The organism is Intestinimonas butyriciproducens (assembly GCF_004154955.1).
In the GTDB taxonomy this organism is placed as follows: domain Bacteria; phylum Bacillota; class Clostridia; order Oscillospirales; family Oscillospiraceae; genus Intestinimonas; species Intestinimonas butyriciproducens.
The window spans coordinates 1527259-1581416 of sequence record NZ_CP011524.1 but is presented as its reverse complement, the minus strand read 5'-3'; the positions used below and the strand labels follow the sequence as shown (position 1 = coordinate 1581416).

The 54158-nt window shown below is 56.4% G+C and carries 62 protein-coding genes, 10 tRNA genes, 1 other RNA gene and 1 pseudogene (2 of these 74 only partly in view); 19 read left to right on the top strand and 55 right to left on the bottom strand.

Annotated elements, in window-relative coordinates; genetic code table 11:
• The 5 genes in view from yqeC to yedF are tightly spaced (at most 4 nt apart) and all read left to right on the top strand, a layout consistent with a single transcriptional unit that may run on beyond the window.
• A protein-coding gene (gene yqeC, locus SRB521_RS07920; RefSeq protein ID WP_075703912.1) for a selenium cofactor biosynthesis protein YqeC crosses the window boundary here: on the top strand, nucleotides 1-214 show its 3' portion. 524 nt of this gene lie to the left of the window's left edge; only the last 214 of its 738 coding nucleotides appear in the window; the start codon falls outside the window, past its left edge; its stop codon occupies nucleotides 212-214.
• Complete coding sequence (gene yqeB, locus SRB521_RS07915; protein WP_075703913.1) at nucleotides 205-1014, top strand: selenium-dependent molybdenum cofactor biosynthesis protein YqeB; 810 nt, start codon at nucleotides 205-207, stop codon at nucleotides 1012-1014. The genes yqeC and yqeB overlap by 10 nt, the downstream gene beginning before the upstream one ends.
• A complete protein-coding gene (gene selD / locus SRB521_RS07910) occupies nucleotides 1004-2044 on the top strand; it encodes a selenide, water dikinase SelD (protein WP_075703914.1) in 1041 nt (346 codons plus the stop codon). The genes yqeB and selD overlap by 11 nt, the downstream gene beginning before the upstream one ends.
• Nucleotide 2045: 1 nt before the next feature.
• Nucleotides 2046-2306, top strand: a complete 261-nt coding sequence (locus tag SRB521_RS07905) for a putative Se/S carrier protein (RefSeq protein ID WP_075703915.1) — start codon at nucleotides 2046-2048, stop codon at nucleotides 2304-2306.
• 4 nt (nucleotides 2307-2310) lie between these two features.
• Nucleotides 2311-2907, top strand: coding sequence for a sulfurtransferase-like selenium metabolism protein YedF (gene yedF / locus SRB521_RS07900; RefSeq protein ID WP_075703916.1), 597 nt, complete (start codon nucleotides 2311-2313; stop codon nucleotides 2905-2907).
• Between the two features lie 453 nt (nucleotides 2908-3360).
• Here yedF and SRB521_RS07895 read toward each other — a convergent pair.
• The 7 genes from SRB521_RS07895 to SRB521_RS07865 form a co-directional block, all read right to left on the bottom strand.
• Nucleotides 3361-3452 (bottom strand) — tRNA-Ser (locus SRB521_RS07895).
• A 38-nt stretch (nucleotides 3453-3490) separates the two neighbouring features.
• Nucleotides 3491-3577: transfer RNA gene (locus SRB521_RS07890), tRNA-Ser, on the bottom strand.
• Between the two features lie 116 nt (nucleotides 3578-3693).
• Nucleotides 3694-4503, bottom strand: a complete 810-nt coding sequence (locus SRB521_RS07885; RefSeq protein ID WP_243647721.1) for a cell wall hydrolase — start codon at nucleotides 4501-4503, stop codon at nucleotides 3694-3696.
• A 259-nt stretch (nucleotides 4504-4762) separates the two neighbouring features.
• A complete protein-coding gene (locus tag SRB521_RS07880; RefSeq protein ID WP_075703918.1) occupies nucleotides 4763-5395 on the bottom strand; it encodes a glycerol-3-phosphate acyltransferase in 633 nt (210 codons plus the stop codon).
• A 295-nt stretch (nucleotides 5396-5690) separates the two neighbouring features.
• Entirely contained in the window at nucleotides 5691-6176 is a 486-nt protein-coding gene (locus SRB521_RS07875; protein ID WP_075703919.1) for a hypothetical protein, read from the bottom strand.
• Nucleotides 6177-6452: 276 nt separating this feature from the next.
• Entirely contained in the window at nucleotides 6453-6830 is a 378-nt protein-coding gene (locus SRB521_RS07870) for a hypothetical protein (protein WP_116721648.1), read from the bottom strand.
• A 125-nt stretch (nucleotides 6831-6955) separates the two neighbouring features.
• Nucleotides 6956-7047: transfer RNA gene (locus tag SRB521_RS07865), tRNA-Ser, on the bottom strand.
• A 167-nt stretch (nucleotides 7048-7214) separates the two neighbouring features.
• Here SRB521_RS07865 and SRB521_RS07860 point away from each other — a divergent pair.
• The gene (locus SRB521_RS07860; RefSeq protein ID WP_075703921.1) at nucleotides 7215-7787 is read left to right on the top strand and encodes a hydrolase; all 573 of its coding nucleotides are present in this window, start codon (nucleotides 7215-7217) and stop codon (nucleotides 7785-7787) included.
• Between the two features lie 62 nt (nucleotides 7788-7849).
• Nucleotides 7850-9595: a CvpA family protein gene (locus SRB521_RS07855; protein WP_116721647.1), complete on the top strand. Its 1746-nt coding sequence runs from the start codon at nucleotides 7850-7852 to the stop codon at nucleotides 9593-9595.
• Nucleotides 9596-9704: 109 nt separating this feature from the next.
• Here SRB521_RS07855 and SRB521_RS07850 read toward each other — a convergent pair whose 3' ends face one another.
• The 10 genes from SRB521_RS07850 to SRB521_RS07805 form a co-directional block, all read right to left on the bottom strand.
• Nucleotides 9705-11120: an alanine/glycine:cation symporter family protein gene (locus SRB521_RS07850; protein WP_075703923.1), complete on the bottom strand. Its 1416-nt coding sequence runs from the start codon at nucleotides 11118-11120 to the stop codon at nucleotides 9705-9707.
• A gap of 70 nt (nucleotides 11121-11190) precedes the next feature.
• Nucleotides 11191-11877 carry a uracil-DNA glycosylase gene (locus SRB521_RS07845; protein ID WP_058117764.1) on the bottom strand — a complete coding sequence of 229 codons (687 nt, stop codon included), beginning with the start codon at nucleotides 11875-11877 and terminating at the stop codon, nucleotides 11191-11193.
• 111 nt (nucleotides 11878-11988) lie between these two features.
• Nucleotides 11989-12062 (bottom strand) — tRNA-Cys (locus SRB521_RS07840).
• A gap of 40 nt (nucleotides 12063-12102) precedes the next feature.
• Nucleotides 12103-12178 (bottom strand) — tRNA-Gly (locus tag SRB521_RS07835).
• A 97-nt stretch (nucleotides 12179-12275) separates the two neighbouring features.
• Nucleotides 12276-12351, bottom strand: a tRNA-Phe gene (locus tag SRB521_RS07830).
• A 3-nt stretch (nucleotides 12352-12354) separates the two neighbouring features.
• Nucleotides 12355-12431 (bottom strand) — tRNA-Asp (locus SRB521_RS07825).
• A gap of 27 nt (nucleotides 12432-12458) precedes the next feature.
• Nucleotides 12459-12534: transfer RNA gene (locus SRB521_RS07820), tRNA-Val, on the bottom strand.
• 136 nt (nucleotides 12535-12670) lie between these two features.
• The gene (gene hslO / locus SRB521_RS07815; RefSeq protein WP_075703924.1) at nucleotides 12671-13555 is read right to left on the bottom strand and encodes an Hsp33 family molecular chaperone HslO; all 885 of its coding nucleotides are present in this window, start codon (nucleotides 13553-13555) and stop codon (nucleotides 12671-12673) included.
• Complete coding sequence (locus tag SRB521_RS07810; RefSeq protein ID WP_075703925.1) at nucleotides 13548-14312, bottom strand: class I SAM-dependent DNA methyltransferase; 765 nt, start codon at nucleotides 14310-14312, stop codon at nucleotides 13548-13550. Before SRB521_RS07810 ends, hslO begins: the two co-directional genes overlap by 8 nt.
• The gene (locus SRB521_RS07805; protein ID WP_033118521.1) at nucleotides 14309-14626 is read right to left on the bottom strand and encodes a YerC/YecD family TrpR-related protein; all 318 of its coding nucleotides are present in this window, start codon (nucleotides 14624-14626) and stop codon (nucleotides 14309-14311) included. The genes SRB521_RS07810 and SRB521_RS07805 overlap by 4 nt, the downstream gene beginning before the upstream one ends.
• Nucleotides 14627-14767: 141 nt before the next feature.
• Between SRB521_RS07805 and SRB521_RS07800 the strand changes: the two genes are divergently transcribed.
• The 4 genes from SRB521_RS07800 (at nucleotide 14768) to SRB521_RS07785 (ending at nucleotide 19594) form a co-directional block, all read left to right on the top strand.
• The gene (locus SRB521_RS07800) at nucleotides 14768-15430 is read left to right on the top strand and encodes an RsiV family protein (protein ID WP_129868832.1); all 663 of its coding nucleotides are present in this window, start codon (nucleotides 14768-14770) and stop codon (nucleotides 15428-15430) included.
• 96 nt (nucleotides 15431-15526) lie between these two features.
• Entirely contained in the window at nucleotides 15527-16801 is a 1275-nt protein-coding gene (locus SRB521_RS07795; RefSeq protein ID WP_075703926.1) for an adenylosuccinate synthase, read from the top strand.
• 413 nt (nucleotides 16802-17214) lie between these two features.
• A complete protein-coding gene (locus tag SRB521_RS07790; RefSeq protein ID WP_075703927.1) occupies nucleotides 17215-18558 on the top strand; it encodes a short-chain fatty acid transporter in 1344 nt (447 codons plus the stop codon).
• A gap of 202 nt (nucleotides 18559-18760) precedes the next feature.
• A complete protein-coding gene (locus SRB521_RS07785) occupies nucleotides 18761-19594 on the top strand; it encodes a hypothetical protein (protein WP_075703928.1) in 834 nt (277 codons plus the stop codon).
• 77 nt (nucleotides 19595-19671) lie between these two features.
• On the opposite strand, the gene SRB521_RS07780 is transcribed toward SRB521_RS07785, so the two are convergent.
• From SRB521_RS07780 to SRB521_RS07745, 8 genes are all read right to left on the bottom strand, one after another.
• On the bottom strand, nucleotides 19672-20883 hold the full coding sequence (locus SRB521_RS07780) for a BMP family ABC transporter substrate-binding protein (RefSeq protein WP_083630887.1): 1212 nt from the start codon (nucleotides 20881-20883) through the stop codon (nucleotides 19672-19674).
• Between the two features lie 217 nt (nucleotides 20884-21100).
• Nucleotides 21101-21766, bottom strand: a complete 666-nt coding sequence (gene deoC / locus SRB521_RS07775; protein ID WP_033119026.1) for a deoxyribose-phosphate aldolase — start codon at nucleotides 21764-21766, stop codon at nucleotides 21101-21103.
• A gap of 52 nt (nucleotides 21767-21818) precedes the next feature.
• Nucleotides 21819-22034, bottom strand: coding sequence for a helix-turn-helix domain-containing protein (locus SRB521_RS07770; protein WP_075703929.1), 216 nt, complete (start codon nucleotides 22032-22034; stop codon nucleotides 21819-21821).
• Nucleotides 22035-22350: 316 nt separating this feature from the next.
• Nucleotides 22351-23475, bottom strand: a complete 1125-nt coding sequence (locus SRB521_RS07765) for a DUF362 domain-containing protein (protein WP_033119023.1) — start codon at nucleotides 23473-23475, stop codon at nucleotides 22351-22353.
• A gap of 28 nt (nucleotides 23476-23503) precedes the next feature.
• The gene (locus tag SRB521_RS07760) at nucleotides 23504-24484 is read right to left on the bottom strand and encodes an MBL fold metallo-hydrolase (protein WP_075703931.1); all 981 of its coding nucleotides are present in this window, start codon (nucleotides 24482-24484) and stop codon (nucleotides 23504-23506) included.
• Between the two features lie 163 nt (nucleotides 24485-24647).
• Nucleotides 24648-25181 (bottom strand): rubrerythrin, encoded by a 534-nt coding sequence (gene rbr / locus SRB521_RS07755; protein ID WP_033119021.1) that lies wholly within the window; start codon nucleotides 25179-25181, stop codon nucleotides 24648-24650.
• A gap of 73 nt (nucleotides 25182-25254) precedes the next feature.
• On the bottom strand, nucleotides 25255-25626 hold the full coding sequence (locus SRB521_RS07750; RefSeq protein WP_033119020.1) for a desulfoferrodoxin family protein: 372 nt from the start codon (nucleotides 25624-25626) through the stop codon (nucleotides 25255-25257).
• A 71-nt stretch (nucleotides 25627-25697) separates the two neighbouring features.
• Nucleotides 25698-26084 carry a Fur family transcriptional regulator gene (locus SRB521_RS07745; RefSeq protein WP_116721645.1) on the bottom strand — a complete coding sequence of 129 codons (387 nt, stop codon included), beginning with the start codon at nucleotides 26082-26084 and terminating at the stop codon, nucleotides 25698-25700.
• A gap of 188 nt (nucleotides 26085-26272) precedes the next feature.
• On the opposite strand from SRB521_RS07745, the gene SRB521_RS16125 reads away from it, so the two are divergent.
• The 5 genes and pseudogenes from SRB521_RS16125 to alr all read left to right on the top strand — a co-directional run bounded on the left by SRB521_RS16125 (nucleotide 26273) and on the right by alr (nucleotide 29892).
• Nucleotides 26273-26647 (top strand): hypothetical protein, encoded by a 375-nt coding sequence (locus tag SRB521_RS16125; protein ID WP_165366605.1) that lies wholly within the window; start codon nucleotides 26273-26275, stop codon nucleotides 26645-26647.
• Nucleotides 26648-26769: 122 nt separating this feature from the next.
• Nucleotides 26770-27819, top strand: a complete 1050-nt coding sequence (vanG, locus tag SRB521_RS07730) for a D-alanine--D-serine ligase VanG (protein ID WP_116721642.1) — start codon at nucleotides 26770-26772, stop codon at nucleotides 27817-27819.
• A pseudogene (locus tag SRB521_RS16690) lies at nucleotides 27816-28079 on the top strand (M15 family metallopeptidase domain-containing protein); the annotation flags it as partial. The gene vanG and the pseudogene SRB521_RS16690, both read left to right, overlap by 4 nt.
• A 65-nt stretch (nucleotides 28080-28144) precedes the next feature.
• Nucleotides 28145-28357 carry a D-alanyl-D-alanine carboxypeptidase family protein gene (locus SRB521_RS16685; RefSeq protein ID WP_279340999.1) on the top strand — a complete coding sequence of 71 codons (213 nt, stop codon included), beginning with the start codon at nucleotides 28145-28147 and terminating at the stop codon, nucleotides 28355-28357.
• Nucleotides 28354-29892, top strand: coding sequence for an alanine racemase (gene alr, locus SRB521_RS07720; protein WP_116721641.1), 1539 nt, complete (start codon nucleotides 28354-28356; stop codon nucleotides 29890-29892). Before SRB521_RS16685 ends, alr begins: the two co-directional genes overlap by 4 nt.
• Before the next feature lie 169 nt (nucleotides 29893-30061).
• Here the strand turns inward: alr and SRB521_RS07715 are convergent, their stop codons facing one another.
• The 5 genes from SRB521_RS07715 to ffs all read right to left on the bottom strand — a co-directional run bounded on the left by SRB521_RS07715 (nucleotide 30062) and on the right by ffs (nucleotide 33736).
• Entirely contained in the window at nucleotides 30062-30700 is a 639-nt protein-coding gene (locus SRB521_RS07715; RefSeq protein WP_165366604.1) for a GNAT family N-acetyltransferase, read from the bottom strand.
• A 61-nt stretch (nucleotides 30701-30761) separates the two neighbouring features.
• Complete coding sequence (locus SRB521_RS07710; protein WP_075703935.1) at nucleotides 30762-31328, bottom strand: FUSC family protein; 567 nt, start codon at nucleotides 31326-31328, stop codon at nucleotides 30762-30764.
• Between the two features lie 6 nt (nucleotides 31329-31334).
• Entirely contained in the window at nucleotides 31335-31682 is a 348-nt protein-coding gene (locus SRB521_RS07705) for a YbaB/EbfC family nucleoid-associated protein (RefSeq protein WP_075703936.1), read from the bottom strand.
• Nucleotides 31683-31689: 7 nt separating this feature from the next.
• Nucleotides 31690-33405 (bottom strand): DNA polymerase III subunit gamma/tau, encoded by a 1716-nt coding sequence (dnaX, locus tag SRB521_RS07700; protein WP_320765410.1) that lies wholly within the window; start codon nucleotides 33403-33405, stop codon nucleotides 31690-31692.
• Between the two features lie 66 nt (nucleotides 33406-33471).
• An RNA gene (gene ffs / locus SRB521_RS07695) (signal recognition particle sRNA large type) lies at nucleotides 33472-33736 on the bottom strand.
• A gap of 192 nt (nucleotides 33737-33928) precedes the next feature.
• On the opposite strand from ffs, the gene SRB521_RS07690 reads away from it, so the two are divergent.
• Nucleotides 33929-34004 (top strand) — tRNA-Ala (locus SRB521_RS07690).
• A gap of 282 nt (nucleotides 34005-34286) precedes the next feature.
• On the opposite strand, the gene SRB521_RS07685 is transcribed toward SRB521_RS07690, so the two are convergent.
• Nucleotides 34287-34967, bottom strand: coding sequence for a TVP38/TMEM64 family protein (locus tag SRB521_RS07685; RefSeq protein WP_075703938.1), 681 nt, complete (start codon nucleotides 34965-34967; stop codon nucleotides 34287-34289).
• A 510-nt stretch (nucleotides 34968-35477) separates the two neighbouring features.
• Here SRB521_RS07685 and SRB521_RS07680 point away from each other — a divergent pair.
• Nucleotides 35478-35551 (top strand) — tRNA-Gly (locus SRB521_RS07680).
• A gap of 563 nt (nucleotides 35552-36114) precedes the next feature.
• Here SRB521_RS07680 and SRB521_RS07675 read toward each other — a convergent pair.
• The 10 genes from SRB521_RS07675 to SRB521_RS07635 all read right to left on the bottom strand — a co-directional run bounded on the left by SRB521_RS07675 (nucleotide 36115) and on the right by SRB521_RS07635 (nucleotide 46441).
• Nucleotides 36115-36603, bottom strand: coding sequence for a phage holin family protein (locus SRB521_RS07675; RefSeq protein ID WP_129868808.1), 489 nt, complete (start codon nucleotides 36601-36603; stop codon nucleotides 36115-36117).
• A 16-nt stretch (nucleotides 36604-36619) separates the two neighbouring features.
• Nucleotides 36620-38134, bottom strand: coding sequence for a peptidoglycan recognition protein family protein (locus SRB521_RS16885; RefSeq protein WP_420810024.1), 1515 nt, complete (start codon nucleotides 38132-38134; stop codon nucleotides 36620-36622).
• Nucleotides 38127-38450, bottom strand: a complete 324-nt coding sequence (locus tag SRB521_RS07665) for a Rho GTPase-activating protein (RefSeq protein ID WP_116722669.1) — start codon at nucleotides 38448-38450, stop codon at nucleotides 38127-38129. Before SRB521_RS07665 ends, SRB521_RS16885 begins: the two co-directional genes overlap by 8 nt.
• A gap of 140 nt (nucleotides 38451-38590) precedes the next feature.
• Nucleotides 38591-38728 carry a hypothetical protein gene (locus tag SRB521_RS16120; RefSeq protein WP_207216010.1) on the bottom strand — a complete coding sequence of 46 codons (138 nt, stop codon included), beginning with the start codon at nucleotides 38726-38728 and terminating at the stop codon, nucleotides 38591-38593.
• A gap of 37 nt (nucleotides 38729-38765) precedes the next feature.
• Nucleotides 38766-40070, bottom strand: a complete 1305-nt coding sequence (locus SRB521_RS07660) for a collagen-like domain-containing protein (protein WP_129868831.1) — start codon at nucleotides 40068-40070, stop codon at nucleotides 38766-38768.
• Nucleotides 40067-40420 carry a hypothetical protein gene (locus tag SRB521_RS07655; RefSeq protein ID WP_116722504.1) on the bottom strand — a complete coding sequence of 118 codons (354 nt, stop codon included), beginning with the start codon at nucleotides 40418-40420 and terminating at the stop codon, nucleotides 40067-40069. Before SRB521_RS07655 ends, SRB521_RS07660 begins: the two co-directional genes overlap by 4 nt.
• 12 nt (nucleotides 40421-40432) lie before the next feature.
• Nucleotides 40433-41395, bottom strand: coding sequence for a hypothetical protein (locus SRB521_RS07650; RefSeq protein WP_116722503.1), 963 nt, complete (start codon nucleotides 41393-41395; stop codon nucleotides 40433-40435).
• Between the two features lie 9 nt (nucleotides 41396-41404).
• A complete protein-coding gene (locus tag SRB521_RS07645; protein ID WP_116722502.1) occupies nucleotides 41405-43528 on the bottom strand; it encodes a hypothetical protein in 2124 nt (707 codons plus the stop codon).
• Nucleotides 43525-43923, bottom strand: coding sequence for a hypothetical protein (locus tag SRB521_RS07640; protein ID WP_075705023.1), 399 nt, complete (start codon nucleotides 43921-43923; stop codon nucleotides 43525-43527). The genes SRB521_RS07645 and SRB521_RS07640 overlap by 4 nt, the downstream gene beginning before the upstream one ends.
• A gap of 10 nt (nucleotides 43924-43933) precedes the next feature.
• Entirely contained in the window at nucleotides 43934-46441 is a 2508-nt protein-coding gene (locus SRB521_RS07635; RefSeq protein WP_116722501.1) for a phage tail protein, read from the bottom strand.
• A 29-nt stretch (nucleotides 46442-46470) separates the two neighbouring features.
• Here SRB521_RS07635 and SRB521_RS07630 point away from each other — a divergent pair, with 29 nt between their 5' ends.
• The gene (locus SRB521_RS07630) at nucleotides 46471-47034 is read left to right on the top strand and encodes a hypothetical protein (protein ID WP_116722500.1); all 564 of its coding nucleotides are present in this window, start codon (nucleotides 46471-46473) and stop codon (nucleotides 47032-47034) included.
• Nucleotides 47035-47063: 29 nt separating this feature from the next.
• Here SRB521_RS07630 and SRB521_RS07625 read toward each other — a convergent pair whose 3' ends face one another.
• From SRB521_RS07625 to SRB521_RS07570, 14 genes are all read right to left on the bottom strand, one after another.
• Nucleotides 47064-47630, bottom strand: a complete 567-nt coding sequence (locus SRB521_RS07625; protein ID WP_116722499.1) for a Gp15 family bacteriophage protein — start codon at nucleotides 47628-47630, stop codon at nucleotides 47064-47066.
• Nucleotides 47631-47641: 11 nt separating this feature from the next.
• Nucleotides 47642-48070, bottom strand: coding sequence for a hypothetical protein (locus SRB521_RS07620; protein ID WP_116722498.1), 429 nt, complete (start codon nucleotides 48068-48070; stop codon nucleotides 47642-47644).
• Nucleotides 48071-48073: 3 nt separating this feature from the next.
• Entirely contained in the window at nucleotides 48074-48601 is a 528-nt protein-coding gene (locus SRB521_RS07615; protein WP_116722497.1) for a hypothetical protein, read from the bottom strand.
• Nucleotides 48602-48615: 14 nt separating this feature from the next.
• Entirely contained in the window at nucleotides 48616-49014 is a 399-nt protein-coding gene (locus SRB521_RS07610) for a hypothetical protein (RefSeq protein WP_165816322.1), read from the bottom strand.
• A 61-nt stretch (nucleotides 49015-49075) separates the two neighbouring features.
• Nucleotides 49076-49486 (bottom strand): minor capsid protein, encoded by a 411-nt coding sequence (locus tag SRB521_RS07605; RefSeq protein ID WP_116722495.1) that lies wholly within the window; start codon nucleotides 49484-49486, stop codon nucleotides 49076-49078.
• A gap of 1 nt (nucleotide 49487) precedes the next feature.
• Nucleotides 49488-49940, bottom strand: a complete 453-nt coding sequence (locus tag SRB521_RS07600; RefSeq protein ID WP_129868830.1) for a hypothetical protein — start codon at nucleotides 49938-49940, stop codon at nucleotides 49488-49490.
• Nucleotides 49906-50361, bottom strand: a complete 456-nt coding sequence (locus SRB521_RS07595) for a head-tail connector protein (RefSeq protein WP_116722494.1) — start codon at nucleotides 50359-50361, stop codon at nucleotides 49906-49908. The genes SRB521_RS07600 and SRB521_RS07595 overlap by 35 nt, the downstream gene beginning before the upstream one ends.
• Nucleotides 50361-50504, bottom strand: a complete 144-nt coding sequence (locus SRB521_RS07590; protein WP_116722493.1) for a Rho termination factor N-terminal domain-containing protein — start codon at nucleotides 50502-50504, stop codon at nucleotides 50361-50363. The genes SRB521_RS07595 and SRB521_RS07590 overlap by 1 nt, the downstream gene beginning before the upstream one ends.
• Before the next feature lie 8 nt (nucleotides 50505-50512).
• Nucleotides 50513-51760 carry a phage major capsid protein gene (locus tag SRB521_RS07585; RefSeq protein WP_075705035.1) on the bottom strand — a complete coding sequence of 416 codons (1248 nt, stop codon included), beginning with the start codon at nucleotides 51758-51760 and terminating at the stop codon, nucleotides 50513-50515.
• 15 nt (nucleotides 51761-51775) lie between these two features.
• Complete coding sequence (locus tag SRB521_RS07580) at nucleotides 51776-52291, bottom strand: hypothetical protein (RefSeq protein ID WP_116722492.1); 516 nt, start codon at nucleotides 52289-52291, stop codon at nucleotides 51776-51778.
• 153 nt (nucleotides 52292-52444) lie between these two features.
• Nucleotides 52445-52579, bottom strand: a complete 135-nt coding sequence (locus SRB521_RS16680; RefSeq protein WP_257534811.1) for a hypothetical protein — start codon at nucleotides 52577-52579, stop codon at nucleotides 52445-52447.
• Nucleotides 52572-52733, bottom strand: a complete 162-nt coding sequence (locus SRB521_RS16115) for a hypothetical protein (protein ID WP_165366602.1) — start codon at nucleotides 52731-52733, stop codon at nucleotides 52572-52574. The genes SRB521_RS16680 and SRB521_RS16115 overlap by 8 nt, the downstream gene beginning before the upstream one ends.
• A 5-nt stretch (nucleotides 52734-52738) precedes the next feature.
• Nucleotides 52739-53899, bottom strand: coding sequence for a phage minor capsid protein (locus tag SRB521_RS07575; RefSeq protein WP_116722491.1), 1161 nt, complete (start codon nucleotides 53897-53899; stop codon nucleotides 52739-52741).
• On the bottom strand, nucleotides 53896-54158 hold the 3' portion of the coding sequence (locus SRB521_RS07570) for a phage portal protein (RefSeq protein ID WP_116722490.1). Its footprint extends 1159 nt past the window's final position; only the last 263 of its 1422 coding nucleotides appear in the window; its start codon lies off the right edge, out of view; it ends in the stop codon at nucleotides 53896-53898. Before SRB521_RS07570 ends, SRB521_RS07575 begins: the two co-directional genes overlap by 4 nt.

Sequence of the window (54158 nt, the reverse complement as noted above, 5' to 3'; positions counted from 1 at the left end):
GGCTGGATTGCTCACCTCTGAACACGGACAACGCAAGGGAGTAGAGGACCCCGCCCGCTTTCGGGTTCTACTCAACCAGGCCGACATGGTCCCCCGCCATCTGGCGTGCGCCGCGGCGGCTGAAATCGAACGTCTCCTCCCCGGTTGCCGGGTCGTCATTGCCTCACTCCGGGAAGAGGACTGCATCAAAGAGGTGTTTGACGGATGCTCGTAGTCATCAAAGGGGCGGGAGATCTGGCGACAGGCATCGCCTGCCGTCTGTTTCGCTGCGGCTTTGCCCTTGTTATGACGGAAACAGCACGGCCCACTACCGTGCGGTGCACGGTAGCCTTTTCACAGGCGGTTTACCGGGGAAGCGCTCAGGTGGAGGACATCCCGGCCCGCCTGGCCGCCGCTCCTGAGGAGGCGCTGGCCCTCACAGGGCGCGGATTCGTCGCCGTGCTGGTCGATCCCAGCGGGACCAGCGTGGAGGCCCTCCGTCCGGATGTAGTGGTCGACGCCGTCCTGGCAAAGCGAAACCTAGGCACGCATCTCACCGACGCCTCCTGTGTGGTGGGCGTCGGGCCGGGCTTTCTCCCGGGACGCGACTGTCATGCCGCCGTGGAGACCCAGCGCGGGCACGATCTGGGCCGCGTCCTCTGGGACCGAGCGCCGGCCTCCAACACGGGCGTTCCCGGTGAAATCGGCGGCTATACCGTGGAGCGCCTCCTGCGAGCCCCGGCAGACGGCGTATTTCTGCCCGCCGCGCGGATCGGCGACCTGGTGGAGGCCGGGCAGCCGGTTGGATACGTGGACGGAACTCCTATGCGCGCCCAGATCTCCGGTGTCCTGCGGGGACTTCTGCCCGATGGCACTCCCGTCCACACCGGAATGAAGGCGGGCGATATCGATCCGCGCTGCCGCCGGGAACACTGTTTTTCCGTCTCAGACAAGGCAAGAGCAGTGGGAGGCGGCGTACTGGAGGCCATTTTGACGCAATATCATCGAAAGGAGGGCGGCACTTATGTCCGCTGATATCAAACTGACCCGTCTGGCCGAGTGCGCCGGCTGCGGCGCCAAGGTCGGCGCAGGAGTATTGGCGCAACTGCTGGACGGGCTCCCCACCCGTACCGACGAGCGTCTTCTGGTGGGCTACGACACCAGTGACGACGCCTCGGTCTACCGCCTGTCCGACCAGCTCGCCCTTGTTCAGACCGTGGATTTCTTTCCGCCGATCGTGGATGATCCGTTCCGCTTCGGACAGATCGCCGCCGCCAATGCCTTCAGCGATGTCTATGCCATGGGAGGCGAACCCAAACTGGCGCTCAATCTGCTCTGTGTCTCCCCTGAGATGGATGATGAGGCGGTGCGTGCGGTGCTGCGCGGGGGATATGACAAGGCCTATGAGGCCGGTGCCATCATCACCGGCGGTCACACCATTCGGGATCTGGAGCCCAAATACGGCCTCGCGGTCTCCGGTTTTGTCCACCCCGACCACATTTTGCGCAATGACCGGGCGAAAGTGGGAGACGTTCTGATTTTGACCAAACCTCTGGGCATCGGCGTTACCACCACCGCCGCTAAGGCTGGCTTTGCGGAGCCGTCCCTTCTGCGCCTTGCAGAGGAACAAATGGCCATGCTCAATCGGACCGCCCGCGACATCCTGACGGATTTCCCAGTGGAGAGCTGTACCGATGTGACCGGCTTCGGCCTGTTGGGGCACACACTGGAGATGGCGAAAGGAGGCGGCGTTACCGCTGTTTTGGACAGCAGGCGCATCCCTCTGCTTCCCGGCGTTTTGGAGCTGGCCGTCATGGGGTTCCTTCCCGAGGGTATGTACCGCAACCGCCGTTTTGCAGAGCCTTATACCCGCGCGGACGACGGTATCTCCCGCGCCCTTTTGGATCTGCTGTACGACCCACAGACCTCGGGTGGCCTCCTGATATCCGTCCCTGAGAAGAGCGCCCCTCCACTCCTGCGCGCCCTTCGGGATCATCTGCCCTGCGCCGAGGAGATCGGTCATGTCGAGCCCAAGCAGGGCGACACCTTCCTGTGGGTGCGGTAACATGGAGGCGTGCTACTACCTTCTGACCTTCGATCGCTCTCAAAGCGCGCTCTCCGCCGAGCGCGTCCTGCGCCCTCGGGTCCCCGTCCAGGTGATGCCAACGCTCCGCCAGCTCTCGGTGAGCTGCGGTATCTCCCTGCGGGTGGAGCGGGAACACTACCCCGCGCTGGCAACTGCCCTGAGGGATGCCCTTTTGTCCCCGGAAGAGTATCGGCTTTACTATGTGGATCACACGCAAATCAAAGAGATGAAAGAAGGCTGACCAAATGACACTGGAAATCGACGCGCTGGGCAAAGCCTGCCCTATGCCTGTAGTCTTGACCAAACAAGCGTTGGATCAAGGCGCACGGGATATCACGGTCCTGGTCGACAACGACATTGCAGTCCAAAATTTGACCCGTCTGGCGGAAAGCCAGGGGATGACGGTCCGATCCATTGCGGAAAGCGGCCGCTTTTCCGTCCGGATCTCAGGAGAGGGCGTAGCGCCTTCTCCCGCAGCAGCGGTCAAATGTTCCATCGGACCCGGCGCGCCCACCTTTTTCATCAGCCGTAACTTTATTGGTGACGGTAGCCCAGAGTTGGGCCGGAACCTGATGAAAATGTTTCTCTATACGTTGGCCGAGGGCAGCATACCGCCCCGCGCGCTTATTTTTATGAATGGAGGCGTACAGCTCCCCGCCGGCGAAGACGAACAGATCGTCGCACATCTGAAGGCCCTGGAATCCAAAGGCTGCACAATTCTGGTGTGCGGGACCTGCCTCAACTTTTTTGGCTTGGCGGAGCACTTGAAGGTGGGCGTGATCAGCAATATGTACGACATCGTCGAGCAGATGCAGCACACTGAAAATGTCATCACCGTCTGAAGCGGCTGACTTCCCTGCATGGACCGTTCCTGGCAATTCTTAATACAATATATCTGATATAAGGCCGCCCTATTAAAGGGCGGCCTTGTGATCTATCTACATGAAAAAGGGTGCCGCCCCCGGTATTTGCGTACCGAGGACGGCGGAAAGGAGCAGAAAAGCTTGGGGCTATCTGCTCTTTTATTTTACCAAAAGATAGGAGGAAATGCAAGGGGAAGAGGGAAAAAGACTGTTTCCTCCCAGGCACAGTTACGCTGCCATGCTCTCTGCATGCGGAACAAGAGGGTCAACGCCCTCGAGGTAAAATCAAAACCCAAGGCCATATAGGCTAATTTTTTACGACATTTGATAGTCATAAGCAGCAGTTTTTCAGTAGTTGACAGCGACACACAAAAAACATAAGAAAACCCTTGCAATCACTAGTTTTTCTAGCAACTGCAAGGGTTTTCTTTTTGGCGGAGAAGGAGGGATTTGAACCCTCGCTCCGGTTTCCCGGACTACTCCCTTAGCAGGGGAGCCCCTTCGGCCAACTTGGGTACTTCTCCATGCCGACGGCAGTATGTGTGATTCATTTGAATAAAATTGGCGGAGAGAGTGGGATTCGAACCCACGGCTCTTGCGAGTCACCGGTTTTCAAGACCGGCTCCTTAAACCACTCGGACATCTCTCCACAAGCCGAGCGCCACCAAGCACACCAAACGCGAGTGTTATCTTACCATATCAGATGCGCTATGTCAACAGTTTTCAGGAAAAAACCGGGACCTCGCGGCCCCGGTCCCTTTCCTGTCACCCGAAAAATGCGTGCGCGCCAATTGTGGTCACGTAGGGCCGGTTCCGCTGTGCCCAACTGTTGGGCGATATACTGGGATTTACAAAATACAGGCTGTTTCCTCCCACTCTGACCCCTTCCAGGATCAGCTTGGCCGCGATCACGCTCTCAGCGTTGGGCTCACGGTAAATCGCACCATTCTGCACCGGCGTGAACTGGTTGGGTGCGCAGACGACCTCGTAAATCGTATTGGGAAAACGTGGGCTGTCTACACGGTTCATGATGACCGTGCCTACAGCCAGCTTTCCATCCAAAGACTGATTCCCACTCTCAGCGTTGATGATATGGGACAGCCAGTAGAGGGAATCGCTGTCGTAGTAACTCTCACCTGAGACGATGGCGCCGCTGCCGCTGTAGATCTCCACCTCTCCGGTTTCAGCGTTCCAGCCCACCCATGCGCCCATGGCCTGGGCAATGGTCCGCACCGGGACCAGAACACGGCCATTCATCGCAATCACACCGTTGAGGACATACAGATACCGGCCATTGGCTTCGACGTATTGATCCCCCACTCGGACACGGATCGTCAGGCCTTCGGCGCTGACCACCGCGTATTCCCCTTCCCACGTAATGACGGCATCCGGCCGCAGAGCCAGAACCGCGTTCATCAGGGATACATAGGTGATATTGTTATATACCGTAAGACCAGGATCCTCATAGGCTATGCCATCCACAAGAAAATATGGGGCAACTTCTTCCTCCGCCTGGATTCCCTCCGCCGCCAGAGCAAAGCTTCCCACCGGGAGTACGATAGCCAGGCAAAGCATGAGACATAAAAAACGCTTCTGCATGTCGCGTGCTTCCTCCTTACTGTTTCGTTGTAGTTTCTTGTTGCTATTGTAGCTTGTTATTTACTTTTTGTAACCAGATTGTAACCCATTTCCGAATAAATTGCAAGCCCAATTTTTTCTTTTATTTTGTCAAATACCCTGTATCCATTGCAGCACAATGTGTCTATCCTTCAAGCTTCCTTGCCCTCGCTTGCAAATTCAGAGATGATTTGTGGCGATTTTGCAAGAATCCCACTCATCCGCGGGGCCCGGATTCCCGGCCCGAATCCGTGTTCCCTGCCGGGCCAAACCGCCTCTCTGCCCCGCGAATAATCCGAAGCAGTCCGTGGGTGTGTCGTGAGAGCATCACCAGGGTCAGCACCGCAGCAATCCCTCCGGCTTCGGCCCCCAGAAAAGAACCTGCAAATAGCAAAAACGTGCCTGGGATCACCACAGCGCCCAAGGGCAGATATCCTGTGATCCATACCACGGCGAGCCCCGCCAAACAGCTTACGGCTCCCCACATGGGTGCGCCTAAAATCAGACATGTGCAGGTCACAGCCACCCCTTTCCCGCCCCGGAATCGGTTCCAAAACGGAAAATTATGTCCAAGTACAGCTCCCAATCCGGCCCAAAACACCCCCAATTGTCCCAGCTCCCGACACAGGAGCGCCCGACATAGCAGACATGCAAACGCGGTCTTGCCCACATCGCCCGCCAATACCGCTACGCCGCATCGCAGACCGAGGTGCTCGGTGATGTTGGCCATGCCCGGGTTTCCCGAGCCGACGTCCTGCGCCCGTTTTCCCGTTTCCTTCCTAGCTACCAGCTCTGCAGTCAGGAAACAGCCGCAGAAATACCCTGCCAATAAGCAGAACGCTCGTTCCATTGGCCTCCTCCTCCAGGCAAAAGATGGTTTTTTCGCCCTTAGCGTATTCTTTTTCCGCACTTTTATACGGGGACTGTCCGGACACATTCCCACGAGGAGCAGGGCTCCACTCGTGGACAACACTTCCGGCTTTGATGCCTTGCCCCTGCTATTTCCCGCAAAAAAGTCGAAGCAAGCGATATGACGCTTGCTTCGACCTGTCCTAAGCTCTGTTTTTCTACATATTAAATACGTTAAATACGGACTAAAAAGACCGGCAGGAACGCGCCAACTTCTCCAAGAAGTGTCTCCAACCTCATCTCGTTGCAAATCGGTTCATAAAGAAGTCGGTAAAAGCGGCCAGTTCTTCATCCTGTGACACATAAACATACAGCTTTTCATCTTCCAACCAATCATAGGCATTGATGCCGATATAGCTTTTTTTATCTGGGTAAATGATAAAGGCATCGGTGGGGTACTTGTTCCGGTAGGCTTTAAAGATTGCAGAACGACGGTAGTAGGTCGGGGCTCCACAGGCGGAAAGATCGGGGACGGTGGGAACGACTGTGATCGTCTGACCAACCTCGTTCCAGCCGACAATCAAATTCCCAATTTTCGTTTTGCTTCCATGAACAAATCCGTAATTGAAACGGCTCACATCCTCTGTATATCCAAAAATCAGCCTGTAATCGTCTCCCCCTTCTACGACTTGGTTAAATAATACACGCATTTTCTCCGCGTTGGCGTCGCTCTTTTCCCTATCGATTTCGGGTCCCTTAAACAATTTGTTGAAAAATCCCATTATTTTTCCCTCCTAAATTTTGTTATTTTATGACCTGATTTTGCCTAGGTGTAAAAATAAATATAAATTTTTAATTTGTCTTTATTTGATTCAAAAGAAATCCGTCTGAATACAACGCCGGAACATCAGATTCAGACGGATCTCCTAATTTCCATTATTGGGGTTGCGGATTCTGCTCTTTTAAGAGCTCCAGTGCGTCCACGATTGCATTGATATAGAGAGTATGCAAAAACACAGATAAAAAAGTTGACTTCTGATGAAATACAAAAATATATGTCAGAGCGATAACTCCCAGTTTGTTGATTTGATTAGCCCCGCTCCGGCAGGGCTTTTGCGTCCCCTTCGGCAATGAAAAAAGATATGTTTTAAGGCTTTTTGACCGATGGTGTGTAATTCAAGGCCACCGCCGAGGCCCACGGCCCCCACATTGAGAAGCACGACAAATATCACAACATCGACAGCCGCCATCCAGTGGAAGGCACGACAAAGGGCGGGAGCAAAAAATCCAAGAACCGCAGTATCAAGCATGTATGCCCCTGTTGCGGCACCATCATCCGGGCGACGCGTGAGGTCAATGTGATCTGCAGGGATTGCGGAGAGCCTTTCAAGCGGGCAGAAAATAAAGAAGGAGGCAAGCCCGCTGGCGAGCTGCATCGCCAAGCTCCCTGAAAATAGAAAAAGCCTGGAAAGCCCACAATATTAGGCTTTCCGGGCATAGATACAAAAACAGCCCTCCAAAAAGGAGGGCTGTTTTTGTATTAAAGGTTTGTCCCTTAATATGGCGGAGAGAGAGGGATTCGAACCCTCGAGACGCTATTAACGCCTACACGATTTCCAATCGTGCGCCTTCGACCAGCTCAGCCATCTCTCCATAGTGCTGGACAACGTTGATTATTATAAGCGTTCTTTCTGCTTTCGTCAAGAGCTATTTTAAAAAACCTGTGAAAAATTTGCCGCCGTTGCAAAGTGCCTTTAACTATGCTATAACTGTAAGAAACATCGAGGTGCGATATCTGTTTTTACTAAGGAGTGTTCAGCATGAATCTCACACGTACACAGGCATTGGATCTGCTCAAGCAGTACAACAAGGACCCTTTCCACATCCGCCACGCTCTTACCGTGGAGGCCGTGATGGGATGGTTTGCCCGAGAGCTGGGCTATGGCGATGAAGCGGACTTCTGGTCCGCCGCCGGACTGCTCCACGATCTGGATTTTGAGATGTGGCCGGACGAGCACTGCATCAAATCTCAGGAGCTGATGCGTCAGGCCGGTTTGGACGAGGCACTGATCCACGCCACCGCCAGTCACGGCTGGGGGCTGGCCTGCGATGTCAAGCCGGAGCACGAGATGGAGAAGGTCCTTTTTGCTTGTGACGAGCTCACGGGGCTCATCGGCGCCGCTGCCCTCATGCGTCCATCCAAGAGCTGTACCGACATGGAACTCAAATCTCTGAAAAAGAAATTCAAGGACAAAAAGTTTGCGGCTGGCTGTTCCCGCGAGGTAATTGCCCAGGGCGCGGACCTGTTGGGCTGGGAGCTGGACAAGCTGCTTGATGTGACGCTTCAGGCTATGCAGGACACTGAGGCCGCTGTGCAGGCTCAGTTGACCTGATATCGTTTCCTCTCAAAGCGGGTATACTATTGACGATTCATTATTATTTTAAAGGAGCTACTATGGAAAACAAAAAGCAGCGAGGGCCTAAAAGCAAGCTCGGCGCCGTCCTTCAGAGCCTGCTGATCACTGCCGTGGTTGGTTTCATCTACTTTTATGTCTCCCTCCCCGCGCTCAACCTCCAGGACAGCAATTTCTACGTGTTTGTTTTTGTGCTCTGTCTGGTCTTTGTGATCTCAGCGCTCTTCACCACCGGCTTTCACATGGACCCGGGCGGTGGACTCAAAGAATACTTCCGCTTCATCAAGTCCCAGTGTCTGCCGGTGGGTATTCTCATGGCCGCTCTCATCCTAGTCGGCGTGGTAGGCAGTGTGATTTCCATGCCGCTGTTTCGCGCCAGCGCTTATCGGCAGCTTCTCCAGGTGGAAGAGGGCGATTTTTCAACAGATGTAAAGGAAATTTCCTTTAATGAAATTCCTCTGCTGGACGAGGACTCCGCCCGATATCTGAGCACCACACAGATGGGTACCATTCCCGACATGGCCAGCCAGTTTGAGGTGGCCTACGACTCCACCCAGATCAACTATCAGGGTAGTCCCGTCCGTGTGGCCCCCTTGGAATACGCCGATCTTATTCGGTGGTTCACCAACCGCTCCAACGGTCTGCCCGCTTACATTGTGGTGGATATGGTCTCCCAGGAGGTCAAGGTGGTTCGCCTTCCCGATGGCCAGGGAATCAAATACTCCCCTTCCGAGCCTTTGAATCGCAACGTGATGCGCCATCTGCGCTTTCAGTATCCCACCTTTCTTTTCGCCACCCCCTCTTTTGAGATTGACGAGTCCGGCAATCCCTGGTGGGTCTGTCCCCGTGTGGTCAAGACCATCGGTCTTTTTGGGGGCACGGATATCCGGGGAGCGGTGCTCATGGACGCTGTTACCGGCGAATGCTCCTACCATGAAGAGGTCCCGCAGTGGGTGGACAGAGTTTACCTCGCCTCTCTCATCATGGAGCAGTACGACTATTACGGCACGCTGGTCCACGGGTTCATCAACTCCGTGTTCGGCCAGCGGGACGTGAAGATCACGACCGAGGGCTATAACTATATTGCGCTCAACGACGACGTATATATGTACACCGGCGTCACCTCCGCTACCAGCGATCAGTCGAATCTGGGCTTTCTCCTGTGCAACCAGCGCACTAAAGAGACCAAATTCTACACCATTCCCGGTGCCACCGAGCAATCTGCCCGGGCTTCCGCCGAGGGGATGGTCCAGGATCAGGGCTACCGTTCCACCTTCCCGCTTCTGCTCAATATTTCCGACCAGCCCACCTACTTCATCGCCCTGAAGGACGACCGGCAGTTGGTAAAAAAATATGCCATGGTCAATGTGGGGCAATTCAATCTGGTGGGCATCGGCGACACTGTGGCGGCCTGTGAGCAGGATTATCTGCGCCTGCTGGGGGAAAAGGGCATTGCCGCTCCGGAAGAACGGATCGAGACCCAGGTCTCGGGTACGGTAGCGGAGATCCGATCCGCCGTGCTGGACGGTACCACCTATTACTTCATCCGCCTGGAGGGCGAGGAGGTGTTCTATTCTCTGTCCGCCGTGCAGAATCCGGTGGCTGTTCTTCTCAACGCCGGGGACCTCGTCACGATCGACCACGCCCCTCAGGCCGAGGGGGAGTCCTCCTCCATCCTGGACGGCTACACACTCACTGTGGAGGGGAAAGCCGCCCCGGAGCCCTCCTCTGTTCCGGAGGCGGGTTCCGGGACGGAGGACTGGACTGAGGTGCCTATTCTCTCTTAGCGTTTCTCTTTTGCCAAGCAAACACGCCCAGGACCACCATTCCGGCGGTCCTGGGCGTTTCTTTTCCCTTCGGATGGCATCTCTTTCAGATGCACCCGCAATACCCATGCTATCTTCCGGAAACGCTTCTCTGGCCTTTTCGGGCCTTTTTCTGCCGCAGCGACCACTGAAAAATCATCCGCAGGGCCTCCGGCGACAGGAGCAGCAGCGCGGCCAGATTGGGCAGAGCCATCATACCGTTGCAGATGTCCGCCACCTGCCACACGCGTCCCACGTCTCCCACGCTGCCCGCCACGACAAAGAGAAGAAATACCATTCGATAGCACCCAACCCACCGGTCGCTGCCTGTAAGATATGCAAGACCCCTCTCCCCATAGTAGCTCCAGCCTAGGAGTGAGGAAAAGGCAAACATCAGAAGGCACACCGCCACAAAGGGGCCGCCCCAGGCCCCCATGACAGTGGAAAATGCCGCGGCGGAGAGCGCAGATCCCAGCATGGAGCTGTCCACGCCTCCACTTTGAATGGCCAGAAGCGCCTCTGTCTCATCATAGACGCCCGAGGTCAGAATGACCAGCGCCGTTACCGTACAGACCACCAGCGTCGCTACAAAGACCTCAAACGCACCCCACATCCCCTCTTCCGCCGGCTCTTCCACATCCGCCGCGGCATGGGCCATAGCGGAGGAGCCCAGGCCCGCCTCATTGGTGAACACTCCCCTGGCCACACCGAAGCGCATGGCGGAGGCCATGGAATAGCCCAACGTGCCCCCCAGCGCAGCTTTGGGCGCAAAGGCGCTCGCCACAATTCGGGAAAGGGCGGCCGGAACGGCCGTAGCGTGGACCCACAGCACAGCGGCCCCGCCCGCCAGGAACAGAACCGCCATGGCGGGCACCAGCTTTTCGCTGACTCTTCCAATGCGGCCGATCCCGCCCAGGATCACCAGCCCCGTAAGCAGGGCGGTGACCGCACCCACGGCCAGCCGGTCCCAGCCGAACGCCGCCTCTAGGGCGGTGGCAATGGAATTTGCCTGCACCATATCTCCCCCGCCGATGGAGGCGCAGACACAGAAGAGAGAGAAGGCCAGCGCCAGGCCCCGAAGTCCCAGGCCCTTTTCCATATAATCCATGGGGCCGCCCTCCCAGCCCCCGTTTTTCCCACGGTGGCGGTAGCGGACGGCCAACGTCTTTTCCGCACACCCGGTCATCATCCCCAGGAATGCCGAAATCCACATCCAGAAGACGGCCCCCGGTCCCCCGTAAAAAATCGCGGTGGCCACACCTGCGATGCTGCCCGTACCAATGGTGGAGGCAAGCGCCGTAGACAGGGCCTGAAATTGGGTGATCCCTTCCGCCTCCCCCCCTCGCTTCGAGTGCAGAAGAGACCCTACCGTAGCGCTCATCCAGAGCCGAAACTCAAAAAGCTGGAAGAATCCGCTGCGTATGGAGTAATAGAGCCCCAACAGCAAGAAGGCACCCAAAAGCCATGGATTCCAGATCCAATCACCCAGGCGCTCCAAAAAAGACATGTCCGCATACCCCCTCGTACAAGGGGTATGCGGACCGTCCCCAAAAGATGCGCTTGATCCCTCCGCCGTGCTACAGGCTCCAGTCGATCTCTTCCCCGCCTCTTTCCCGCAGGAAGGCATTGACACGGCTGAATGGCCGGCTGCCGAAGAATCCTCTGCCCGCAGACAGCGGGCTTGGATGTGCGCTGACGAACACGCCTTCCCCCGAGCGCGGAATCCCCGCTCCCACAGCGGTGTTTTGAGCATGGCCGCCCCACAGGAGATAGGCCACCGGCTGCGGAAGCGCCCGGGTAAGCCGGAGGGCCTGCGCGGTAAACCGCTCCCAGCCCCAGCGGCCGTGGCTACCCGCAGCCCCCTCATACACGGTGAGCGTCGTGTTGAGCAGCAGCACACCCCGATCTGCCCATACAGACAGATCTCCGGCTCCATGAGAAGGCGTTATCCCTACATCCTCTCTCAGTTCCTTCAGGATGTTCTGTAAAGAGCGCGGGAGCGGACGAATTCCCTCCCGCACGGAAAAGGCCAGTCCATCGGCGTGTGCCTTCGTAGGATAGGGGTCCTGGCCGAGGATGACCGCCCGAACCCGCTCTGGCGGTGTACGGGAAAACGCACGGAAGAGCGCCTCCCTGGGCGGAAATACCCTGGGATCCCCACGGGAATAGGCCGTATCAACCCGTTCGGCCAGCCGGAGGAAATACTCCTTTTTATACTCCTCCTGCAACAGCGGTCCCCACTTGCCCAGCCCTTCCAGCTCCATGCCCGCTCCCCCTCCCGCGTCAGATCAGGCTCATCTGACATCCACCCACAGAATAAACCTCACGCCCGTATGAAAAGAAAGACGTCTGCCCGAAGCAGACGTCTTTCTTTTTGGAGGCGCCACCCAGACTCGAACTGGGGGTAAAGGTTTTGCAGACCTCTGCCTTACCACTTGGCTATGGCGCCATATGGATAGCAGGAGCAAAACGCTCCTGCTATCATTTGCTGGAGCAGGTGACGAGGCTCGAACTCGCTACCTCCACCTTGGCAAGGTGGCGCTCTACCAGATGAGCTACACCTGCAAATCACAGTCTATCTTATGCATGTGATCTGCCATTGATACTGCAAAAGAGGGAAAGTTCCCCCGGAGGATACACGGCGTATCCTCCGGAGAAGCCTTGGTGCCTCCGGCCGGAATCGAACCAGCGACACGGGGATTTTCAGTCCCCTGCTCTACCAACTGAGCTACAGAGGCAAATGGCGACGCGGAAGGGACTTGAACCCTCGACCTCCGGCGTGACAGGCCGGCGTTCTAACCAACTGAACTACCACGCCATTTGACACTTTGGGCTTATCAACCCATGGTGGGAACAACAGGGCTCGAACCTGTGACATCATGCTTGTAAGGCATGCGCTCTCCCAGCTGAGCTATGCTCCCCTGTTGGCCATTCTTTTCAGACGGCGAAAGTTATTATACTAAACCAGCCTCAATCTGTCAACACTAATTTGACCATTTTTTGAGATTTTTTTCTCATGCCGCGGAAAAGGTCCTTCCGCGGCATGAGAGCTTTCTGCTACGCCTTGGTCGCCTCCTGCAAGATTGTCTTCAACTCCTCTTTTGAGAAGTGATAAACCACGTCGCAGAACTGGCAGGTGAGGTCCGTCTCCCCCTGCTCTTCGATCATATGCTCCAATTCGTTTCTGCCCAAACTGATCAGGGCCCTGGACACCCGCTCCCGGCTGCAATAGCACCGGTAGGACACCGGCACTCGCTCCAGCAGCTCCGCTCCCATCCCCTCCAGCAGCTGCTCCAGAAGGGTCTGCGCGTCGGCGCCGCGGTTGAGTACATCTGTCACCGGTCCCAGCCTGCCTACAGCACCCTCCAGCCGGCCCGCCACAGCGTCGTCGGCACCGGGCAGGAGCTGCACGATATAACCACCGGCGCAGAGGACGGATTGATCAGTATTGACCAGGACGCCCAGACCACAGGCGGTGGGGATCTGCTCACTGACCGCAAAATAAGACGTGAGATCCTCCGCGATCTCCCCACTTACCAGCTCCACGCTGCCCACATAGGGTTCTTTGAGCCCAATGTCCTTGATGACCGTGAGATACCCGTCTGTTCCCACGGCAGAGCCCACATCAAGCTTCGCAGGCGCCTTCCGGGGCAGATCCACCTGCCCGTTCTGGAGGTAGCCCCTGGCATTCCCATGGCTGTCCGCCACAGCCGTAATACTGCCCAGGGGGCCTCCGCCCTGAATGCGCAGGGTGACTGAGCCGTCCTCCGTCTTCAGATCCGAGCCCATCATGGCGCATCCCATCAAGGTGCGTCCCAAGGCGGCGGTCGCCACAGGCAACGTCTTGTGGATCTGCCGTGCCCGCTCTGCCATATCTTTTCCGGTTATGGCCACGGCCCTCACCGTACCATCGGCTGCAATCATGCGTACGATCTCATCCATGGATCTCTATCATTTCCTTTCGCGCTGCAAAAAATATACGCTGCTCATCCTCGCCGGGCGGGCGTAACTTCAGTTCGCCGTACTGCCGCACCTTGGAAAATCCCGCTCCATAGAGGTAGCCTTCCAGCTCCTCCAGCTCATAAGCCCGTTCTTCATGGACCTCCTCCTCCCGGCGCCAGAGGCCGCCTTCCTCCCGGAAGAAGAGGTCCATTCCGTAGGTGCAGATCTTTCTCCGTTCAGACCAGTCCGCCCGCCAGACACAGTAAGTGTCCTCTGTCTCGTCAAGAAATATGCCCCCGTCTAGTCCCCGCAGCTTCCCCGGCGCGTTTATGTCGAAGAGGAACAGTCCGCCCGGCATCAGAAAAAGATGCACCCGATCAAACGCCCGGCGCAGATCGGCCGGGCGGGTTACATAGTTGACGCTGTCCAGACAGCAGATACAGGCGTCGATGGTGCCGTACAGATCCAACTCCTGCATGGGCTGCTGGAGAAAGATCGGGGCTTCTCCCCTTACCTGTCGGCCCTTTTCCGCAGCCACGGCCAGCATATCCTGAGATTGATCCACGCCGATCATCTCGTAACCCCGTTCCGCCAGCAGACATGTCATCTCCCCTGTCCCACAGGCCAAATCCAGCACGGTATGAATGGGAATGGGGCATTTCTGGAATTGCTTTTCGATATAATCCGCCCACCGACGATGGTCCACGTCAGCGGTAAGGGCATCGTACCGGGCCGCCAGGGCCTCATAGCTGCTCATTCGTCCTCCTGTTCATACCTCTTCCGGATCTCCTTGGCGCGGGGCAGTACATTCTTGTAGCCGTCCGCGCCGTAGTTCAGCGAGCGGTTGACTCGGCTGATGGTGGCGCTGCTGGCCCCGGTGCGTTCCAGAATATCATTGTAGATCATCCCATCGCTGAGGAGGAGCGCCACCTCAAACCGCTGCTCCATGGCCCTCAGCTCCGCCACCGTGCAGAGATCTTCAAAAAATTTCTTGCACTCGTCCAGATCCTTTAGGGTCAGGATGCTCTCGTAAAGCAGGTCGCCATGCTCCTTATCGGCTTTTTTCGTCATAATTGGGAAGACACCTCTTTCATTATCCTTGGCATCGAGCCGCTTCTATTTTACCACTGTGAAGTATGAAAGTAAAGGATGATTTCCAGATTTTCACCACTTTCTACGCGCAACATAGGATAGAAACGAGGTGGTTAAGTTATGTGGAAATCACAGCATTGGACGCAGACGTTGGAGCATGAGGGGGAGCCGGTGCTCTCCCTCTCCCAAGCTCTGCCCCTTCCGGTTGAGGAAAGGCGTCCAGACCGCCGGATGGAACAGTATTACCGGCATCTGGGAGAGCTCTGGAAAAACCGCTGGGCCGCCGTCCTCTACCCCCGTGCCTGTGCCGCCCTCCAGGAGGCCAGAGCCGGCTCCCGTCCCTTCCTGCCCTGGGAGGCGGAGCTGGTCTATCATGTCACCTTGGAGTGTGACGGCCTCTCCAGCCTCTATGTAGATGTGACCGAGCGTCAAAACGGTACCCGCCCTCTCACAGTCCGCACCGCAGAGACGTGGGAACTTCGATCAGGCACGCCCAAGACCCTCTCCGAATTTTTCCCGCCCCGTCTGTTTTGGAAAAAACCGATCATCGAAGCGCTGCAACGTCAGGCTCTGGACCGCCTCCAAGGGGGAGAGTCCCTTCTTTTTGAGGATGTAGAGACCAGAGTGGCCTCTTATTTTTCTGCAAAGCGGTTTTACCTTACAGAAGAAGGCTTATCCCTCTTCTACCCCATGTGGTCCCTGGGTTCCCCCGCAGAGGGTATCCCCGTCTTTCTCCTGCCGCTCCCCACTTCCCTACAAAAACTTTCCCCAGAAAAATCCTGAAAAATACTTTAATTGGCTAATTCTTTCTTGCATCCCGGTCCACATTAGTATATAATACCTCAGTTCCCAGAATGAAAAAACACAGGAGGAATCATTATGGTCAGAGCAATCGTCGGAGCCAACTGGGGCGACGAGGGCAAGGGCAAGATCACCGATATGTTCGCGGAGGAATCCGACGTTGTCGTACGGTTCCAGGGCGGTGCCAATGCCGGCCATACCATCATCTGTGACTATGGGAAGTTCGCCCTGCACCAACTTCCGTCGGGTGTGTTTTATCCCCACATCACCAATATCATCGGAAATGGCGTTGCACTGGATGTGCCGAAATTTTTAGAAGAGTTGGAACACCTGGAGGCGGGAGGCGTCCCCGCCCCCCACATCATCATCTCCGAACGGACCCAGGTGCTGATGCCTTACCATGTGCTCCAGGATCAATATGAAGAGGAGCGGCTGGGCGGTCATGCGTTCGGTTCCACCAAGTCCGGAATCGCCCCCTTCTACTCCGACAAATATGCCAAATATGGCATCCAAGTCTGCGAGCTCTTTGATGAAAAGAGGCTGATGGAGCGTCTGGAGCAGGTCTGCCAAATCAAGAACGTGCTCTTTGAACATCTCTACCATAAGCCGCTTTTGGACCCCAAAGCGCTCTTCCAGCAGCTTATGGGTTATCGTGAGCAGATCGCCCCTTATGTCGGCAATGCCCTGACCTTTGTGAAGGGAGCCCTTGCGGATGGGAAAAAGGTCCTGCTGGAAGCGCAGTTGGGCGCCATGAAGGACCCGGACTTCGGCATCTATCCGTTCACCACCTCCTCCCATACGCTGGCCGCCTTTGGCTGTATGGGCGTAGGCGTCGCGCCCAGCGACATCCAGACTATCACGGCCGTTACCAAAGCCTATTCCAGCGCTGTAGGCGCGGGCGCCTTCGTGTCCGAGCTTTTCGGGGACGAGGGCGATGAGCTGCGCCGTCGGGGCGGAGACGCGGGTGAATACGGTGCCACCACCGGGCGTCCCCGGCGGGTGGGCTGGTTCGATACCGTGGCCACCCGTTACGGCTGCATGGTACAGGGGGCCACCGAAGTTGCCCTCACTGCGGTGGATGTGCTGGGCTATCTGGATGAAATCAAGGTCTGCATCGGCTATGAGATCGACGGTAAGGTCACTCGTGATTTTCCCGTTACCCGCCTGCTGGAACAGGCAAAGCCGGTCTATACCACGCTGCCCGGCTGGAAGTGCGACATTCGCGGCGAAATCGACTACGCCAAATTGCCCCAGGCGGCCAAAAACTATGTGGACTTTCTTGAGGGGGAGATCGGCGTTCCCATCACACTCGTCTCCACCGGTCCCAAGCGTCACGAAATTGCCCGTCGCTGATTAAAATCTCTTTCTTTTGAAACGTGCAGAGGTTTTTCTCTGCACGTTTTTCTATTCCGCCCGCAAGCATCCCCTCTCGCCGCTCCGTTTTGTCTGCAATTCCCTGTTAATATTGGTACTACCATTTTAAAATTTAATTTTTTGTCACTTTTTCGTCAAAAAAGTTCTGTTTTTTATATGTTTAAAATGACGGTTTATTGTTCCGCAAACCAGAACATAAGTCTTTCATCTTTCCTTCCATTTCCTGAAAAAAACCTTGTATCCATTGCACTGCAATCTATTTTCCGTTTCATCCTCGTGTCTTCCTCCCCTCAGTTGACAAACTATATTTTTCGTATATAATGTAGTCCGTAATTGTGAACAAATTGTGTTGGGATTCGTTCACAATCAGTTTTGTAAGGAGGGAAAAACGCATGTTCAAAAAGTTTACCAATGGCTGCGTACGCGTAGTCAACCGATGGCTGCCGGATCCGTTCCTGTTCGCCATCATCCTGACCATCGTGGTGTTTATCGGCGCCATGATCGGTACGCAGCAGACTCCTATGGCTCTTGTCGATGCCTGGGGTAACGACAAGGGCTTCTGGGGGCTGCTGTCCTTCTCCATGCAGATGGCCCTGGTTCTGGTCCTCGGCTCTGCCATGGCGTCCGCCAAGGTCTGTAAAAGAGTCCTAGGCGCCATTGCCTCTCTGGCCAAGGATAAAAAGAGCGCCATCCTCATCACCACCTTCGTGTCCACCGTCTGCTGCTGGCTCAACTGGGGCTTCGGCCTCATCGCCGGCGCTCTGCTTGCCAAAGAGATCGCCCGTCGGGTCCGTGACGTGGACTATCCGCTGCTCATCGCCTCCGCCTATTCCGGCTTTGTGATCTGGCACGCCGGCCTTTCCGGTTCCATTCCTCTGCAGCTCTCCAGCACCACCGAGATTCTGGGGGTGGCCTATCAGGCTCCCACCACGGCTACCATCCTTCATCCTATGAACCTCATCATGTGCCTTGTCATTCTGGTGCTGATGCCTTTTGTCAACTATGCCATGCATCCTGATGCCGCACACACCATCGTCGTGGACCCCGCCCTCCTCGTGGACGAGGAAGAGAAATCGTATGTCGTTGACACCCCTGCTGCAAAAATCGAGCACAACAAGATCCTGTGGATCATCACGCTGGTGCTCGGTTTTGCCTACATCGTCTATTACTTTGTAAATAATGGCTTCAACCTGGGGCTCAATATCGTCAACATGATTTTCATGTTCTTGGGCATCCTGCTCCACGGCGACCTGCGGAAATATGTAGACGCCATTGGAGAGGCCGCCTCCGGCGCCGCCGGTATCCTGCTCCAGTTCCCCTTCTATGCCGGCATCATGGGCCTGATGGTGGCCGCCAACAGCGACGGCGTTTCTTTGGCCTCCATCATTGCCAACTTCTTCACCAACATCTCCAATAACGTCACCTTCCCCATGCTCACCTTCCTGTCCGCCGGCATCGTAAACTTCTTTGTCCCCTCCGGCGGCGGCCAGTGGGCTGTGCAGGCTCCCATCGTGATGCCCGCTGCCACCGAAATGGGCATCGATTATGGCCGTGCCGCCATGGCCATTGCCTGGGGCGATCAGTGGACCAATATGATCCAGCCCTTCTGGGCCCTGCCTGCCCTGGGGATCGCCGGGCTGTCCGCCCGCAACGTAATGGGCTACCTTGTCATCGTTCTTCTCTTTACCGGCGTGGTTGCCTGCCTGGGCTTTCTGGGCTGGGCGATGTTCTTCTAATTCGACGATCCGGCCCGAAAGGAGCCCGCACGATGGATCTCGTGCGGGCTCCTCCTTTTTATCCCCGCGCCGCACACCACTTTCCACAGCGCACACGGCGCACCAATCCGCCTCTAAGACATAGAATGGGATGGAAGCCCCAGGCAGAGGGAACAGCCTCTCTGCCTTCCCCATCCTGACACTATTCTTAGGAGGTATTGCAATGCCTGAAAAGGTCGTGCCCGGTCCCGTACAGGATGCCGCCTGTATCCGGGAGGCCGTGTGCATACACACGAAAAAGATTTATGATAGCTGCCGCGATAAGGACTGTATCGAAGATCTTCGCTTCTACCCCACGCAGAGCTCTCAATGCGCCATTGACCGCGCCATCAGCATCAAGGCCGGAACCGCGGAGCTGTTGTACGTGTACATCGATGTGGAGCCAGTCGGCTTTAACCGCGGCTTCTATACTGTAGACGTCCGCTATTTCTACCGCGTAACCGCGGATGCCTTTGTGGGCGCCGCCCGTCCTGTGGAGATCTGCGGCCTTGCCGTTTTTGACAAGCGCGTCATTCTCTTCGGCAGCGAGGGTAACGCCAAGATTTTCAGCTCTGAAACCGCCTTTGAGGCGCTGGACGAGCAGAACATCCGCAAGAGCAACCTGCCTACCGCTGTTGTGGAGGCCGTAGATCCCATCGTGCTCAATATGAAGCTGGTGGACGTCTGCGAGTGCCGTCCCTGTGACTGCGAGCTCACCGAGATCCCGCCCTGCATCTGCGCCTGCTTCGGCAGCGACCTGTGCTTCGGCGGCGAGGGCAAGCGGGTCTATGTCACCCTGGGTCAGTTCTCCATCATTCGCCTGGAGCGCGAGACTCAGCTTCTGATGCCGGTGTATGATTACTGCATGCCCGACAAGGAGTGCGCCTGCGGCGGTGGCGAGGATGACCCCTGTGAGATTTTCCGCCACGTCAAATTCCCCGTGGATGAGTTCTTCCCCCCCAATACCATCGCCTGCGGAGACGCTTTCCGCGACGTGCAGTCCGGCTGCTGCAAATAATCCCGCTCCTATTCTCCACATGCAAAAAGGAGGAGACGCCCGAAAGGCGTCTCCTCCTTTTCATGAAAAAGCGGATTTTAGATGACGTTCAGGTTCACATTGGACCACTCGGTGGTCTCCAGCTTGGTGAAGTCGTTGTCCACCACCAGGGTGCCATCCAGCACTTCCTGATACAGGGCCTCGTACTCCTCCACGGGGTAATTCTCCAAGCTCCAGGTGTCGGTGGGAAGACCAACGGAGTTCTCATTGACGCCCAGAGAGGTCGCCACGCCGCCGATCTCGGAGAAGGTGCCGTCATAGACCTTGGCCACGGCCCATTCGACAGCGTCGGAAAGGCCCTTCATGGCGGAGGTGATGACAGTGTCGGACTGGCTGGACTGATCTACGTCCACGCCGACCACAAACCCGTCGTTGGCGGAAGCAGCAGCGGCGATGGACTGGAACATAGAGCCGCCGCAGGCAAAGATGACCTCGGTGCCGCTCTCATACCAGCCATTGGCCATGGTCTGCAGCTCGGGAGAGGCGCTGAAGCTGGAGCCGTACTCCCAAGAGTAGTTCATATCCACGGTAACGCCCATATCTGCCGCAGCGGCGTTGGCGCCCTGGACAAAGCCATAGCCGTAACGGCAGCAGGCATCGTTGGTGCCGCCGCCACCGCCGGAGAAGCCCAGCTTGGTGAAGCCGTCCTTCACAACGGCATAGCCGGCGAAGTAGCCGCACTGCTCTTCCTTAAAGGCCACAGCCGCCACATTGGTCAGGGTATTGCCGGCCTCATCGGAGAGGGGATAACCGTCGATAAAGACAAAGGGGGTGTCGGGGAACTCGGCAGCGGCCTTCTTCAGGGCGTTCTCCTGCATAAAGCCGGCGGCCACAACCACCTTGGCACCGGCGTCAACGGCGGCCTTCATGGCGTCGTAACGGTCGTCGTCGGTGGCCTCGTTGCCGTTGGCGGGCTGATAATACTTGTAGCTCAGTCCATTGGCGGCGGCGTACAGCTTCACGCCGTCAAAAGTGCCCTGGTTGAAGGACTTGTCCTTGAGCTGGCCCACATCGGTGATAAAAGCAACCTCATAAGTACCGTCGGCAGAGGTCATGCTGTCCTCGATCTCGTCCGGATTGGTGACTGCCTCAGGGGCGGTGGTATCGGCGGGGGCGGAGGTGTCGGCGGGAGCGCTGGTGTCTGCAGGGGCGGGCGTGGGAGTGCTGGCGCTATTGCCGCCGCAGGCCGCCAGCGAGAAGACCATTGCACCAGCCAGAACAAGAGCGGAGAGTTTCTTAAAATTCTTCAAACTGATCTACCTTCCTTTCAAAATCAATGCCCGGTACGGTACAGACGTTACGATAAGGTCCATTCCTCCGAGCACGGGCTTATTATAACGCACATTTTACCAAAGCGCAACTGCAATTTCGCCATTATCAAAAAAAGTTTACAGAATTGTTTCAAAAGTATTAACCGCATTAAGGGACCGGCTCCGGTTTCTCCTGAACCGCAGCCGGTCCTGTCATTCAATATCCTTCTCCTTGCTGTCCCTTCACCAGCTTGACGATCCGGGACGTTCCCAGACGGTCCGCGCCCAGCGCCAGAAAGTCCTCCGCGTCCTGAAGAGTGGAGATACCGCCTGCCGCCTTGATCTTCACACCAGATCCGATGTGCCTGGCGAAGAGGGCCACATCCTCCCGGGTGGCCCCGCCGGTGGAAAAGCCCGTAGAGGTCTTGATATATTCCGCGCCCGAGGCGGTGACGATCTCGCACATCTTGATCTTCTCCTCCTCCGTGAGCAGGCACGCCTCCACGATGACCTTTAATATCCTTCCCTGACAGGATGCCTTGACGGCTTTGATCTCTGTGAGCAGGTCCTCCCAGCGCCGGTCCTTCACCCAGCCGATATTGATGACCATATCGATCTCGTCGGCCCCGTTGCGGATGGCGTCCTCCGTCTCAAATACCTTGACGGCAGTGGTGGAATAGCCATTGGGGAACCCGATGACCGTGCAGATCTTCAGCGCGTTGCCCACGTGCTCCGCCGCCCGGCGCACATAGGAGGCGGGGATGCAGACCGAGGCGCAGCGGTATTTGAGGCCGTCGTCGCAGACCTCCCTGATCTGTTCCCAGGTGGACTCCTGCTTGAGCAGGGTATGGTCGCAGTGGGCTAGGATTTTCTCGGTATCCATGGTGATACTTCCTTTCCGAATCGGTTTCCGCCCTTACGGGCGACGCTCTGCCCTATTTCCGCTCCCGCAGATCGGACCGCCCCACGAGGTAGTCCAGGGGAACGTCAAAAAAGTCAGCAATAATAATTAGCCTTTTAAATGTTGGATATCCTTCCCCGTACTCGTAAAGCTGATATGCACGCAGGGTCAACCCAACTATTTTCGCCAGTTCCTCCTGCGTGAGCTTTTTTTCTTCTCTTAGCTCCTTTAATCTGTCTGGAAAAGACATTTTATGCACGCTCCTCTTGACATGCAGAATTTATTCATTTCTAATTACATAGAAATTCTACATATGAGGTGAAGTCATGGACAAGCTTCTGCAAAGCCTGCTGCGGGAGTGGGATTATCTGCTCCAGCTTCAGGATGAGACGCTGAAGGCGCTGCCGGAATATCCCCTGGTCTACTCGGAATACACACGTTTGGCCGACGAGCTGGAGCAGCAGTTGGGCGAGGCGGGAAACAAGGCGCTTTACCGGCGCTATGAGGGCGCACATTCCGCTTACCTCGCGCTGTGCGAGCGCGCCTCCCTGCTCTGCGGCTGCTGCTCACACTGTTATGAGCGTATAAGAGCGGCTCCCCAGGCCGATTTTCTCCGCATGCTCCAGACAGCTCTCCCACTCGGCTTCTGGTGTGGTGTTGATGAAATGGTCGTGGTGGTCTACGAACCCCTCCTCATGCATCCGGTCGTCCAGCAGACTGCCGGGCATGACGGGAAGCTTGAGGCAGGCGTCGGCACAGGCCTGGTCCAGCGCCACCGGGTCGAAAGAGGCAAACATGCCCACATCGGGCAGGATGGGCGTATCGTTTCCGTCGTGGCAGTCGCAGTATGGGGAGATATCGATGACCAGACTGATGTGGAACTGCGGCCGGTCCTGCACCACAGCCTTGGCGTACTCCGCCATTTTACGGTTGAGCTCGGCATTGGCCGCGTCGTCGGGGGTGCGGATGGCGTCAAAATTACACGCGCCGATGCAGCGCCCGCAGCCTACGCATTTCTCCTGGTCGATGCCGGCCTTACCGTCCTCGCCGTAGGAAATGGCGTCCTGACCGCACTCCCTGGAACATCTCCGGCAGCCCACGCAGCGGCTCTGACGTACCAGGGGTTTGCCCGCGTTGTGCTGCTCCATCTTGCCTCTCCGGCTTCCGCAGCCCATGCCGATATTTTTGATGGCCCCGCCGAACCCTGTGGCCTCATGGCCCTTGAAATGGGTCAGGCTGATAAACACATCCGCGTCCATAATGGCCCGCCCGATCTTGGCGGTCTGGATATACTCCGCCCCCTCCACAGGGACCTCCACATCGTCGGTGCCCCGCAAGCCGTCGCCAATGATGACATGACAGCCGGTGGAAAAGGGTGAAAAACCGTTTTCATAAGCGGCCTCCATGTGCTCCAGGGCGTTTTTCCTGCGCCCGGGATACAGGGTGTTGCAGTCGGTGAGGAACGGCACCCCGCCCAGAGACTTCACCACGTCGGCCACCACCTTGGCATAGTTGGGCCTGAGATAGGTGAGATTGCCCGGCTCGCCGAAGTGGAGCTTGATGGCCACCAGCTTCTTTTCCATGTCGATGTCCCCGATGCCCGCTCTGCGGATCAGTTTTTCCAGCTTGCGCAGCAGATTGGTGCCCACCGGGGCCCTGAGATCAGAGAAATATACCTTCGATTGTTCCAATGTTGTGTCCCTCGTTTCTTTTCGTCTCTCAGACGGCGAAATAGGCCGCCTTTCCGCCCTGGAGCTCCTTGCGTATGCGTCCCTGCACCATCAGGTGATCCAGATGGGACATACACTCCCCCACTGCGAACCACTTCTGCGCCACCGGGAAGGTGTCCCAGGAGCTGGCACGGATCTTCCATGTCATTTTTCCCGCCAGGAAATAGGCCGGCTGGCCCGGGTGGTTCTTTACCGCGGAAAAGGCCTCCTCCAGGCGGCGCTTATGGTGCTCGAGGAGTTGGTCGATCCGCAGGTGCATATCTCCGCCCCGGCGATGACCGGGCAGGGCCAATTTCACGTCATATGCCCTGATCTTCTCCAGGCTCCTGAGATAGGACCCAAGGGCGTCCGGCATCCGTGGCCAGGCGGTAATATTGGGCGTGATATCAAAAAGCACGTGGTCTCCCAGGAACATGCAGCCCTCCCGTTCCATCCAGAAGCACATCTGGCCCGGGGTGTGCCCGGGCATCAGCAGGCACTGCAACCGGTAGTCCCCGGCCTCCAGCACATCGCCGTCCTCCAGGCTGGAATAATGTCCCCCGGTGGGTGGAGCCATGGAGCGGGCGGGATTCTTGTCCCTGATCTGCATCATCATGGAGATGGGAAATCCCTCCTCCCGGAACCGGTTGTCCGCCTCTTCCCAGTACTTCTGGCGCTCCGCCATGTTGTCCAGCGTGAGACGGTCCACCGAGCTGACAAAGATCGTTCCCGTCTCCCCCGCCGCCTCCGGAGCCAGTCCCGCGTGGTCCGAATGCAGGTGTGTCAGCAGCACGTCCACATCTCCACGGCGCAGCCCCAGCTCTCTCAGCCCCGCGAAGAGGGCCTCCCGGCAGGCCGGCTGGCGGAACCCCGTGTCGATGAGCAGATTACGGTCCTTCCCCCGAATCAGATAGGCGTTGAGCTCCTTGAGCGGATTTCCCGGCAGGGGAACGGGAATCCGATGGATATTTTGCATGATTTCCTCCGGCATGAGGCACCTCCCAATTAAAGTGTTCTATTTTTAGATATGTATAAACATACCACATCCTTCTCCAAAAGGAAAGGGTGGAATTGCCCGAAAAGCTCCCCTCGCCGCGATAAAAGGTGGCCCGCCGCAGTATGCGGCGGGCCACCCGTATGGATAATGCTGCAGATCAATAATTCTCAGCCTTGATCTCAAAATAGGCGCGGGGATGACCGCAGACGGGGCAGACCTCAGGGGCCTCTACGCCGTACTCCAGGTGTCCGCAGTTGCGGCAGTACCACACCTTGACCTCAGCTCTCTTGAACACCTCGCTGTTGGAGAGGTTCTCGGCCAGCTTCACATAGCGGTCCTCATGGCTCTTCTCGATCTTGGCCACAGCGGCAAACGCATCGGCCAGAGCGTGGAAACCTTCCTCACGGGCGGTCTCGGACATCTCCTTGTACATCTCGGTCCACTCTTCATGCTCACCCTCGGCGGCGGCCAGCAGGTTCTCAGCCGTGGTGGCGATGCCGCCCAGAGCCTTGAACCAGAGCTTGGCGTGCTCCTTCTCATTGCCGGCGGTCTCCTCAAAAATGGCTGCGATCTGCTCGTAGCCCTCCTTGCGGGCTACGCTGGCAAAATAAGTATATTTGTTGCGGGCCTGGGACTCCCCGGCGAACGCTTTCCACAGATTGGCCTCCGTCTTGCTGCCTTTCAGTTCCATATGATATAAATCTCCCTTCATCAAAATATCTATTTTTTATGTACCGGTTCGGCGCACCGCGCCGCAGGACGCCTTATTCCTCGCCCTTCCAGAAGCCGTGGAGATTGCAGTACTCGTAAGCGGTCACAGGCTCGCTGCTTCCCACCTTCAGGACAGGCTCGTCACCGGGCTTGGGCAACTGGAAGGTCACCTTATTGCCGCTGACAGCCGCAATGATCTGGATATAGTGCTCAGGGAGCATGGGGTGAATGGTGGAACCCACCTGCACGGTCACATGCGCGCCGTCACGGGTGATCTGGGGAACATGTTTCTCCACAGCGCCGTCGGTGACGTTGGCCTTCAGCTCCTGCATGGGCTCGCCGCAACAGACCAGAGGCACACCCTTATCCACCAGCTTGAACGCGATATTGCCGCAGTGCGCACAACGATAAAGTTTCAGTTCCATGGCAACATAACCTCCTAAAAAAATTTTTGTGTTTTAACACAATCTAATTTTACCATATTCTGTATTGGAAATCAATGCTTTTCGACACAATGGGCACAGATTCCGGAAAAAACCACCTCATGGCGCTCTACCTCATGCCCGCTGCACCTGGCCGCCTCCTCGTCCAACCCATGGTCGTACTCCAAGCCCTCCAGGTCGTATACGCCTCCGCATTTGCGGCAGCGGAAATGTGGATGGGGCTCCTTAACAGCGTCATATCGCTCCACCGGAAAGGGCATCCGCACAATGATTCCTTCCTCTGAGAGCAGGTTCAGGTTTCGGTAGACCGTACCTAAGCTCAAATTGGGGTTTTCCGGCTTGAGCCAGCTATAGATCATCTCCGCAGTGGGATGCTGATTCGTATGCAACAGGCACTGATAAATCAGTTCTCTCTGTCGAGAATATCGTTTGCCGCTCATGCTCATCTCCTCTTCTCAATAATCAGTAATTGTTCCTTTTACTGCGCTGATTATAACAGTAATTATTCTCGATTGCAAGCCTTTTTTCAAATCTTTTAAAAAATTTTTCCGGGCGTAAGGACACGGCGGACGCACATAATAAGACACGGATGGAATCCTATTTTTTGTATGATGCAGGAGGCAATGATATGAAGCGCAATCAAATCGCTCTGGTCTGTGGTCTGGCCCTGATCGGTGCGCTGGCCGGATGCAGCAAAAATGAGACGCCCAAAGTGACTCCCACGCCCACTACGGCCCCCACCGCCACCGTAGCCCCGGAACCCACCCACGCGCCGACCACGGAACCGGTGAATCCCACCGATACCGTAGCCCCCACCGACCATTACGACGCCAATGCCGACGGGCAGGTGAACGGCGGAACCACCAATCCTGAGACCGGCGTGGGCGATGCAGCCCGGAATGCCGTGGATCAGGCGGGCAATGTGGTCAGCGGCGCGGTACGGGGCACCGGCCGCGTCATCGAGCGCGTGGGCGAGGATATCGCCGACGCCGGCAGACGATAACGCAGTCTTACAGGACGTCTTTCGATTTCTGAAATGAATTTGTCAGGAATCTGACTGCTCCGCTTAAAAACACCTCCTTTCTGTTGGATTATGATAGTTCCAACAGTTAGGAGGCGTTTTTTATGTCAAAATGCAGGCTGGCCGTTCTCTTTGGCGGCTGCTCCCCGGAGTATCGCGTGTCCCTCCAATCGGCCCATGGGGTGCTCACACACCTGGACCCGCAGAAATATGAGCCCGTCCCCCTTGGCATCACCCGGGATGGGCGCTGGTTTCTCTACACCGGCCCCTATGATGCGCTGCCGGACGACACCTGGCACCTGGGCCCCTGCTGTGTCCCCGCCGTCCTCTCACCGGACCGGGAGCTCCATGGGCTGCTGCTTCTGAACGCCGCAGGGCCCTCCACGCTGCGGCTGGATGCCGCGCTTCCCGTCCTTCACGGCCGCAACGGCGAGGACGGTACCGTGCAGGGCCTGCTGGAACTGGCCGGTATCCCGGTGGCAGGCTGCGGCGTACTCTCCTCCGCTCTATGCATGGACAAGGAGCTCGCCCATCAGGTGGCGCGTGCCTCGGGTGTGGAGGTCCCCCGCTCTGTGGTTTTCCGTGCAGGGGAGGACTTTGTCCTACTGCGCCAGAGGACCGCCGCGCTTTCCTGGCCCCTTTTTGTAAAGCCCGCCCGGGCTGGCTCCTCCTTCGGCGTAACCCGTGTTACCGCCCAATCCGAACTTTTCGCCGCCGTTTCATCCGCGCTGGAGCGAGACGACAAAGTGGTCGTTGAGGAGGAAGTCTCAGGATTTGAAGTCGGCTGTGCCGTATTGGGGGACCGGGACCTCACGCTGGGCCGCCCCGATGAGATCGAACTCCAGAAAGGCTTTTTCACCTACGATGAGAAATACCATCTCATCACCGCCAGAATCCACACGCCTGCCAGAATCTCTCCGAGTCAGGAACAGGCCGTGCAGGCGCTCTCGTCCAAACTCTACCGCGCGCTTGACTGCCGCGGCATGGCACGGGTGGATCTCTTCCTTACGCCCGACGGACGATTGATTTTCAATGAGATCAACACCATCCCCGGCTTTACGGCGCACAGCCGCTATCCCGCCATGATGGCTGCGGCAGGGCTCTCCTTCTCCCAGGTGCTGGACCGGCTCATCGAAACGGCGGTGGGCACATGAGCGGTTTTCTCATACTGGTCAACCGGGAGCATCCCCTGTCTGCTCCTCCGCCCGCTTCGGCCCTGGTCCCTGCTCTTCCGGACCGGCCGGACGTGCTTCTCCTTCGCCCTGCGGCCGACGCACTTCGCCGCCTGCTCCAGGCGCTGGACGCCGGGACCCGCATTGTCCCGGTAAGCGGGTGGCGCTCCCGTGCCGAACAGGAATCTCTCTGGGCATCGTCTCTCCGGGAAAACGGCCCGGCTTTTACCCAGACCTATGTGGCCCGCCCGGGGTGCAGTGAACACGAGACTGGACTCGCCATTGATCTGGGCGAAAATGCCCTGAGCTGGATTTTATTCGCCCCTCCTTCCCCGATACCGGCATATGCGGAACGTTTCGGGCCCGGGCGGCGGAGTTTGGCTTTATTCTCCGCTATCCCAAGGGCAAGGAGGCCGTCACTGGAATTGGTTGGGAGCCCTGGCACTTTCGGTATGTGGGCATCCCTTTTGCCCGCGAGATTGCAGACCGCGGCCTCACGCTGGAGGAGTATCTGCTATGAGCCGCTCTCCCCGCTCCGGGGGTCTGGACTGGTTTCGCCTGCCTGCCGCGCTGCTGGTCGTAGCCAACCACACCTCTCCGCTTCTCGCCTTTTCCCCCGAGGCCGATCATGTGCTGACCCAGATCCCGGCACGGGTGGCCGTCCCCTTTTTCCTGTCCGTTTCGGGGTATTTTCTGTTGCCGAAGGCGGAGCGGGAGGGCCGGCGCGCCGTGTGCCCCTTCCTCCGCCGGACGCTGCTTCTCTATCTGTGCGCCACACTTTTCTATCTGCCTCTCCAGCTCTATAAGGGACATCGTCCCGGCCTCCTTGGCGCGCTGCGCGGTTTCGCCCGCCTGACCGGCCTGACCACTCTGCTGATGGACAACGATTTTCTTCACTTTCTCGCCGTAGTCTGCCTCTCTCTGGCCGCCGGAGCACTGTTCTGCCGATTCCTGCGGCCGCGGCCATCCCCTGCTCCCGCCCGCTGCTGGGCCGAGATCGACCTCTCCGCCCTTCGGCATAACTTGGGGGCGCTCCGGGCTCGAATCCCGCCGGAGTGTGCCCTGATGGCCGTGGTCAAGGCGGATGGCTACGGCCATGGCGCCGTCCAAATTGCCCGTTTCTGTGCCGGGGAGGGTGTGGGCGCCTTCGCAGTGGCCACCGTAAATGAGGGGGCTACCCTGCGGCGTGCCGGGATCAAAGGTGATATTCTGGTGCTGGGGCGGACTTTTCCTCCGGAATTCTCCGAAGCGCACCGCCGAAACCTCATCCTTACCGTTGCAGATCCCGTCCACGCCGAAGAGCTTGCCGCCTTTGGAAAATCCCTCCGGCTCCATGTGGCTGTGGATACCGGAATGCATCGTCTGGGATTTCCCTCTTCGGAGGTTGACGCAGTGGCTGCGGTATACCGGGCTCCCCGCCTGCGGGCAGAAGGTCTTTTCACCCACCTTTGTGCCGCGGACAGCGACACACCCTCCGACCGCGCATTTACTCACAGTCAGATCGACGCCTTTTTCGCGCTTGCAGCGAATCTGAAGGCCCGCGGGATCGATCCCGGCGTGCTCCATATCCAGGCCAGCGCCGGCATCTACTCTTGTCCGGCTCTCCCCTGTTCCCTTGTCCGCCCCGGACTGGCACTTTACGGGGTGGGCAGCTCCGGACTTCGTCCCGTACTCACACTGAAATGCAGGGTCGCGGCGATCCATGTCCTGGCCCCGGGCGATACGGCGGGCTATGGCCGGACCTTTACAGCCAGCCGCCCCACCCGTCTGGCCGTGCTCTCCATTGGCTATGCCGACGGCTTTCCCCGCGCATTGGGCGGACGGGGCCACGCGCTGATCGCCGGAAAAAGCGCGCCTATCGTGGGACGTGTCTGCATGGACCAGACTCTGTGTGATGTTACCGCTATCCCCGCCGCAGTGCCTAGATGTGAAGCCGTCCTCATCGGCTCCGGTCTGGACGCCGCAGCCGTGGCCGGCGCTGCGGAGACCATCCCCAATGAGCTTCTCTCACGGCTGGGCGTCAGGGTCCAGCGGGTCCATCGCATGCCCTCATAAAAACAACCCTGTTTTCTTCCCTGCCGGACGATACAGCCCTGCTGCCTAAGCGGGATTTTCGGGAAAGCATCACATGCGGATGGAACTTGCTCCGGCAGCTCCATCCGCATGTTTTTTGATCCATTACTCCCTGATCCGGGTCCGAAGGCCATATTCGCAAGGGGCGCTTCTATTGTCGGACCATGTTTACAAGCTCTAAAAACAGATCCTGACTGGGCAGCCACTTTTTCTCTCTCTCCGGAAATGTTCTGTCAAAGCGGGCCGCCGCCTCTGGATCGGTCCGGAATGCCTCCGATTCTAAAAAGCGGCCTTCCACCTTCTCCAATGCGCCCGGGCGCAGTTCCCGCCCTTGCAGGGCCGCCGCCCATTGCCCCTCTCCGTTTCGTATTCCAAACTGTTCACCGGGCAGAAAACCCAACCGACGATAATAAGAGGGGTCCCCATAGAGGAAAATGGAGCCAAAACCCATCTCGCTCGCCAGCGTGGTCACGCGCTCCACCAAGATGCGCCCCACACCGTACTGCTGATATTCCGGCAGCACACCCAGCGGCCCGAGGCACAGCATCTCCCATGCCGTTTCGCGTGCACTCACAATACGGGCATGGGTACACATGACGTTTCCCACCAGGCGCCCCTCCGCTTCGGCCACCAGGTCCAGCTCCGGAACAAAGTCCCGGTGTTTCCGCAAAATATGGGCCAGATAGTGCTCCTCACAGCCCGGCACATAAACATTCCAAAAAGCCTCCCGTAGCAGACACTCTACCGTTCGAGTGTCCTCCGGCCCCTCTTTCCTCAGTTTAACATCCAAGGCCATACCCTTCTCAGGAAAATACAGGGCCCTCCGGATGTGGAAAGCCCTGTATCGACTGCTATTTCGTCTCTTCGTCCTCCACCGGCTCCCACGGCTCATCAGAGGGCCCTTCCCGGTGGTCCGGGAGGGCGGCATTGATGCCGAAGGCAATTGCCACCCCAACCACGGTCTCGATGATGCGGGCCGCCGCATAATAATACCGTTCCACCCCTGTCATCCCGTTGACCAGAATCACGCAGGGTACGATACAGGCCATGGCACAGGCGGCCGGCCGCTTGAGTAGCAGGCATAGCCAGACGCCTGCCACACAGACCACGCCGAGCATCAGCGCCTTGACCAGCGGATAACGCACCGGTTCTCCCAGCGCCAGCACCAGGACCCCAAGCGTGCCGCCCACAGCTACGCCGATAAAGCGAGAAATGCCCTGCTGCATCGTCTGCCCCAGTGAACTCTGCATACACACCACACAGGCAATGCAGGCATACAGTGGGCCCATCTGCCCCCATACTCCTCCCAGCTCTTCCCGGTACAAAAGACCGAACGGCACGAAGACCAGATAAGAAATCATGACCGACACCGCTGTTTTAACGGTGCGCATACCCACTTTAGGGATAAGAATGCTCATTTTTTCTTAGAACGGCAGATTCAGCCCGCCGGTGAGCTGTCCCATGGAGGCGGCCGCATCAGAGGCCGCCGTCCGCATGGCCTCGTTGACCGCAGCTACAATGAGATCCTGCAACATCTCCACATCCTCGGGGTCCACAGCCTCGGGATCGATAGCAAGGCTCTTGAGCTCATGTTTACCCGACACCGTGGCCGAGACCACGCCTCCGCCCGCCTGCGCGGTGTACTCCTTGTTCTCCAACTCCTCCTGCATCTTCTGCATATCCTGCTGCATCTTCTGGGCCTGCTTAATCATATTCATATTAAAACCGCCGCCCATGCCGCCTATACCGCGGCTGTTGAATCCCTTTGCCATAACCCGCTCACTCCTTGATGGTAATATTGTCGAACCGCCGCCCGAAGGCCAGCAAATCATCCAGCTTATCATGCCCGACCGCCGACTCCGGACGACCTACTTTTACAGACACACGTACCTCACGCCCCAGTCTGCCCTGTGCAAGAGTTCCCACCGCCTCCAGCACAGTGGGACGGCTCACCACACCCTTTACCAACTCGTCGTCCGCCCAAAGAGTGAGCACCCCATCTGCATATTCCCCCCGCACCATCGAGGGATTCCCAAGAAAAGACCATGCGTTGCGGCTCACTTTATTCTTAAGTCCGGCCGCCAGCGCAGGCCAGATATCTCCATCCGGAGCAGGCGGTACGGACGGCACCGTGTCGGCCGTAGGTTTCGGATCGGACGCGGCGGCCATCGGCTCCACACGCGGTATGCCAGCTGCTTCCCACGGCAGCAGATCCTTCTGGGAGCGGTCATCATCGACAAGCGTTTCTCCTTGCATATAGCTTTGCGATATGGAAATTCCCGCTTTCTCCCCCGAAATTATCTGACAAGCGTTTTCACTTTTCTCTTTTAGAAGTGGGACGCCACTGGACAATTGTGCTTCCACACGGTCCAACCGCGCGACCAGCCCGCCTGCGCTGTCATCCAGCCGCTCGTCACACAGGCGGATCAGACACAGTTCTGCATCCGTCCGCCGGTTGCTGCTGCGCGGCAGCTCTGCCAGAGCGGCTTGCAGAACAGTGAGCATCCACACGAGCCGGGGTGCCGTGAACTTCTCTGAGAGTCCCCGCATCGTGGTCTCATCGAACCCGCCGTTCAGAAGCGTGCCGCCGGACCTGGGCGCTGTCTTTCGGATCAGCAGGTCTCTTGTCAGCGAAGCCAGCTCCCCCAGGATCGCAGAAATATCCTTGCCGCCTCCGTAGAGCCGTGCGATGTCCTCCAGCGCCCCTCCGGCATCCCGGTCCGCCACGCGGCCCATCAGGCGGGCGGTCTCCAGATTTCCGGCAAGCCCCAGCGCATCCAGTACCTGCTGCTCTCCGATGGGCCCCGCCGGCCCGGCACACTGGTCCAGCAGGGAGAGCGCGTCCCTCAGGCCGCCGTCCGCCAGTCTGGACAGCAGCGCCGCCCCCTCGGAGGTGAGCGCAATTCCCTCACGTTCCGCCACATATAAGAGGCGCTGGGCTATATCGCCCGGCAAGATTCGCTGAAAAGAGAACTGCTGGCATCTTGATTTGATGGTCGCCGGCACCTTATGGAGCTCTGTGGTGGCCAGAATAAACATCAAATGCGCAGGGGGCTCCTCCAATATCTTCAGCAGCGCATTGAAGGCAGCGGTCGAAAGCATGTGCACCTCGTCTACGATGTACACCCGCTTGCGCACTGCCGCCGGGGTATATACCGCTTCATCCCGCAGGGCGCGTACCTGGTCCACTCCGTTGTTGGAAGCTGCATCCAGCTCCAGCACGTCCAGAATGGAGCCGTTTTCAATGCCGCGGCAGGAATTGCATGCATTACAGGGATTCCCGTCCACCGGATGCTCACAATTGACGGCTCGGGCCAAGATCTTGGCGCATGTCGTTTTGCCCGTCCCCCGCGTTCCGGTAAAGAGGTAAGCATGAGAAAGCCGGCCCGTCGCCACCTGCCGCTTGAGTGTATCGGTGATATGGGTCTGGCCTACCACATCATCAAATGTGCGGGGCCGCCATTTTCGATAGAGCGCCTGGTACAATCCAATCACCTCAAATGAAAAAAGAGGGGCGCGGCGTACCGTACCCCTTCCCTTTTATTCCGGCGCAAAACAAGGCCGCACACCGGCCTTTGAACACTGCGCTATGTCCGTGACCCTGGCAGCCAACTCAAGAACGGCAGCCCCGCGGCACACGGGAGGTTCCGCTTAATGCTGCTCGGTTCCCCGCCTGACATGGTTCACGGGTTCCCGTTGCGCGGGACCGATCTATCATCGCCACTTACCGGGGGCAGACGACACAGCGCAGCTCCGGGGGCCGGGATTCATCCCTGCTGTAGCGGGTTGCAGGTACAGGGCACCGCTATCTCCCCAACTAGTGCGGCCTTATTTCGCACCGGACCGGATAAGGGTCCAGCAAAACCGGTATAGGATATTGTACTACACTCCTTTCAATTTATCAATCCCGGATTTTATTTTTGCGAAAAAAAGGTCTTTACAAAATCGCGGAGTATGCTATAATAAGTAAGCATTCGGCTCCGATCGGGTGTGTCATATAGGATTATAATTTCGATATGGGCCTGTAGCGCAGTTGGGAGCGCGTTCGGTTCGCATCCGAGAGGTCGAGGGTTCGAATCCCTTCAGGTCCACCAAAAAGGAAGGCATCTGCAACAGCAGATGCCTTCCTTTTTGGGTCCCACTTCCGTTGGACATCCCACTCTCTGGTATTAAAAATACGTGGACCAAAGTGAATTCGCTCTGCGTAATTCCCTCTCCGCTCGAATTCACGGCGCAAAGACACCGTCTGCTCTGAGGGACGCTGGGCAAACAAAAGGTCTTTTTGCTCCATTTGTGCGATTTTTGCAGGCTTGACTGAGAGGTGCCGGAATCCACCCGTGTCTTTTTCATGGATCCGAGTACTCATATCGCCTGCTTCAGCGCTTCTTCATTCGCTCAAGCAGGCACGCCTCCACCCTGTCCCCGTATTTGAGCCCCACCAGAAACAGGATCGCCCCGGCAATGCCTATCAACACCATGCCCCACAGAGGAATGGATATCACCGATCCCCCAACACCACAGGCCACCAGAAGTCCCCAGGGACGAAATAAAACCACAATCATTGCAAAGCGTGTGCGCTTGATGTCAGTGAGTCCAGCTAGGATACAAATGATATCATCCGGGAAGAAAGGAAACAAAAACACCAGACATAAAAAAACGTCCCTTTTCCTTTTCATAAGGCCCAAATAACGCTCCGACACCTTTTCGCTCACAAATCGCTCCACAAATTTTTGTCCCAGAGTCCTTGCCAAACAAAATACAACGAGCGACCCCAGAGCCACAGCCGCCCAAGTGAGCAAAAAAGCCGGCCACATGCCAAATAGCAGCGCTCCTGCCGCCGCTGTAATGTTGCTGGGGATCGGCGCTAAAATGACGGAGGCCAGTTGTACGGAAAAGAAAACCGCCTGTGAATAAGGAGAAAACTCTTCTATATATGCCCGGATTCCTTCCAGAGAGGTCGCCGCAGCAAAAAAGCCGGTCTGCCACAGGAAGAGTAAGCCGCCCCCCAGCAGTAATACTGTAAGCGCAAGCGTAATATTCCACCTATGCTTTTTCATATGTACCGAGCTCCTCTTATCTGTCTTTCCTTCTTAGGTTATCACAGGTTTCTTTGCAGCACTATAGGAATTCCTTAAAAATTTATGAAAAAAAGCAGCGGGCGACCTCACGGCCCATCCGCTGCTTTCCGTGCCTTGCGACACGCAGGCTGTTATCTATCTATCATGAGCCCGGTAACAAAAAAGCCACACCTAACGGTGTGGTTGCTTCCTTGTCCGGCCAATCATCGATCGCTGACGGTCTGTTCTCCGCTGTCACCGAAAATCAAATCATCGACGTCCAGAGCCTGCACTCGAATGTTCTGCAACATCATGCTTCACAACACCTCCTTTTTTATTGTAGCTTCATTATAACAGCTCTTTCTTCTAAAATCAAGAGAGCATATGTATATAATATACAAATTATCTGTATCTAAATTGTAAACTATGCCGATTCACTTTAAATAATTTGAAAAATCCATCTTGCAATCCCCTTCCAAGTGTGCTATACTAAGCAAGCTGATTCAAAGTGCAGGTGTAGTTCAATGGCAGAACGTCAGCTTCCCAAGCTGAACACGAGGGTTCGATTCCCTTCACCTGCTCCAAACCCCGAAGCGTTGAGAAATCTACGTTTCGGGGTTTTCGCTTACAGTCGCAATTGATTGCAGGTTTTTTATTTTGTGATGTGTTGATGTTGTATATGACTCATCACTCATCAAAAAGCAAAAAATTGCACACGAAATTACACACGGAATCCAACCCTTGCGCCAGGAAAGGATGATTGATATGGCGCTGTACCATCCTCGCGTTGTCGTGATCTGCGGCCGCTGCTACGGGCCATGCCGCTGGGACCCTCCGACAGGCGAAGAGCCCTATGGACACTGGCACATAGATGAGTCATGCCCCAAATGCGGCGCTGAGGAGTGGGCAGCCCATGATCCCGGCAGGGACCCGCGCACAGGCCGAATGCTGGATAATGCGCCTGTGTTTGGCGCAAAAGCCGCCGATGCGTCTGATTAGATTAAGCCCCCGCCACCCATATTGGATGGCGGGGGCTAATTTCAACCTAAAATCTGTGCCGCGATGAACCCCATCGCCCAGGAGACGGCCAGCCAAATGAGCTTGTCCACAATACCGTCCCAGCGCTTGGCGGGGGCCGTTTAATTGGTCATTCCTTCTCCCGGTCCTCTCCGCCGCCCAGCTTATCCCCGGTTTGGTCCACGCCGGATTTGAGGGCGGAGACGGCCCTTTTGAACCACGCGGGCTGCTTACCGTCCCCCAACTTCCCCGCGTTCTCCAGGATGGAGCCCAGCTCCGTGAGGATGTACCAAGCCACCACAAGGGGGCCGAAGATCACCGTATACTCAAAGGGAAGCGTGATCGACGGAATATTGTTGACGATCATGCCCACTACTGTGTCCAGAATAGCGGCCACCAGTACAGCCACAAGGATGGCCAGCTTATGCCACAGCCCAGTGCGGGCCGTCTTGGAGGACCACTCCCCCGCCTTCATTCCGGCGGCGGAGCCGGTGATGTAGTCCAGCAGCATGCACAGGGCCAGAATGCAGATAAACCAACCGTACCACCCCCACAGAGCGGTCAGCGCGGCGATGACGGCGGCCACGGCGGCCTTGATGCCGTTGATGTTTTCGGTCATGATAAGTACTCCTCTCCTAATTTGCCGCGGCCAGCTTTTGCAGCAGGGCCGCGCCGTATTTGTACGCCTCCAGGTAGTCCATGGTCTCGTCGGCCAGCCCGAAGCGCGCCTGTACCTGGGCCCGGTAATCCGGCTCCTGCGCGCCCAGTGCCTTGTCCACCGCCGCCCGGAGCATATCCATGGTCTTACTGTGGTAAGGCCACCAGTGCATCACATCCGCGTGGTTGGAGGCGATGCCCTTGGTGTAGCCCTCGGAGTGGCACAGGATGTCGGCGGCGGTCAGGCCGCAGGTCTTGCAAAGCTGGACGCACAGGGCCACGGCGCGCCCCCACACGGCTTCAAAATATGCTGCGGTATCCTGGGGGTTGTAAGCCAGATACGAGCCGTCACGGCTTGCCAGCTTGGCGAGGGTGGCCGGTCCGCAGGACCCGTCCGCCGTGAGTCCCAGGTCCTTTTGGCAGGCCCGCAGCGCCGCATCGCAGCCGGGCCCGAAAGAGCCGTCCACCCCCTTGGGGTCGTATCCTCTGGCCTGCAGCTCCATCTGGAGGCGCTGGACAGCCCAGCCGGAGGACCCCCGTTTGAGGGCAATCCACTCGGCGGGGATCAGGCGGCACTCCTGGGGCTCACAAATCTCAAAGCTTAGGTGGGTGTTGTTGGCCGCCCCGCCGCAGTGCCACGCCCGGCAGGTGTCCGGCAGGGTCTGGAGCGTGCGCTGGTCGTCGATGATGTAGTGGACCGCCGCCTCTGCGCCTGACCGGTCCCAGGCGGACCGGATGGTCTGGGCATCCGCCCCCGGGGTGGCGGTGGAGTGTACCATGATCCCCTTGGGGGTAATGGTCCTCCCGGCCTTGTAGCAGTCGCTGTTGGTCATGATGGCCTGGGTGATGTCGTCCATAGGCTTGTCCCCCTTATCGCTGTCGTCGGGCTTGGATGCCCTTTTGCGTTTGTAGACCAAAATCAGATTCTGGCTTGGGTCACGGCCCTGCACCATATCCCCGGTGGCCCTGTTATAATAGTTCACCTTGCGTCCGCCGTCGCCCATGATGAAGTCAGACCATCCGAGGCCCTGCACGTAGTCCCGCAGCTCCTCCGGCTCCATGCCGTCCCCGTCCGGGAAGGCGATAAAGGCGAGCGCCCCGCCGCAGAAGCCCCACCCCGTCCGGCCGCGACGCCCCCGGACATCGGGCTTGCAGTACATGGTCTCCGGCTTGCCCTGGTAGAGTCCGGCGGAATTTGCAATATAGTTCGCCTTGCCGCAGGCCCCGCCGGGCGGGACTATGCCCATGGAGATGTCCGGCCCGGTATCCCAGATCAGAGCCGGGTAGTGGTATGCGTCGGTCGCCAGCACCTTCCCGTCAGCCTTGATGGGGCACGCGGGCTGATAGCTGCCGTAGAGCCAAAAGTTGCCCGTGATCGCAAGGTCCGGCTCCTCCTGGGCCACAATCTGTCGGAGGGGCAGCTTGCCGGAGTTGATGTAGATTCGTATCCTGTCTATGTCCCCCAGTGGGATGGAGGCGATGTACTTACTCATCACCCTCAGCCGCCTCCACCGCCCCGCGCATCAGCTCCACCGCCTCGGCGTACCGCCCTGCCCTGCGGAGCTCCACCAGCGCCTTGTAGTGGTCAAATAACGCCTGAGTGAGGGCCGCTCCCTCATTGGTTAGTCTGGGCAGGTCCTCCGCCAGCGCGGCGTAGTCCACATCCCCCGCGCCCCTGTAGTGGGGCAGCGTGGGGTCCCCGGCGTTCCGGATGTTGGCCAAAAACATATCCTTGGCGTTCTGCGGCTCCACCTGATTGACTTCGGCGATGTCCATGATCTCGTTGATGTACTCGTACAGATGCTTCATAATAATTTTCCTTTCCGGCCAAGTTGGCCTGTCACATATGGATAATCTCTTCCGCCTGATCGGCAGTGATCCACTTCGGGGCCATGAAGCACACCTGCTCCGCCGTCAGACGGCCCAGACGATACTGAATGCGGATAAACTCATACATCGCCCGTCCCTCCCATCATCAGCTCCAGCATGGCCGCCTCCAACGCGGAGAGCCGTTCCGCCTCTGTGGGCGAGATGGGGGGCTGGGCCTGTCCCATGGCCTCCAGCTCCGCGAGTTCTTCTGCTGTCATGAGGATTTTGACATTATCTATTACTTTGTACATATCGCTACCTCACCCAAATCTTTACTTGTCCGCTATATATCTGGTAGTCCTGTACGGCGCTTTGGGCAAACTGGATCGTTTGGGCTTTACCATCTCCCATATTTGCGCCAGTGGGCGATGCCGTATTATTTAGCGAGGACGCAGACATCGCGTCATAGTCATAGGTGGATATCCGTGTGATCCAATGGGCTCCGGCAAATATGGCATGTATGATTTGATGCTTGATGCCATCCGTGTTGCGGACGGCCACGTTATTTGTGAGGCTTGCCCCATTGACTTTAAGCTGCCACCCCATCGTTTGATTTGACTGTAGCCCCCAGGTCCTGACTGATATCTCTGTTATGTCGGGTACATTCCATTCCCAATATGCCGTACCCACGTCAGATTCCGAAAATGTATGTTCCCATAGCAGTGTCCACTCTCTGCCCCCACCCGGCGCGCTCACTTTGCCCCACGCTCCGTCCACCACGCCCGCATACATGCCGTTGTCCTCTGCGGTCACGGTGGGGAGGCCGACGCCATCCGCACCTGCGGGACCCTGCGGGCCGGTGTCTCCGGTGTCACCTTTTGGCCCCTGCGGGCCTTGGATGCCCTGTTCCCCCTGGTCTCCTTTTGGGCCTTGCAATCCCTGGGCACCGGTATCGCCCTTCGGCCCCTGCGGGCCTTGCTCCCCGGTGTCTCCCTTGGGCCCCGCTGGTCCCTGTTCTCCTTCCGCGCCGGGCGGCCCTTGAGGTCCCTCTGGGCCTTGCGCACCTTCCGCGCCCACTACATGCCCCGCGTTGATGGTGGTGCCGTCTGACAGGGTGATGATAAGGTCGCCGTCCCCATTTACCTGAGCATCTGTAACGGACTTTCCACCGCCGCCTGCTTGGTATATCTCATTGATTGCCGCAACCAAAGAGGACTTGTCCGTGGTTTTAAGGGCCGATGTGTCTCCGATCATGCTCAATAGCTGCTCATACTCTGTGGGGCTCGGGGGCTGAGATGGGTTTGCGGGCAATGCACCCTCAAAGACCCTGAGACCGTTCGCTGTGTAAATCGTCGGATATCGCTTGTCCCCATTTACTCCATATATGCCTATATGGATATACTTGCCCGCCCGAAGGATTTCCCATGGGACTGTGCATGTATTATCTGTCAATGCAATCTCAGCGCTGCGGCCCATATCGTCTGTAAACACCGCTGTTTTTGCATATCCATCCCAGGCTGCGTCAAACTCAAATGCTGCCGTATAGATTTCTACCGACCCGGATACCAGTCGTTCAGACTCTACTAACTCCAGCGTTTGGCCTGTTGCTCTTAGTCTCATGTGGATAGCCCTCTCTCAATTGCTGCGGTGATCTCCTCTAGTGCTTCCACGCGAGACGCAAGGTCAGGAGGGCATGACTTGGGCAGCGCTGCACGGTCCGCCTCGATCTCCTCATCGGTACGTGCTGCTGCATGACCGTCCTCCAGCTTATACCGGGTGATGCCATCGTCAGTGTATAAGCCCCCGTCAAAGTAGTGGATTTGGCACAGGTTGTAGCGGTCGCCGCTGCCCTCGTCGATGTACGTCCAGGCGTCAATGTCCTGGATGTTGCTCATGGTATACCCGCCCTCGCAGCGGATGATCTTGTCCCCGTCAAGGAGGACGTACACTTTGGATTTTGTTCCTTCCATGTTGTTGCCTCCTTATAGGTCTGCGGAAAAGTCAATGTATGTAGACGTGTCATTGTCTGCTTGCAGCATTACCGGCGTATTAGATGTTAACGAGCTTGTAGCAGATACAGAAATCCTATTAAACCCATTAGTGGATGCCCCGCCGTAAGAAATTGAAGTAACTGAAATTGCTTTTCTTGGTATGCTTAATATAAAATTGCCGCTTGCCGAAACAGTCGGCTCGACTCGCATTTCTGGCACATTAACGAAAATAAATGCACCATTTTCGGAGTCGATATAACCGTTGCCATAATATGAATAGGGACCAGTGCCTTTTTTTCTGTAGAAATACCTCTGACACTTCGCCAGCTCTTCCGCCTTATTAGGCGGCGGGTCAATCAGCGTCCACGTACCGTCTACGGCTTTGCGCGCCAAGGTCTGTTGAGTGCCGAGCTCGAGTTTAACCGCCTGCACTACGAAATTTGCGGTATTAGGGGTGGCACACTGGATGGAAAAATAGGAATGTGAGATCTTATTAAATGTCACTGTAAATGTAGACAGCCCCGTCGTGACAGCACTTCCAGGGATTGATCCAAGCCTAGTAGCTACAGCGCCACCACCCGTATTCTCGGCTACAAGGATAGACGCTGTAACGGTTTTCCCGTCCAGAGCGTTTAACAACTCTTCTGGGATATTCTGCTGGATCATGTTCGAAAATGAGGTGTCATTACTCCCTGTAATGCGCAGCCCAGACATCTCAACGGAAATCGTGTTCCCGGTCAAACTACGCCAGCGGTCAACCCCATATACCGCGCCCGTGTAACTCGTCTGTCCCCTCTGATTGATCGGGTCCGCAAAATACCAGTTATCCAGCAGATTACGCCCGGTGAGTTGGGACGTTTTTGTGATGGTGTCGTCAATATCTTGGGCGGAGTGATCAAGCTGTACCACGTCGCCCAAAATCCCGTTGATCAGTTTTTTTATAATATTTGCCACGCTATCACCTCAATAGTACAAAAAAGCAATTCCCAGGCCGCCTGTCCCACCATGGCTTCCCGCACCGCCGATACCGTTCTCGCCATCCCATTTATTGGTTGTCACATTGTTATTCGATGCACCGCCTGCTGCACCGCCACCGCCGCCGCCGTTGCCACCCGTTCCGCCTCTGCCACGGTGCTGAGTAGTGGCCGGAGCATCCGCGTCCGCACCCGCGCCGCCGTCGCCGCCGGTGCCGTATCCATCTCCGCCATTATAAGTTGCGGAGCCCGAATCGCCGTCTTTCCCGTTGTGGCCTGCTGCTGCACCGCCGCCATAGCCACCAATGCCTACGACGGTCATTCTGCTGCTTTCGTATCTCGCGGTTTCTCCCTGTGCGCCGGGTGTGTATGTAACGCCATTATATACGACGTTTTCTCCCTCGCCGTCCTCTCCACTGCCGTTGCCGCCGTCCACACCGTCATCACCGGGCAAGCCGTATACGACCCCGCTGAACATTTCGACAAATCCAGCCTCAGATGCACGGCCATTCGCGGTGGAGTATTCCCCAAAAGTGGTGTCTCCTCCAAACGAGCCTTCTTCCGATCCGTCCTCCGAATAAAAGCCGTAGACTCCGCCTCGCCCAATTTTTACCGCAAAGGTTTGTCCCGGAGTTACCGGGATCGTGGCAATGTAAATGCGGCCTCCGGAACCGCCCTTACCAGCCTTACCACCCGCACCAGGCTTACCGCCGTTTCCGTCGCTTTGGCTGTCATTGGTGCCGTCTGCGCCTTTTTCGCCGGATGCGCCGCCTTGACCGCCTGAGATGAGGACAAGGCGCACCCTGCCTTTTGCTTCTGCCGGGATTGTGACCGTCCCATCTTCGGTGATGATAAGGAGATGCTCATAATAATTGCCAATTCCGGTGGGTGTGTACCCCTCCACAAATTCGGTTTGCGCTCTGAGCAAATTGGATATATTGATATCCATGGATTTTATAATGCCCGTCATGGGGTCTCCAAACGGGTCATCCATGCTTATTGGGTCGCCTGGGCGCTCTGTACCGACCACGAGATCATTGGAGACAGTGCGTGCTTTGCTGTAGTAAGCAAGTACGCGCTCGGCCACATTTTCGGAATTTGCCAGATTTACAAGCGTCGCGTCCGTAACAGTAGCGGTGTTGTCCTTGCTGGCCCCAGCCTCGCCGCGTAAAATTTCCCGTACAATGTGCGTATACTTTTGACCAGTGAGGAGGCAATCTGAGCTCTGTGCCAGTACGGCGTAGTTTACGCCGCTCTCTAAAATCTCCCCATTGTCGATTTGGAGATCGTGTATCGGGTTATCAAACGGCACAAGCACACCAGACACCTTGGCTCCATTCGGCGTAATAATATCTTCCGCCGCCGCTTCACCCGAGAACAACGTAACCGTTTCGTCTGATGCAAATGCTATATATGTGTGTTCCGCGACCGAAACCGCCGTGGAGGGGGCATTGTAATCAATGCTTCCGCCCGAAAACAAGCGGCTCTCTCCGATTTCTGTTGGGTTGCCGTCTGTTAATGCCGTAATCCGTATAATTCCGTTCGCGTCCTTTTTCAGGGCGAGCCCCGTCACAAACAAAAGCTGGTGGAGGTTTTCTCTCCGCGTACCGATGGGCAGCCAATTATAGACCGGGATGCTTTGATATGCCTCGTCTATGCTGTACTCTACCGTGCCGGAAATAATATCCGCAACTACATCAGACAAGGCTTGTCCCGTATACATGCCGCCGTAATGCTGGGTATTGTCCAGCAGCCCAACCCCCGAAATGCAGGAGAGCTTATAGTGGATCAGCCCCACCCGCATCACAGAGGAGAGGAAAAACTTCCCGATCAGCACATCGTCATGGTAGTAATACACCGGCTCGCCATAGACATACTGTGTCAGATCATCCAGTCTGGGCCGGGCCACAAGAAAGTGCCCGTTTGAATCACACAGGAGATACCCGTCCGAGTCCGTCAGCGGGAAAAACTGCGTGTCGAAGCTTTTGACCGTCACATCCAAGGTATCAATTGTGAGCTCGTCCCCGGCAATGGAATTGCCGATAAAACAATGTCCCTCCTTGATATCCTTGGCTGTGAAGGTCCGGTCCCCATATATAATTTTATAGCTCATGGCGTCACCTGCGGGTTAATTGGGACAAAATTGACTTCTATTTCGTCCCAATAGTTTACGCCATCCTGCACCGTTCGTATTTTTCTTTTGCCGGATGTATAATATGCTTCGTATATAATGGTGCTTTGCCCGTCGGCGGCTTCGAGTGTTACAAAGTCATCCACAGAGTGCTGCACCAAGTAATCCCACAGGGCGTCAAATTCCCCTATGTTACCAGCGCTGAAAAAGGTAATTTTATGCCCAATATATGTACCTATGACATCCCTGACCATGCTTCCATTCTTCACTCGCCCGGCATTTTCTCCATCTAGCACGTTAAAGTTTTCTTCATAGTCCGAAATCGCTACTTTGGCGTCGAAGGGCTGACCATTAATTTTTACATAGTTCGCACTCATAGTTGCCCCCTTAAGCCTTGACCAACTTATATCCACGCCGCTTTGACTCGTCGTCCAGCTCGTAGCTCAGGTATCGCGTTAACCCAGATGCGGGCTTTATAGTAATCGTGAGTTGGCCGCCGTAAATTCCATTGCCTGACTGCATCCCGCGAGCAACGGCAGCTTCAATTTCAGATGCGGGGGCCTCAATGTTCGTACCTTGCTTTTGGTCGCCCAGCACCGCCAGAAACTCCCGGTTCGGTGGGATGACAGCACCGCGGGCCAGAGCCGGAATGCTTTTTAGGTCAATAGCAGAGGACACCCTGGACGAAGCGGAGTCCGCGCTGGTTGTTGGTGCTGAATTTTTTGCGCTTGTAAATTTATCTGTTATCCAGCTTACTTTTTCTGACACCCAGTTTGTGACACTCGACCAAACGCTTTTAAGCCCGTTAAGCAAACCATTGAGTATGTTTTCCCCAATGCCCGCCCAAAAATCAAGTGTGAAAAATTTTGCCACACTTGTATTCCACCAGGATTTAATGTCGCTCCACACTTGCTTTAGTGTGCCCAAAATGGCATCCCAGTTAAGGGCGGCAACCGTGACGAGGCCTATTGCCCCGGCGGCAATAAGTGCAATGCCAAGCGGAAGAAATACGCCACTTGCGACAAGGATAATGCCAATCACAAGGAGCGCTGTGCTTACAATTGCCATAATTTGTCCTATTTCTCCTTGTATGGCACTTACGATCGTTGACCAATTTAAAGCAGCGGCAGAAACCAAGACAACCGCGCCGGCCGCCATAAGGCCAATACCGAGTGGAAGATTCACCCCGGAAAATGTGAGAATTGCGCCAATTGCGAGAAAAGCAGTTCCAACCAAAAGTGCAATATCTGTGACTACTTGTTTGATGTTTTCCGTTGCGCTCTTCCAGTTCAGGGCAGCGGCAGAAGCCAGCCCAACGGCCCCAGCTACCATAAGCCCGATGCCAAGAGGAAGATTTGCGCCGGAAAACGTGAGCACAGCGCCAATTACTAAAAAAGCTGTGCCCATCAAAAGTAAAATGTCCGTGACTACCTGTTTAATACTTGTGGTCGCGCCATCCCAATTAAGCGCAATGGCCGTAGCAAGAGAAGCGGCCCCAGCCACCAGTAACCCAATGCCAAGGGGAATATTGGCACCAGAAAATGTAAAGACAGCACCCAAAACCAAAAGCGCACCACTTACGATTTCCAAAATGCCGGTAATGGTGTTTCTCATTTCGGCATCCATTGACCCCCAGTTTATGGCCGCCGCCGCTGCAAGAGCCGCAGCACCAGCCGCAATAAGCCCGATACCGAGAGGGATATTCGCGCCGGAGAACGCCAATACTGCACCAATTGCCAAAGCTGCCGTGCCAAGAATTACAAGGACTCTTGTAATGGCCGTTTGCAAAGGGCCATCAAGAGCGCCCCAGTTTTCAGCGAGCACAGAAACAAGGCCGATTGCTCCCGCCGCCATAAGTGCAAGGCCGAGAGGGACATTGACGCCAGAAAAGGCAAGAAGAGCGCCAAGTGCAAGTAGTGCACCAGAAACATACACCGTCAGCTCGTCAATTTTCCGCTTGTATTCTTCTGTGTTAAAATCCTCAAAAATCGGGCTGATTCCCTCCGAAGCAGCCGCTCCAGCGCCTCTCCCTTGTTCGTTTTCAGACAGCTTGTTGATGGTGTCAAAGCTGGCAAGCGACTTCTCCGCGTCTTTTGCCGCGTTCCCTACACCGTTCAGGGCTTCTGTTTCCTTATACAGTCCCTCCGCCGCCTCTGCCGCCTGCTCTTGCGTCATGCCAAACATAGCGGATACAACGCTCGATATGGCGGTGACGATTCGATTCAGAATATTTACAAATGTTGTGAAGGCTGGTATAATGACGTTGAAAAGCGGCTGAACCATCGTCAGTAAAGCGCCCTTGAACCGTCCAACGGCTTCCGACGCTTCATCGTTTACCTTGATGATTTTTCCAATCCACTCTGTAAACGCAGTCACCGCCCGGAACGCAAAGCTGAACATAAGGCTCATTCCGATTGCCCGCCCGATATTGTCGGCAAAACGAGACGCCTGTTTTCTGGCCTGGTTCATCGAATTAGCCAGTTTTTCCACATTAGCGCTTCCGGTAGCAAGATGTGCCTGAATGGCTCCGGCCCGCTCTTCTGACAGGTTAAGCTCTAAGCTTGCCTTACTGATTGCGTTGTTGTAGTTCTCAACCTGACCTTGTACCTTGTTCCATTCGTTTTGAAGCAGACGTACCTGCTCCTTTTGCTCCTGGATTTCCGCTTTACCTACACCGCCGTAGCTTGTGCTTTGGAGAGAAGTCAACTTTGCCTTTGCGGCGTCAAGCTGCGCACCCAGTTCCTTTGACTGTTCCACCAAAGGCATTTTCTGCTGTTGCTTGACATAAATTTGGTCGTTGAGCGTTTGAATCTTCCGGTTAAGTCGATTTAGTTCCTGTTGCGCTTTTTTATCATCAATTCTGGTTTCAATAATGATTGAACCATCTGCTGCCATAAAATCATCACCTTTGGAGGGGAATTGAAATGGGAAAACTGATGAAATGTAAGACTTGCGGGGCGGAAATCACAAAGTCGGAAAAAGCATGCCCCCTCTGCGGGGCGAAGCAGCACAAGGGCGTCTATGTTGCCTGCGCAGTGGTAGCGGCGATCGCCGTCATTGGCTGTGTGGCCGTCGTGGCCGGTTCCATGGGCGGTAGAACGTCCAGCACCCAGAACACTCAGGGCGACCACACAGCCAAAACCTTGACATTTTCCGGTGATGGCTTCGAGGCGGAGTACAAGGGCTGCTCCAGCTCCGACTTAGTGGACGGGTGCTTTTATGTCTCCCTCTCCGTGAACAACACAGGCGACGTAGAGCAAATGTACGTGCTCGATGATGTCTATGTGGAAAATTCTCACTGTTCCACAGGGACAGGCTTGCCCGTGACTGCTCTTCCAGGGAAAGGTGTGACTGGATCCTTCATCGTGTCTTGTGAGACGCCGCTTGAAGATGTTGAAAAAGTGGAGTTCCGCCTTTCTGTCTTAAATAGCGAGACGCTGGACCAATTGACGGAAAGCGATGTGATTACGGTCTACCCAAATGGATGATCAAGGCCGCTCCTTTTGGGGCGGCTTTTTTATGTCCACGCCTTGATTAGCGCTTCCTCTGACTCTGTGTAGCGGACCTTTATATCTACAATTTCTTTATTTTTTCTGTAAAATTCTTGTTCGGTTTTATCCAGCCTTTTGCCTTTTGCCTTTTTGCTTCTAATTCCAACGATTTGGGCAAACAGGCAATCGCCGATTTCCATGTACGCGGAAAGAAAGGTCCACCAGTGTACGCCGCCTGTGTTGGACTCCGTGTCGTACTCTAACGCCCTGGTCTCATAGCCCAGCACCCGGTTTACCGGGGCCACGATGTACTGGAAGTCTTGCTCCCACGCCACAAGCTGAGGTTGCTTTTTTTGCCCCTCCTGCTCCTGGCCGCCGTTGATAAATTTGAAGCACTCTTTTAATGCAACGTCGTAGTCGGTCAGCACCTCGAAGTCCACATAGAACATCTGGAGCACGGCAAGGGCACGATCCTCGTCACTTAGTTCCGGGTCGTTTATTGCCTCAAAAATGTCCAGGATGACCCGGAAGTCATAGCGAACGGCAAATTCCTTCCCGTCTATTTCAACGCTTTTGGGGAGTCTGTAGCCCATGCCGTACTACCTCACTTGTGGTACTTCTGATATTTTGCAGTGTATTTTGCAATTCGTGGATTGGTTGATTTCTGTTCTCTGGTGTATGTGCTGTCGATTTCGTCCATCACGGCCAGCATCAGGTTGCACCACGCCGGAAGCCCAGCGGCCACAGCGTAAACGTTCATATCGCCAAAGAGTACATCACTCACCGGAACGCCAAACAGGCCGTCGATGATTCCCCGCATTTCAGCATCCCGCTCCCTGGCAAAGTCAAACACCTCTCGTTTGTTTGCCATCTTCTCGACCTGGGCCTTATATCCCTCCTGCTTCTTGTCTAGTTCCTCAAAGGCGGAGTAAAGGCGCTCCACAAAGTTGCTGTCTGTTGGGTTAAATGTGACCTCACACTTTCCGTTCAGAGAGTAAGTAACAAGGCCCGATTCAAAGTTCAGTTCCTTCATGTGTTACACCGCCCCGCCAGGAGTAAAGGTGACCGTGCTGCCGGTTCTCGTTACTGTGCCAATGGTACGCTCGCCGCCGTAGGTAATCTCTGTGGAAATTTCCAGGTTGCCTCCGCCCTCGCCACCAATGCGGGTCACGGCAATGGCGCTCCCGCTGTACCGCTCTGCAAAGGTAGCCTCGCCGGAATCGGCGTAGAAATGAGCGATCAGCATATCCTGGTTGGCAAGAGACTGGGCGTTCTGGTCCTTTACACCAAGATTCCACAGCTTTACTGCGGCAGCGTCTCCAGCGTCCATAGGGATAGGGTCAAAAGACTGGGTAATGATGGGCTTCTTCATGGTGGTCCAGGTGTTTCCCAGGATGTCCTGCGTGGATTCCTGGCTCCAGTCCATTTCCTCATCGGAGTCTTCCACACGCTTGCCGAACGCACTCCATGTGGGAGTCTCTGCGGTCCCTGTGTTAAGATAGGCGATCAGAAGTTCTCTGGCAATGGTCTGGCCCGCCGTAGTGTTAAATTCAAGGTCTGCCATTATGTTTTCTCCTTTCACACGCCAACTTCATAGGTCAGCTTCATCAAAATTTGGTAATCCTCATATCCATCCTCATAGGAGGCAAATTTGGAGGACTGAGTGGTGGGCTCTACTCTGAGCGCCCGAATCTCGTCTCCCAAATCAGGGAGATTTTTTCTTGCCCAGTCACCGAAGTGGTTCAGCCGCTCGTCCGCGTCCAGGCGCTTGTCATTACTGCGTCCAGGCTTGATGCGATAAATCAGCTTGAATTGATATTCTGCCTGATAGCCGCCTAGGATGAACCGCTTTGTGATATAGGTACCCTGGATAGTAGACAGGGCCATACCGGTCTCGTCCCCCTGGTCGGAAGTCAGGAACTCATACTTGATGATATCCACCGGCTTCTCCGGGAAGGTGTTGGCCCATACCAGCATTGAGCGGGATATCTTGCCTACTTCCTCTGCCGCCGCCAACATGCGAGGTTTTTCTTTCTTATCAGAGATCATCTTTCACCGCCTTGTCTGCCACACGGATCCATTTTCCCAAGTTTTCGGCCTTGCTGGCTTCGAACCAGTGGTCCTGGGCTTGTGCGTGCATCGCCTTGTTGAACACTAGATTTTTGTCCGTCAACACTTTTGTGGTGCCTTTCCGGGCATAACTGCTGCCAGTCTCTGGGTCTACCATAAGTTTCCCGTTGTACAGATACCTGGATTGAGGGCCAGGGTAAATAATCAATGGGCCGTCCACTTTCGTTCTTCGGTCAAGGTCTCCGGTCAGAGCCGGAACAAACGGAGAAGTGTCTTTTTTTACCTGGAGTGCCACAGTATGCTCCGCTTTGGTACATCCCTCAGCCAGTTTGTCCTTGATTGACTCCAAGCCATCGGTGTGTACCGTGAATTTCGGCATTTCAGACGCCTCCGACTTCCCAATGGGACATATCTCCGCCAAAATTCTTGAAGTCCACCTTGGTCACGTCATACACGTCATCGGAGGCAGCCTCTATGGTCTGCACTGTCCAGTCCGGGTGTACAGCCTCGCCCTTGACGAAAAAGCAGTTTCGGCCCACAGAGAGGGTCCACAGGGCGGATTTATCCTCTGTCCTCCAGAACTCAATAGGACCGATATACCGCTTTGCCGCACCGGTCACGCCGTCCACGGCCTCCACACTGACCGGGATATAGAGGGTTACCGCGTCCGCTCCCTCCAAGCCGCTTTTCGTCACGTTAGAGCCCTTGGAAGCATCTAGGAGGACCCCACGCAGTATGGTGATATGATTGACCATGGATGGTTCAAAATCGTTCTCCGGGAGCTCTGTGGTCTCTGTGTTATAGACCGTCACAACATGGGGGAACATATCCACAGGAGCACCCCCTTCCCCGGTATAGGAGACCGGTGGTCCCTAAATACCGCTGGGCGATCGCCGCAAGGGAAGCCTGCGCCGCCTGTGCGGAGGAAAGGGCCTGTTGAGCGCTGTCCCCGCCGCTGCGGTAGGTCTTGGACCAGCTGCCTACGCTCTGGCTTTGCAGTTCGCCACCGGAGTTCATGGCGGAAGTCAGAGCCTTTTGCGCCAGCGCCTGCGCCGCGTCAATTGACTGGTACTGCTCCGCAATGGCGCAGCAGGCCATTCTCAGCGCGTCCAACTCGCTGTTTGGGGCCGCCCGGCCCTGCGTGTAGTAATCCAGAAAGGAACTTGCGCGCAGGGCAAGGCGGGAAAACTCGGCCTCCTGAATGGCTGTTCCCAGGTATGCAGTTGTATAATACTCATAGTCTGCGTAAGCCATCACAGCGCCTCCAAAACAGCCAGGATGTCGGCCTTTTTCATGGAGCTGCTGACGCCCTCCACGCCGTTCTCGTCCGCATAGTCCAGGAGCTCAGCCTTGGTCATGCCGGAGAGGTCTGGCGTGGAGAGCGAGGCCGTGCTCAACAGCTCATTTAACCCCCCGATACGGTGACCGTGGCGGTGTCAGTCTTGGAGGAATCCTGCTTGGACTTGGCTGTGACAGTCAGGCTGGTGTTGGTCTCGGCGGCGTCCACCGCCAGATAACCGGCGGCGCTGATCTGCGTCCCGGCGGCAACAGCGGACGAACCGCTCACGCTCCAGGTCACAGCGGTGCTATAGGGGCCACCGGTGCCAGTCACAGAAGCGGCAAACTGCTGTCCGCTGCCCTTCTCAACCGTCGGGGTAGCGGGGGTCACGTCCACGGCGCTGATGGTGCCTGTGGCGGCGGCGTATACGGCGAAGGGGAAGGCGTTGTCCAGGTCGGCATTGTAAGCGTTGATGGGGTTGGGGACCTCCCAGCCCAACCGCATGACGGCGCGGAGGGCCACCATATCGTTCTGCATCAGGTTATACAGAATGTCACCGGTGGTGGGGTCCTGCACCACACCACTATCAAAAATCTTGAAGGTCATATCCTGTCGAATGGCATAGACCAACTGGCTCCAGTCACCCACAATCGCAAGAGATTTCTCCGGATCATAAGCGCCGTTTACGGGGAAATACATACTCATGCCGTCCAGCGCGTAGCGGGTATCACCCTGCATATCAGTCTTGAAGATGGGCTGGCCGTTCTTGTCCACCAGCCCCCGTAGCTTGGCCCGCATCTGGATGGCGGCCATCACGCCGTTGGGGATGTATCCGCCCTCCTCAACCTTGGCGATCACACCATCCTCCGCCATGATATCGGCGAAAATGTCACCGGTTGCGGCCACCACAGTGCCAGCAGTCTCGGCAGAGGGAACGAGGCCCGCTCTCCAGGAGGTGGGCTTGTCTGTGCCGTACAGAATAGCGGCGTCAATGACCTTGCCAAAGGCTTCCTGGAGGCGGGGACGCACTTCACCCCAGATGTCGTAATCGCTGTCGTCCAACACCGCCTCGGGAATGGGGACGATGACCGCGATCTCCTCTGCATAGATTTTCTTCTTGTCCCACGCCATGTTGGTGGTCTTTTTTAGGGATGCCTTGGAGTCGGGCGCTCCGGTGGTCGCCTCGCCGTTCACAAAATAGGCGGTGGGCAGTGCGTCCAGCACGTTGAGGGTCTGGGTCTTGCTGGTCATGTTGGGCAGCCGACGGGCCATCCGCAGCACGGCGGACTCTGTTACGGCTCCCTGGATAATCTCACGGGTCACGGGTTCAGGGATCAGCCCGGACAATCTGCTTCTGTCGATAATATCGGCCATTGATAGGCTCCTTTCTTACTTGAGTGCGCCCCGGATCAGGGCGTTCATCACGTCGTTTTCTCCTGTTTTGGGGCTTCCGCCGCCCACAGGGGCGGTCCAGTCGAAGGTAGTTTTCTTGCGGTCAGCGGTCAGGGCATCCACGGCCTGTTCAAAGGTGGTCTTGTCGTCCACCATCTTCCCGGCCTTGAAGGCGATAAACTCCGCCTCCTCTCCGGTCAGACCCTTTTGGGCCAGATACAGGTCGCGTTTCAGCTGGTCCCGCTCCGCCTCCGCGGCGGTCAGCTTCCCGGCCAGCGTATCCCGCTCTCCGGTCAGCTTGTCCCAGCGGTCCTTTTCGCCGGCCTGTCCATCCTTCCAGGTCCGGTAGGCGGTCAGTTCTTCTTCGCTGGGCATACCCTTTGTTGCCTTGGCTACGGCTCTTGCTTTTTCTTTGCTGATGAGCGCATCAACTTCGGCCTGAGTAAAGGTAACCTCGCCACCATTGCCCGGTGTCGGCTCCTGCACCGCAGGATTTGTAATAGGTTCAGACATTTTTGAAACCTCCGTTTATTAGTCACCCCGTCGGGTGCCGTTTAAGGCCCGTCGGCCTCGGTTTTACGCCTCTCGGCATGGATAAACAAACAAAAAAGAGGCCAACCGCCTACGATTTGTAAGCAGTTGACCCCAACGGTCCTTCTCCGGCCCCTATCGGTCAGAGGAACGATATACTGTTTTCTTCTTCTCCTCCAAGATGAGGAATCCGTTTTCCTTTTTTCTAATAATGGCATCATTGCCACGATCAAGAATAGCCTTGATGATGGCCCATGCTTTTTCATTCATCAGAAACCTCTGTGTCTTTTACAACATCGTCAAGATAAATAGACCAAAAAGGACGCCAATTCGGCACATTTTCCGTTCCAATGTTAATAAAAAGCGTCGCTGCTCTACTTTTATCTCTCCGTTTCATTTCCTCTATCACTTTTTCAACGCTCATGTGTACTACACCCTCATCCTTTCCCTTTGCAACGGTAAGTCAGCCGCCTCACTAAACGCCTTGTATTCCGCGTTTAACCGGCGTATACGGGCGGTTACTGCCTGCTCTTCCTTGCTCAGGCCTGCGGCCTTGTATGCGGTCTGCTCCCGCTTTAGCTTGCGGACGGTGTGCTCGATTTGTCTCTGCTTTTGCGTGGCCTCATAGGCTGTATAGTGCTTGCCCTCAAAGTCCACGTCATGGCCGTCATCAATGTGGGCCAGTTCTTCGTCGGTGTATGTGCGCTCCATCACACCATCCACAAACGCCGTCCTGATATGGCGGCAGTTGGCTCCTTCCAGGCCGTCCACATAGCCCAGGCCACACACCTCGTAGATGCTCGGATATTTGTCTCCGATCCTGACGGAGTAGACCCGGCCCTGCCATTCCTTGTGGTTCTGCCAGCCGACACCGGTGTCACGGGCCCCGATATGAGCGGACACCTCAAAATACGGCGTTTCCAGATACTCGGCGCTCTGTTCCGTGTATTTGGAACAGAGTTGGGACACGCCCGTCATCACCGCCCGGCGGGCCGCCACGTCGATCTGGTCCCGGTGCCCGCTCTCATAGTCCACAATCTTGATACCGCTGTCCGCCAGCTGCTTGACGGCGTTTTTGATGGCCTGGTTGTAAGAGACAGCCCCGCTCATAACTTGCATCTCTGCGTTGTCTAGCGCCCATTGATAGGCCCTGCCCGGGGCAAGCATCGTCCGCCCGTTGTCTACCAAAAATCCCATTGAGCGGGTCAGGTTGCCGACTTCTCGCTGGGCTTGTGCCATAATGGCAACAATATCGGTGGCACTCACCAGCGTTTCAGGAGCCGTCAGGCCCGCAAGGTCTATGACCTCTTTGTAATACTCCTGGTTGCGCTCCACCGCGCCGTCCAAGAGCTTTTTAAGGTCCCGCTGGCTGATGTTGGCGGTACGCTGGATGGCCTTTTCGATTTCCTTCAGGTCGATGCCGTGGGAGCGAAGCGCCCGGATGTCCTGCACCGTGACCTCGTTCAATTCGCCAGCCAGTTTCAGCCGGGAGCATATCTCGTCAAGGAGGGTTGCTTCCAGACTGCGGTATAGTTTGGTCAGTCCTTCCGGGAGGGCATCGAGAAGTTCCGGGGTGAATGGATATCTCATTCAATCTCCTCTTCTTCCTCGTCTGTCATATCCTCCATCTTTGGAAGCATCTTCTTTGCCGTGGCCTCGTCCTCGTTCATCCACTTAGACCGGAACTCCCAGTCATTCATGATACCGGCGTTCAGAAGCTGCATATCCCTGGAAAAATCAGACTGCTTGTCCTCGATGATGGAGTCATCAAAGTCAATGGAAATCTCCACGTCCTCATTCAGTCCGGCATTCATGGCCGTGTTTCCCAGGCGGAGCATGATCCGGCACA

Bases quoted from the DNA above. Each gene is read 5' to 3' on its own strand.
- yqeB (WP_075703913.1), top strand. From the start codon at position 205: ATGCTCGTAGTCATCAAAGGGGCGGGAGATCTGGCGACAGGCATCGCC.
- selD (WP_075703914.1), top strand. From the start codon at position 1,004: ATGTCCGCTGATATCAAACTGACCCGTCTGGCCGAGTGCGCCGGCTGC.
- SRB521_RS07905 (WP_075703915.1), top strand. From the start codon at position 2,046: ATGGAGGCGTGCTACTACCTTCTGACCTTCGATCGCTCTCAAAGCGCG.
- yedF (WP_075703916.1), top strand. From the start codon at position 2,311: ATGACACTGGAAATCGACGCGCTGGGCAAAGCCTGCCCTATGCCTGTA.
- SRB521_RS07885 (WP_243647721.1), bottom strand. From the start codon at position 4,503: ATGCTTTGCCTGGCTATCGTACTCCCGGTGGGAAGCTTTGCTCTGGCG.
- SRB521_RS07880 (WP_075703918.1), bottom strand. From the start codon at position 5,395: ATGGAACGAGCGTTCTGCTTATTGGCAGGGTATTTCTGCGGCTGTTTC.
- SRB521_RS07875 (WP_075703919.1), bottom strand. From the start codon at position 6,176: ATGGGATTTTTCAACAAATTGTTTAAGGGACCCGAAATCGATAGGGAA.
- SRB521_RS07870 (WP_116721648.1), bottom strand. From the start codon at position 6,830: ATGCAGCTCGCCAGCGGGCTTGCCTCCTTCTTTATTTTCTGCCCGCTT.
- SRB521_RS07860 (WP_075703921.1), top strand. From the start codon at position 7,215: ATGAATCTCACACGTACACAGGCATTGGATCTGCTCAAGCAGTACAAC.
- SRB521_RS07855 (WP_116721647.1), top strand. From the start codon at position 7,850: ATGGAAAACAAAAAGCAGCGAGGGCCTAAAAGCAAGCTCGGCGCCGTC.
- SRB521_RS07850 (WP_075703923.1), bottom strand. From the start codon at position 11,120: ATGTCTTTTTTGGAGCGCCTGGGTGATTGGATCTGGAATCCATGGCTT.
- SRB521_RS07845 (WP_058117764.1), bottom strand. From the start codon at position 11,877: ATGGAGCTGGAAGGGCTGGGCAAGTGGGGACCGCTGTTGCAGGAGGAG.
- hslO (WP_075703924.1), bottom strand. From the start codon at position 13,555: ATGGATGAGATCGTACGCATGATTGCAGCCGATGGTACGGTGAGGGCC.
- SRB521_RS07810 (WP_075703925.1), bottom strand. From the start codon at position 14,312: ATGAGCAGCTATGAGGCCCTGGCGGCCCGGTACGATGCCCTTACCGCT.
- SRB521_RS07805 (WP_033118521.1), bottom strand. From the start codon at position 14,626: ATGACGAAAAAAGCCGATAAGGAGCATGGCGACCTGCTTTACGAGAGC.
- SRB521_RS07800 (WP_129868832.1), top strand. From the start codon at position 14,768: ATGTGGAAATCACAGCATTGGACGCAGACGTTGGAGCATGAGGGGGAG.
- SRB521_RS07795 (WP_075703926.1), top strand. From the start codon at position 15,527: ATGGTCAGAGCAATCGTCGGAGCCAACTGGGGCGACGAGGGCAAGGGC.
- SRB521_RS07790 (WP_075703927.1), top strand. From the start codon at position 17,215: ATGTTCAAAAAGTTTACCAATGGCTGCGTACGCGTAGTCAACCGATGG.
- SRB521_RS07785 (WP_075703928.1), top strand. From the start codon at position 18,761: ATGCCTGAAAAGGTCGTGCCCGGTCCCGTACAGGATGCCGCCTGTATC.
- deoC (WP_033119026.1), bottom strand. From the start codon at position 21,766: ATGGATACCGAGAAAATCCTAGCCCACTGCGACCATACCCTGCTCAAG.
- SRB521_RS07770 (WP_075703929.1), bottom strand. From the start codon at position 22,034: ATGTCTTTTCCAGACAGATTAAAGGAGCTAAGAGAAGAAAAAAAGCTC.
- SRB521_RS07760 (WP_075703931.1), bottom strand. From the start codon at position 24,484: ATGCCGGAGGAAATCATGCAAAATATCCATCGGATTCCCGTTCCCCTG.
- rbr (WP_033119021.1), bottom strand. From the start codon at position 25,181: ATGGAACTGAAAGGCAGCAAGACGGAGGCCAATCTGTGGAAAGCGTTC.
- SRB521_RS07750 (WP_033119020.1), bottom strand. From the start codon at position 25,626: ATGGAACTGAAACTTTATCGTTGTGCGCACTGCGGCAATATCGCGTTC.
- SRB521_RS07745 (WP_116721645.1), bottom strand. From the start codon at position 26,084: ATGAGCGGCAAACGATATTCTCGACAGAGAGAACTGATTTATCAGTGC.
- SRB521_RS16125 (WP_165366605.1), top strand. From the start codon at position 26,273: ATGAAGCGCAATCAAATCGCTCTGGTCTGTGGTCTGGCCCTGATCGGT.
- vanG (WP_116721642.1), top strand. From the start codon at position 26,770: ATGTCAAAATGCAGGCTGGCCGTTCTCTTTGGCGGCTGCTCCCCGGAG.
- alr (WP_116721641.1), top strand. From the start codon at position 28,354: ATGAGCCGCTCTCCCCGCTCCGGGGGTCTGGACTGGTTTCGCCTGCCT.
- SRB521_RS07710 (WP_075703935.1), bottom strand. From the start codon at position 31,328: ATGAGCATTCTTATCCCTAAAGTGGGTATGCGCACCGTTAAAACAGCG.
- SRB521_RS07705 (WP_075703936.1), bottom strand. From the start codon at position 31,682: ATGGCAAAGGGATTCAACAGCCGCGGTATAGGCGGCATGGGCGGCGGT.
- SRB521_RS07685 (WP_075703938.1), bottom strand. From the start codon at position 34,967: ATGAAAAAGCATAGGTGGAATATTACGCTTGCGCTTACAGTATTACTG.
- SRB521_RS07675 (WP_129868808.1), bottom strand. From the start codon at position 36,603: ATGACCGAAAACATCAACGGCATCAAGGCCGCCGTGGCCGCCGTCATC.
- SRB521_RS16885 (WP_420810024.1), bottom strand. From the start codon at position 38,134: ATGAGTAAGTACATCGCCTCCATCCCACTGGGGGACATAGACAGGATA.
- SRB521_RS07665 (WP_116722669.1), bottom strand. From the start codon at position 38,450: ATGAAGCATCTGTACGAGTACATCAACGAGATCATGGACATCGCCGAA.
- SRB521_RS16120 (WP_207216010.1), bottom strand. From the start codon at position 38,728: ATGACAGCAGAAGAACTCGCGGAGCTGGAGGCCATGGGACAGGCCCAG.
- SRB521_RS07660 (WP_129868831.1), bottom strand. From the start codon at position 40,070: ATGAGACTAAGAGCAACAGGCCAAACGCTGGAGTTAGTAGAGTCTGAA.
- SRB521_RS07655 (WP_116722504.1), bottom strand. From the start codon at position 40,420: ATGGAAGGAACAAAATCCAAAGTGTACGTCCTCCTTGACGGGGACAAG.
- SRB521_RS07645 (WP_116722502.1), bottom strand. From the start codon at position 43,528: ATGAGCTATAAAATTATATATGGGGACCGGACCTTCACAGCCAAGGAT.
- SRB521_RS07640 (WP_075705023.1), bottom strand. From the start codon at position 43,923: ATGAGTGCGAACTATGTAAAAATTAATGGTCAGCCCTTCGACGCCAAA.
- SRB521_RS07635 (WP_116722501.1), bottom strand. From the start codon at position 46,441: ATGGCAGCAGATGGTTCAATCATTATTGAAACCAGAATTGATGATAAA.
- SRB521_RS07630 (WP_116722500.1), top strand. From the start codon at position 46,471: ATGGGAAAACTGATGAAATGTAAGACTTGCGGGGCGGAAATCACAAAG.
- SRB521_RS07625 (WP_116722499.1), bottom strand. From the start codon at position 47,630: ATGGGCTACAGACTCCCCAAAAGCGTTGAAATAGACGGGAAGGAATTT.
- SRB521_RS07620 (WP_116722498.1), bottom strand. From the start codon at position 48,070: ATGAAGGAACTGAACTTTGAATCGGGCCTTGTTACTTACTCTCTGAAC.
- SRB521_RS07615 (WP_116722497.1), bottom strand. From the start codon at position 48,601: ATGGCAGACCTTGAATTTAACACTACGGCGGGCCAGACCATTGCCAGA.
- SRB521_RS07610 (WP_165816322.1), bottom strand. From the start codon at position 49,014: ATGCTGGTATGGGCCAACACCTTCCCGGAGAAGCCGGTGGATATCATC.
- SRB521_RS07605 (WP_116722495.1), bottom strand. From the start codon at position 49,486: ATGCCGAAATTCACGGTACACACCGATGGCTTGGAGTCAATCAAGGAC.
- SRB521_RS07595 (WP_116722494.1), bottom strand. From the start codon at position 50,361: ATGGCTTACGCAGACTATGAGTATTATACAACTGCATACCTGGGAACA.
- SRB521_RS07585 (WP_075705035.1), bottom strand. From the start codon at position 51,760: ATGGCCGATATTATCGACAGAAGCAGATTGTCCGGGCTGATCCCTGAA.
- SRB521_RS07580 (WP_116722492.1), bottom strand. From the start codon at position 52,291: ATGTCTGAACCTATTACAAATCCTGCGGTGCAGGAGCCGACACCGGGC.
- SRB521_RS16680 (WP_257534811.1), bottom strand. From the start codon at position 52,579: ATGAATGAAAAAGCATGGGCCATCATCAAGGCTATTCTTGATCGTGGC.
- SRB521_RS16115 (WP_165366602.1), bottom strand. From the start codon at position 52,733: ATGAGCGTTGAAAAAGTGATAGAGGAAATGAAACGGAGAGATAAAAGT.
- SRB521_RS07575 (WP_116722491.1), bottom strand. From the start codon at position 53,899: ATGAGATATCCATTCACCCCGGAACTTCTCGATGCCCTCCCGGAAGGA.